Origin of the sequence: Pseudobacteriovorax antillogorgiicola (assembly GCF_900177345.1) — a bacterium.
In the GTDB taxonomy this organism is placed as follows: domain Bacteria; phylum Bdellovibrionota_B; class Oligoflexia; order Oligoflexales; family Oligoflexaceae; genus Pseudobacteriovorax; species Pseudobacteriovorax antillogorgiicola.
On the sequence record NZ_FWZT01000005.1, the window covers coordinates 57,672 to 115,342 of the forward strand.

At 46.7% G+C, this 57,671-nt stretch carries 55 protein-coding genes and 1 tRNA gene (2 of these 56 cut by a window edge); 29 read left to right on the forward strand and 27 right to left on the reverse strand.

What is annotated here, in order from left to right; genetic code table 11:
- The 4 genes from B9N89_RS08045 to B9N89_RS08060 all read left to right on the forward strand — a co-directional run.
- Window positions 1-253: the final stretch of a hypothetical protein gene (locus B9N89_RS08045; RefSeq protein ID WP_132317575.1), read on the forward strand. The gene continues 776 nt to the left of window position 1, outside the view; the window shows 253 of its 1,029 coding nt (coding positions 777-1,029); its start codon lies beyond the left edge, outside the window; it ends in the stop codon at window positions 251-253.
- A 166-nt stretch (window positions 254-419) separates the two neighbouring features.
- Window positions 420-1,106: an ABC transporter ATP-binding protein gene (locus B9N89_RS08050; protein WP_132317573.1), complete on the forward strand. Its 687-nt coding sequence runs from the start codon at window positions 420-422 to the stop codon at window positions 1,104-1,106.
- Window positions 1,103-2,353: an ABC transporter permease gene (locus tag B9N89_RS08055; protein ID WP_132317571.1), complete on the forward strand. Its 1,251-nt coding sequence runs from the start codon at window positions 1,103-1,105 to the stop codon at window positions 2,351-2,353. The genes B9N89_RS08050 and B9N89_RS08055 overlap by 4 nt, the downstream gene beginning before the upstream one ends.
- A gap of 10 nt (window positions 2,354-2,363) precedes the next feature.
- Window positions 2,364-2,957: a DUF3299 domain-containing protein gene (locus B9N89_RS08060; RefSeq protein ID WP_132317569.1), complete on the forward strand. Its 594-nt coding sequence runs from the start codon at window positions 2,364-2,366 to the stop codon at window positions 2,955-2,957.
- 6 nt (window positions 2,958-2,963) lie between these two features.
- Here B9N89_RS08060 and B9N89_RS08065 read toward each other — a convergent pair whose 3' ends face one another.
- Window positions 2,964-5,192, reverse strand: a complete 2,229-nt coding sequence (locus tag B9N89_RS08065) for a hypothetical protein (RefSeq protein WP_132317567.1) — start codon at window positions 5,190-5,192, stop codon at window positions 2,964-2,966.
- 265 nt (window positions 5,193-5,457) lie between these two features.
- Between B9N89_RS08065 and B9N89_RS08070 the strand changes: the two genes are divergently transcribed.
- From B9N89_RS08070 to B9N89_RS08095, 6 genes are all read left to right on the forward strand, one after another.
- The gene (locus B9N89_RS08070; RefSeq protein ID WP_132317565.1) at window positions 5,458-6,243 is read left to right on the forward strand and encodes a tRNA threonylcarbamoyladenosine dehydratase; all 786 of its coding nucleotides are present in this window, start codon (window positions 5,458-5,460) and stop codon (window positions 6,241-6,243) included.
- 7 nt (window positions 6,244-6,250) lie between these two features.
- Window positions 6,251-7,012 carry a TatD family hydrolase gene (locus B9N89_RS08075; protein WP_132317563.1) on the forward strand — a complete coding sequence of 254 codons (762 nt, stop codon included), beginning with the start codon at window positions 6,251-6,253 and terminating at the stop codon, window positions 7,010-7,012.
- 26 nt (window positions 7,013-7,038) lie between these two features.
- Window positions 7,039-7,581, forward strand: a complete 543-nt coding sequence (locus B9N89_RS08080) for a hypothetical protein (protein ID WP_132317561.1) — start codon at window positions 7,039-7,041, stop codon at window positions 7,579-7,581.
- Between the two features lie 48 nt (window positions 7,582-7,629).
- Window positions 7,630-8,577, forward strand: coding sequence for an SUMF1/EgtB/PvdO family nonheme iron enzyme (locus B9N89_RS08085; RefSeq protein WP_132317559.1), 948 nt, complete (start codon window positions 7,630-7,632; stop codon window positions 8,575-8,577).
- An 88-nt stretch (window positions 8,578-8,665) separates the two neighbouring features.
- Window positions 8,666-9,493, forward strand: a complete 828-nt coding sequence (locus B9N89_RS08090; protein WP_132317557.1) for a TIGR02147 family protein — start codon at window positions 8,666-8,668, stop codon at window positions 9,491-9,493.
- A gap of 69 nt (window positions 9,494-9,562) precedes the next feature.
- The gene (locus tag B9N89_RS08095) at window positions 9,563-11,056 is read left to right on the forward strand and encodes a hypothetical protein (protein WP_132317555.1); all 1,494 of its coding nucleotides are present in this window, start codon (window positions 9,563-9,565) and stop codon (window positions 11,054-11,056) included.
- A gap of 51 nt (window positions 11,057-11,107) precedes the next feature.
- On the opposite strand, the gene B9N89_RS08100 is transcribed toward B9N89_RS08095, so the two are convergent.
- Entirely contained in the window at window positions 11,108-11,812 is a 705-nt protein-coding gene (locus tag B9N89_RS08100; RefSeq protein WP_132317553.1) for a head GIN domain-containing protein, read from the reverse strand.
- Window positions 11,813-11,910: 98 nt separating this feature from the next.
- Complete coding sequence (locus tag B9N89_RS31690; RefSeq protein WP_200820682.1) at window positions 11,911-13,692, reverse strand: alpha/beta hydrolase; 1,782 nt, start codon at window positions 13,690-13,692, stop codon at window positions 11,911-11,913.
- A 285-nt stretch (window positions 13,693-13,977) separates the two neighbouring features.
- On the opposite strand from B9N89_RS31690, the gene B9N89_RS08110 reads away from it, so the two are divergent.
- Window positions 13,978-15,699, forward strand: coding sequence for a collagen-like domain-containing protein (locus B9N89_RS08110; RefSeq protein ID WP_132317551.1), 1,722 nt, complete (start codon window positions 13,978-13,980; stop codon window positions 15,697-15,699).
- A gap of 309 nt (window positions 15,700-16,008) precedes the next feature.
- Entirely contained in the window at window positions 16,009-16,935 is a 927-nt protein-coding gene (locus B9N89_RS08115) for a hypothetical protein (protein WP_132317549.1), read from the forward strand.
- Between the two features lie 42 nt (window positions 16,936-16,977).
- Here B9N89_RS08115 and B9N89_RS08120 read toward each other — a convergent pair whose 3' ends face one another.
- The 3 genes from B9N89_RS08120 to B9N89_RS08130 form a co-directional block, all read right to left on the reverse strand.
- On the reverse strand, window positions 16,978-17,985 hold the full coding sequence (locus B9N89_RS08120) for a leucine-rich repeat domain-containing protein (protein WP_132317547.1): 1,008 nt from the start codon (window positions 17,983-17,985) through the stop codon (window positions 16,978-16,980).
- Window positions 17,986-18,397: 412 nt separating this feature from the next.
- A complete protein-coding gene (locus B9N89_RS08125) occupies window positions 18,398-18,943 on the reverse strand; it encodes a hypothetical protein (protein WP_132317545.1) in 546 nt (181 codons plus the stop codon).
- Between the two features lie 54 nt (window positions 18,944-18,997).
- Complete coding sequence (locus B9N89_RS08130) at window positions 18,998-19,879, reverse strand: DMT family transporter (RefSeq protein ID WP_132317543.1); 882 nt, start codon at window positions 19,877-19,879, stop codon at window positions 18,998-19,000.
- 411 nt (window positions 19,880-20,290) lie between these two features.
- Between B9N89_RS08130 and B9N89_RS08135 the strand changes: the two genes are divergently transcribed.
- The gene (locus tag B9N89_RS08135; RefSeq protein WP_200820683.1) at window positions 20,291-20,680 is read left to right on the forward strand and encodes a DUF1499 domain-containing protein; all 390 of its coding nucleotides are present in this window, start codon (window positions 20,291-20,293) and stop codon (window positions 20,678-20,680) included.
- Here B9N89_RS08135 and B9N89_RS08140 read toward each other — a convergent pair.
- Window positions 20,669-21,028 carry a response regulator gene (locus tag B9N89_RS08140; RefSeq protein WP_159455234.1) on the reverse strand — a complete coding sequence of 120 codons (360 nt, stop codon included), beginning with the start codon at window positions 21,026-21,028 and terminating at the stop codon, window positions 20,669-20,671. The two genes, B9N89_RS08135 and B9N89_RS08140, sit on opposite strands and share 12 nt — an antisense overlap.
- A 211-nt stretch (window positions 21,029-21,239) precedes the next feature.
- Window positions 21,240-22,352, reverse strand: a complete 1,113-nt coding sequence (locus B9N89_RS08145) for a S1/P1 nuclease (RefSeq protein WP_159455235.1) — start codon at window positions 22,350-22,352, stop codon at window positions 21,240-21,242.
- Window positions 22,353-22,654: 302 nt separating this feature from the next.
- On the opposite strand from B9N89_RS08145, the gene B9N89_RS08150 reads away from it, so the two are divergent.
- The 3 genes from B9N89_RS08150 (at window position 22,655) to B9N89_RS08160 (ending at window position 25,895) form a co-directional block, all read left to right on the forward strand.
- On the forward strand, window positions 22,655-24,013 hold the full coding sequence (locus tag B9N89_RS08150) for an alkaline phosphatase PhoX (protein ID WP_132317537.1): 1,359 nt from the start codon (window positions 22,655-22,657) through the stop codon (window positions 24,011-24,013).
- 157 nt (window positions 24,014-24,170) lie between these two features.
- The gene (locus B9N89_RS08155; protein WP_132317535.1) at window positions 24,171-25,025 is read left to right on the forward strand and encodes a trypsin-like peptidase domain-containing protein; all 855 of its coding nucleotides are present in this window, start codon (window positions 24,171-24,173) and stop codon (window positions 25,023-25,025) included.
- Between the two features lie 126 nt (window positions 25,026-25,151).
- Window positions 25,152-25,895, forward strand: coding sequence for a helix-turn-helix domain-containing protein (locus B9N89_RS08160; protein ID WP_132317533.1), 744 nt, complete (start codon window positions 25,152-25,154; stop codon window positions 25,893-25,895).
- A gap of 45 nt (window positions 25,896-25,940) precedes the next feature.
- Here B9N89_RS08160 and B9N89_RS08165 read toward each other — a convergent pair whose 3' ends face one another.
- Both B9N89_RS08165 and pckA read right to left on the reverse strand, forming a co-directional pair.
- Complete coding sequence (locus B9N89_RS08165) at window positions 25,941-26,798, reverse strand: c-type cytochrome (protein ID WP_132317531.1); 858 nt, start codon at window positions 26,796-26,798, stop codon at window positions 25,941-25,943.
- A 122-nt stretch (window positions 26,799-26,920) separates the two neighbouring features.
- Window positions 26,921-28,489: a phosphoenolpyruvate carboxykinase (ATP) gene (gene pckA, locus B9N89_RS08170; protein WP_132317529.1), complete on the reverse strand. Its 1,569-nt coding sequence runs from the start codon at window positions 28,487-28,489 to the stop codon at window positions 26,921-26,923.
- A 263-nt stretch (window positions 28,490-28,752) separates the two neighbouring features.
- On the opposite strand from pckA, the gene B9N89_RS08175 reads away from it, so the two are divergent.
- Window positions 28,753-29,925, forward strand: a complete 1,173-nt coding sequence (locus B9N89_RS08175; protein WP_234996079.1) for a hypothetical protein — start codon at window positions 28,753-28,755, stop codon at window positions 29,923-29,925.
- 36 nt (window positions 29,926-29,961) lie between these two features.
- On the opposite strand, the gene B9N89_RS08180 is transcribed toward B9N89_RS08175, so the two are convergent.
- Window positions 29,962-30,318 (reverse strand): response regulator, encoded by a 357-nt coding sequence (locus tag B9N89_RS08180; protein ID WP_132317525.1) that lies wholly within the window; start codon window positions 30,316-30,318, stop codon window positions 29,962-29,964.
- 717 nt (window positions 30,319-31,035) lie between these two features.
- Between B9N89_RS08180 and B9N89_RS08185 the strand changes: the two genes are divergently transcribed.
- From B9N89_RS08185 to B9N89_RS08195, 3 genes are all read left to right on the forward strand, one after another.
- Window positions 31,036-32,010: a hypothetical protein gene (locus B9N89_RS08185; protein ID WP_132317523.1), complete on the forward strand. Its 975-nt coding sequence runs from the start codon at window positions 31,036-31,038 to the stop codon at window positions 32,008-32,010.
- 337 nt (window positions 32,011-32,347) lie between these two features.
- Entirely contained in the window at window positions 32,348-34,063 is a 1,716-nt protein-coding gene (locus B9N89_RS08190; protein WP_132317521.1) for a DUF1592 domain-containing protein, read from the forward strand.
- Window positions 34,064-34,080: 17 nt separating this feature from the next.
- Window positions 34,081-35,328: a DUF1552 domain-containing protein gene (locus B9N89_RS08195; protein WP_132317519.1), complete on the forward strand. Its 1,248-nt coding sequence runs from the start codon at window positions 34,081-34,083 to the stop codon at window positions 35,326-35,328.
- 36 nt (window positions 35,329-35,364) lie between these two features.
- Here B9N89_RS08195 and B9N89_RS08200 read toward each other — a convergent pair whose 3' ends face one another.
- Entirely contained in the window at window positions 35,365-36,678 is a 1,314-nt protein-coding gene (locus tag B9N89_RS08200; protein ID WP_132317517.1) for an adenylate/guanylate cyclase domain-containing protein, read from the reverse strand.
- A 392-nt stretch (window positions 36,679-37,070) separates the two neighbouring features.
- Between B9N89_RS08200 and B9N89_RS08205 the strand changes: the two genes are divergently transcribed.
- The 5 genes from B9N89_RS08205 to B9N89_RS08225 all read left to right on the forward strand — a co-directional run bounded on the left by B9N89_RS08205 (window position 37,071) and on the right by B9N89_RS08225 (window position 42,154).
- Window positions 37,071-38,180: a helix-turn-helix domain-containing protein gene (locus B9N89_RS08205; RefSeq protein WP_132317515.1), complete on the forward strand. Its 1,110-nt coding sequence runs from the start codon at window positions 37,071-37,073 to the stop codon at window positions 38,178-38,180.
- Complete coding sequence (locus B9N89_RS08210) at window positions 38,158-38,547, forward strand: response regulator (protein ID WP_132317513.1); 390 nt, start codon at window positions 38,158-38,160, stop codon at window positions 38,545-38,547. Before B9N89_RS08205 ends, B9N89_RS08210 begins: the two co-directional genes overlap by 23 nt.
- Window positions 38,548-38,709: 162 nt before the next feature.
- Window positions 38,710-39,753: a CNNM domain-containing protein gene (locus B9N89_RS08215; protein WP_132317511.1), complete on the forward strand. Its 1,044-nt coding sequence runs from the start codon at window positions 38,710-38,712 to the stop codon at window positions 39,751-39,753.
- A gap of 281 nt (window positions 39,754-40,034) precedes the next feature.
- Window positions 40,035-40,808, forward strand: a complete 774-nt coding sequence (locus B9N89_RS08220; protein WP_132317509.1) for a hypothetical protein — start codon at window positions 40,035-40,037, stop codon at window positions 40,806-40,808.
- Between the two features lie 434 nt (window positions 40,809-41,242).
- On the forward strand, window positions 41,243-42,154 hold the full coding sequence (locus tag B9N89_RS08225; protein WP_159455236.1) for a fasciclin domain-containing protein: 912 nt from the start codon (window positions 41,243-41,245) through the stop codon (window positions 42,152-42,154).
- A 49-nt stretch (window positions 42,155-42,203) separates the two neighbouring features.
- Here B9N89_RS08225 and B9N89_RS08230 read toward each other — a convergent pair whose 3' ends face one another.
- Window positions 42,204-42,566, reverse strand: a complete 363-nt coding sequence (locus tag B9N89_RS08230) for a hypothetical protein (RefSeq protein ID WP_132317505.1) — start codon at window positions 42,564-42,566, stop codon at window positions 42,204-42,206.
- 303 nt (window positions 42,567-42,869) lie between these two features.
- Here B9N89_RS08230 and B9N89_RS08235 point away from each other — a divergent pair, with 303 nt between their 5' ends.
- The gene (locus tag B9N89_RS08235; protein ID WP_132317503.1) at window positions 42,870-43,652 is read left to right on the forward strand and encodes a hypothetical protein; all 783 of its coding nucleotides are present in this window, start codon (window positions 42,870-42,872) and stop codon (window positions 43,650-43,652) included.
- Between the two features lie 19 nt (window positions 43,653-43,671).
- Here the strand turns inward: B9N89_RS08235 and B9N89_RS08240 are convergent.
- Window positions 43,672-43,747 (reverse strand) — tRNA-Cys (locus B9N89_RS08240).
- Window positions 43,748-43,997: 250 nt separating this feature from the next.
- On the opposite strand from B9N89_RS08240, the gene B9N89_RS08245 reads away from it, so the two are divergent.
- Window positions 43,998-44,378 (forward strand): response regulator, encoded by a 381-nt coding sequence (locus B9N89_RS08245; RefSeq protein ID WP_132317501.1) that lies wholly within the window; start codon window positions 43,998-44,000, stop codon window positions 44,376-44,378.
- 39 nt (window positions 44,379-44,417) lie between these two features.
- On the opposite strand, the gene hflC is transcribed toward B9N89_RS08245, so the two are convergent.
- Together hflC and hflK are read right to left on the reverse strand one after the other, a co-directional pair.
- On the reverse strand, window positions 44,418-45,356 hold the full coding sequence (gene hflC / locus B9N89_RS08250; RefSeq protein WP_132317499.1) for a protease modulator HflC: 939 nt from the start codon (window positions 45,354-45,356) through the stop codon (window positions 44,418-44,420).
- A gap of 9 nt (window positions 45,357-45,365) precedes the next feature.
- The gene (gene hflK / locus B9N89_RS08255) at window positions 45,366-46,385 is read right to left on the reverse strand and encodes an FtsH protease activity modulator HflK (protein WP_132317497.1); all 1,020 of its coding nucleotides are present in this window, start codon (window positions 46,383-46,385) and stop codon (window positions 45,366-45,368) included.
- 185 nt (window positions 46,386-46,570) lie between these two features.
- Here hflK and B9N89_RS08260 point away from each other — a divergent pair, with 185 nt between their 5' ends.
- Both B9N89_RS08260 and B9N89_RS08265 read left to right on the forward strand, forming a co-directional pair.
- On the forward strand, window positions 46,571-47,389 hold the full coding sequence (locus B9N89_RS08260) for an NYN domain-containing protein (protein WP_132317495.1): 819 nt from the start codon (window positions 46,571-46,573) through the stop codon (window positions 47,387-47,389).
- Window positions 47,390-47,523: 134 nt separating this feature from the next.
- On the forward strand, window positions 47,524-48,189 hold the full coding sequence (locus tag B9N89_RS08265) for a hypothetical protein (RefSeq protein WP_132317493.1): 666 nt from the start codon (window positions 47,524-47,526) through the stop codon (window positions 48,187-48,189).
- A 37-nt stretch (window positions 48,190-48,226) separates the two neighbouring features.
- On the opposite strand, the gene nqrM is transcribed toward B9N89_RS08265, so the two are convergent.
- The 11 genes from nqrM to B9N89_RS08320 form a co-directional block, all read right to left on the reverse strand.
- A complete protein-coding gene (gene nqrM / locus B9N89_RS08270) occupies window positions 48,227-48,418 on the reverse strand; it encodes a (Na+)-NQR maturation NqrM (RefSeq protein WP_132317491.1) in 192 nt (63 codons plus the stop codon).
- Between the two features lie 10 nt (window positions 48,419-48,428).
- Complete coding sequence (locus B9N89_RS08275) at window positions 48,429-49,448, reverse strand: FAD:protein FMN transferase (protein WP_132317489.1); 1,020 nt, start codon at window positions 49,446-49,448, stop codon at window positions 48,429-48,431.
- A 52-nt stretch (window positions 49,449-49,500) separates the two neighbouring features.
- Entirely contained in the window at window positions 49,501-50,727 is a 1,227-nt protein-coding gene (gene nqrF, locus B9N89_RS08280; RefSeq protein WP_132317487.1) for an NADH:ubiquinone reductase (Na(+)-transporting) subunit F, read from the reverse strand.
- Between the two features lie 19 nt (window positions 50,728-50,746).
- A complete protein-coding gene (gene nqrE, locus B9N89_RS08285) occupies window positions 50,747-51,364 on the reverse strand; it encodes an NADH:ubiquinone reductase (Na(+)-transporting) subunit E (RefSeq protein WP_132317485.1) in 618 nt (205 codons plus the stop codon).
- A gap of 1 nt (window position 51,365) precedes the next feature.
- A complete protein-coding gene (locus tag B9N89_RS08290; RefSeq protein ID WP_132317483.1) occupies window positions 51,366-51,992 on the reverse strand; it encodes an NADH:ubiquinone reductase (Na(+)-transporting) subunit D in 627 nt (208 codons plus the stop codon).
- Window positions 51,985-52,773 carry a Na(+)-translocating NADH-quinone reductase subunit C gene (locus B9N89_RS08295; RefSeq protein WP_132317481.1) on the reverse strand — a complete coding sequence of 263 codons (789 nt, stop codon included), beginning with the start codon at window positions 52,771-52,773 and terminating at the stop codon, window positions 51,985-51,987. Before B9N89_RS08295 ends, B9N89_RS08290 begins: the two co-directional genes overlap by 8 nt.
- Window positions 52,770-53,990 (reverse strand): NADH:ubiquinone reductase (Na(+)-transporting) subunit B, encoded by a 1,221-nt coding sequence (locus B9N89_RS08300; RefSeq protein ID WP_132317479.1) that lies wholly within the window; start codon window positions 53,988-53,990, stop codon window positions 52,770-52,772. Before B9N89_RS08300 ends, B9N89_RS08295 begins: the two co-directional genes overlap by 4 nt.
- The gene (locus B9N89_RS08305; protein WP_132317477.1) at window positions 53,990-55,333 is read right to left on the reverse strand and encodes a Na(+)-translocating NADH-quinone reductase subunit A; all 1,344 of its coding nucleotides are present in this window, start codon (window positions 55,331-55,333) and stop codon (window positions 53,990-53,992) included. Before B9N89_RS08305 ends, B9N89_RS08300 begins: the two co-directional genes overlap by 1 nt.
- A 299-nt stretch (window positions 55,334-55,632) precedes the next feature.
- Window positions 55,633-56,607 (reverse strand): protein-methionine-sulfoxide reductase catalytic subunit MsrP, encoded by a 975-nt coding sequence (gene msrP / locus B9N89_RS08310; protein WP_132317475.1) that lies wholly within the window; start codon window positions 56,605-56,607, stop codon window positions 55,633-55,635.
- A gap of 91 nt (window positions 56,608-56,698) precedes the next feature.
- Window positions 56,699-57,496 carry an alpha/beta fold hydrolase gene (locus B9N89_RS08315; protein ID WP_132317473.1) on the reverse strand — a complete coding sequence of 266 codons (798 nt, stop codon included), beginning with the start codon at window positions 57,494-57,496 and terminating at the stop codon, window positions 56,699-56,701.
- Window positions 57,493-57,671, reverse strand: partial view of a dihydrofolate reductase gene (locus B9N89_RS08320; RefSeq protein ID WP_132317471.1) — the 3' portion only. 316 nt of this gene lie beyond the right edge of the window; only the last 179 of its 495 coding nucleotides appear in the window; its start codon lies beyond the right edge, outside the window — the gene reads right to left on this strand; its stop codon occupies window positions 57,493-57,495. The genes B9N89_RS08315 and B9N89_RS08320 overlap by 4 nt, the downstream gene beginning before the upstream one ends.

Genomic DNA, 57,671 nt, shown 5'->3' on the forward strand with positions numbered 1-57,671 from the left:
GTTTGCCATCGGCAACAAATGGGAGATCTCATTTTTTAATATTGGCATCGATTGGGTAGGCCTGATGGCGCCACTATCTAAGATTCGACTGCCCAATGGTGGCAATAACCTAGATGAATCACCCCAGGAAGGTCTACAGGCCATTGTCGAAGCCAACAACTTTCAAAGCAATTCGGACTTTGATTTGTCTGAACTGGATAAGGAGCCAGAGGCTACCTTTACCAGCAAAATCTACATAGGTTTTTCATTTTAATTGACGTCTCTTTCTTGCCAGGGGCAGCCAACAGGACGGAGCCACTGTCGAGGGATACGTCATGCCTCTTGAGCCACATCATAGTGGCTGATGAAATTCAATAGTCGCTGCAAATTCACCAAAAAACGTATAGTATACCCGCAAGATTCACTTGAGGAAGAGACTAATGGATTCCGTTATTGCTATTAAAGACCTAGAGTTTTCCTACACAGCAGCTGCCGACCCCATACTGAGAATTGCTGCGTTTCAGGTGAAGCATCAAGAACACGTTTTCCTCCATGGCCCCAGCGGCAGTGGTAAAACCACCCTGCTCGGCTTAATCACAGGAATACTCACTAGCCGGCGGGGACAGCTCGCAGTTTTAGGGACTCAGCTTTCAGATTTATCCCTTAGGCAGAGGGATAAGTTTAGAGGTAGTCACCTGGGCTATATTTTTCAAATGTTTAACTTGATTCCCTATCTGAATGTTGAAGAAAACATACTTCTTCCGCTCAAAATGAATCGCTCAAAGCGAGAGGCCTGCCCAGAGCCTGAGCGAGAACTATCTGAGTTACTAAGTGAGCTAAGGATCGAAGCCTTGCGAAAGCAGCCGGTGCATAGCTTAAGCATCGGCCAACAACAGCGTGTGGCAGCTGCTCGCAGCCTGATGGGCCAACCAAAGCTTATCGTTGCCGACGAACCGACCTCGGCCCTTGACTACGATAGTCGAGAAGCTTTTTTACAATTACTTTTCCGCTCCGCAGATCGACATAACTCGACCATTCTCTTTGTTAGCCACGATCATAGCCTCGCTTCGCTATTTCCGAGACACGTAGCATTAAAAGACATCAATTCTGCGGGAGGTTCCCAGTGATACTCCATATTGTAGTGAAGTCTTTACTCAATCGTAAATTCACGGCCATGCTCACCATTCTATCGATCGCCCTCAGCGTCTCACTCTTACTTTCAGTGGAACGGATCCGCATGGGTGCGCGGGAAGGCTTTACCAACACCATCACCAATACCGACTTAATTGTCGGCGCTAAGGGCAGCCCTATTAATCTACTGCTCTATACGATCTTCCACCTTGGTACCCCTATGGAAAACATCCCGTGGGAAGCCTATCAAGAGATAGCTAATCGTAAAGATATCGATTGGACAATCCCTATCTCATTGGGGGACTCCCATGAAAGCTTCAGAGTCGTTGGTACTAACGAGGATATGTATCGCTATTATCAATACGGCAACCGGCAGAAGCTTGCCTTTGCCAGTGGTAAGGCCCCATCGGGTACCTACGAAGCAGCTATTGGCTGGGATGTTGCCAGATCTCTTGGCTATAATGTGGGATCTAAATTGACTCTTAGCCACGGTGCAGCAGGTAATATTTCCTTTCAGAATCACAATGACTCCCCCTTTACCCTAGCTGGAATATTAGAACAGACCGGAACACCTATCGATCGTTCAGTGTTTGTGAGTTTGGCAGGTATCGAAGCAATCCATGAAGGCTGGGAAGATGGTGCTCCACCCATGGGTGACGTGGTGAAGCGTGAGGCTAGCGAACTAGTGCCAAAAGAGATTACTGCCTTCCTATTGCGCACCAAGTCTCGCATCGGCACCCTTCACCTTCAGCGTTGGGTCAATGAGTATGAGTCAGCTCCCTTAATGGCAATCATTCCGGGTATCACCCTAACCGAACTCTGGCAAGGACTCAGTTATGTTGAAAAATCTCTATCCATCATCAGTGTCCTCGTCGTCGTTATCGGTTTACTAGGAATGCTGATTGCGATTTACAATACCCTTAATGAACGCCGGCGCGAGATCGCTATCCTAAGATCACTGGGAGCCTCACCCGTCACAGTATTTAGCGCACTAATGTTAGAGTCGATGATCCTTTCTGTGCTGGGCATCGTTTCGGCTGTAGTTCTGACTCACAGCACCTTGCTTCTGAGTCAAGAGTGGTTGCTCCGAGAATTCTCTGTTAATCTAGACTTGCCGATACTCACTTCGCTAGAGCTTTGGTACCTCCTTGCCGTGATCGGCTTATCCGCGTTCCTGGGCTTTTTACCAGCAGCCCGCGCCTATCGACAAACACTTGCTGACGGCCTAACTATAAAACTATAAGGATGTGATTATGAAACTTGTTATCGCTGCAGTCCTGACCTTTGTCGCTGTGCTTTTGAGCCTTAACTTTTTGCCTCGCAATGAAGCCCCCCATCAGGAGGTTGCCAACAAAGTAGAACTTTTGCGCCAGAGCACTTCAGAGGCTGGTCCAGCCACACAGATAGCTGGCCGTTCAGACTCCTCCCCCGTGCCTCCTCCCCCCCCAACAAAAAAGGCCGACAATAAGGAGGCCGACAAATCAGGCCTTCGCTGGGAGACTCTTAGGGGCTTAGACTATAAAACAGGAAAGGCTGACAAAACGGTTAAAAAGTTTCTGAAAACAACGGTTCGCATTCCTGGCTTCGTAGTCCCCCTAGATCTTTATGCAAAAGAGGCCAAGGAATTCTTACTCGTTCCCACATACGGAGCCTGCATTCACACACCTCCTCCCCCTGCCAATCAAATGATTCTGGTGAAGATGAAGCAAGGCCTCGCACCGCGACGTGAGGCAGGGCCAGTATGGGTTACAGGTCAGCTTGAACTTTTTAAAACCGAGACACAATGGGGAAAAGCTGGCTATCGCATCCGAGCAGATATGACTGAACCATATAAAGGCGGCTATTAAGTGGTTTTAGAGCCACTCAACAGGAGTGCGCGCCTTCCTAGACTTACTGACATTAATAGTCGAGAATTCAGGCTTTGTCGTATCGATCTCGACACGCAAAGCCTTCAAACCCTTCACACCTTTAACATCCTCAAGCTCAAACTCTTCGATCTCACCTTTGAGATAGCCTTGTTCAATCAGATGTAAGATATAATCTAAGTACTCTACTCGTTCAGACTCTTGGGAGTAGACTATCGAAAGGTGGGAAGCCTTGGTTAAACGCTCATCAGTTCCTTTGATAAGGGCCTTTTCAACTCTCTTCTTAAGAATTTTATAGCGGACGCTTTCAGTATTCAAAAATACGAACTGCTTCTCATCATAATCAAAGCGAATCGTCATTGGTGAGTCTTGTACGAGTATGAGATGGGTCGTCGCCAGCGGGTAGAGCAAGCTTTCCGATAGTTTAGCTACTCGACGTGCACAGCCGCACATCACGAGCATCTGCCAAATTCGCAAGTTTAGGAGGTGGGCACGGTGAAAGCCATGCTCCTCTCTTAACAAACTCTGACCAATATAGATCGTATGATCCACACCGTCGGTGGCATGCTTCTCGAAATAATGGGGAATGATATTCTGAGCACCAGCCTGCTCTTGATGCAGATATAAGCTGATCGCCTCATTGATCATCGCAACACTTCGATCAAACTGAGACCTCTGCTCCACCACGATCTGTGAGTCTTTGTTTACATGCTCAAGGTAGTGCTGAACCTCTCTATCCAGAGACAAAGACATCCCTTCAAACACATCAAGTGCCGGATGAATCCTATCTCTGATAAAGTTTAAAATCCCAATTTCATCGGCTGAGCTTAAACTCGTTTCAATCTGAGCCAAGCGGTGATTGATATCTCCGAGCATCTGCTCAAGGTAGGGCATCCGATGAATGGCTAGGGCATGCTTAAAGATAGCTTGCAATTCACTAAGTTGCTGATAAAAATCCATCTGGATAGCTTTGTTACGATGAACCGAGGAGTCTTGGATATCCGTGACCCCAAAAAGGGGATAAACATCCTTGAAGATGATGGGAGGCATCCTCATGCCCTTGCTAGGCGAATTGTTGTAGATCTTCGCAACCTCATGGAGCTTCCACTCATAGACAGGGTGAATCGCCGTGCACTGCTTACGGATGATCGATTCGATTTCATTCTCTTCTTGGGTTTTTTGGAAAGAGATAATAAGCCTAAGAGCTGCGTGAACCTCTCTGAGATGACTCATCAATGGCACGCTTAGCCGAAACTCTTCCTGATAGCAGAGAAACATAAAAGCCATAAGATCATCGTCTTGATACCACATAGGAAGCAGAGAGATCATATCTTTCTTGCCCTTATTGAGGGTATCTAGCCATGCATAGGTTCCTACTAATTCCAGGTGGTTGAGTGTGGTACAGCCATCTTTTTGAAATAAAGACTCAGTATTCTCATTGAATACATCTTCCGTTTGCAGACGTCCCTTCTTCGAGGCTCCATGAGATCGTTTCCAAAAATAATGCACCCTTTCGTTATGGATCACTCCAATACCCATGTCAAAAGCCTTTAGCCTGGGGTCTTGGCTGAGCCATGATAAAACAATATCCATCACCTTAGCCTCCCCTTTGGCCACCTGACGAGCGAGCATAGGGTTAAAGCGAAAAAGATCGAAGGGCTCTCTAGTCCAGATCGAAAAGCCCTTGAATTTAAAATGATCAAGGGGAAGATGCTCCTGGATCATATCCAGTCGGGGGGTGCGTTTCAGTTCAGTGAGGAGTGCTTGATCAAGTACCCGGAGTGAAGGCTCCAAAAGCTCAACCGACAGAAATTCTGGAAAGCAAAGATAGCGGTACAGCCAATAAGAATCCCCTTCCTTAACTAGTATCCCTGGAAAGCTTCCCTGCGAGGAATAGCGAGTTTCAGCCTTATAAATGGATTCAAAGATCTGATTATAAATAGCCATCTGCTGGCTTTTATCCGCAACTATCTCTTGCTGCCGGCTTTCTAGTTCAGATAAAAATGCGTCGGATAGGGATCCACGGGTTTGTTTGATCTCGTGGGCTTGAAATGGATTTGTGATGGCAACAACAGTTGCTCCGGCATGAAGCGATAGCTCGTCCCAAAGTGCAACAGGGTCTAGGAGACCTTTTGGATAGTAAACTTCAAGAGCAAGTTCACTCCAAATTTCGTCGGTCTTAGACCTCGAAAGTTTACTTGGCGAAGTTGTTGACATACCACTACCTTATTGGCCGATTTCAATTTTGGTATCGAACAAAAACGCTAGAATCTTGAGATAAAATAGTGAGGCACCTCCGCTCGCAGCAGAGCAGATGAGACCACTAGCAAAAGCGGTCACTTGGAGCAAGCAAGGGCCTCAAGCAATCAAGTATAACATGCTAAATTTATTCGTTTTTACAATCTATCCAAAGATTTTTTGACATATTATTAAATTTCAGTATGATCGTAGCCCACACGAGGATCAACGACCGAGGGCCGCCATGAGCGAGAATTCACATTATTCGGACCGTTTTTCGGGAATTTCCCGACTTTATGGGCAGAGCCAAGCCAAGGGTCTGCAAGAAGCTCACGTTGCGGTTATCGGCATCGGCGGTGTCGGCTCGTGGTCGGCTGAAGCTATCGCACGATCTGGAGTTGGCAAGATCACCTTGATCGATCTTGATGATATTTGTATTACCAACAGCAACCGGCAGATCCACACTCTTCATAGCACCATTGGTCAGCAAAAAGTTGATGCGATGGCCACCAGAATTCAAGGGATCAACCCTGAGTGTAACGTGAGAGTCATTCATGACTTCTTTACAGCCAGCACGGCTGAAGAAATTCTTAGCCTAAATTTCGACTTCGTGATCGATGCCATTGATAGCTTGAACAGCAAGGTGTCCTTGCTAAGTCTTTGCCATCAAAAAAAGATTCCCGTGGTCACCGTCGGCGGTGCCGGTGGCCGCCGCAACCCGTCTGCGATCAAGCAAGACGATTTGAGTGAAAGCTTTAATGATGGCCTGCTTCGTCGCGTTCGCAAGAAATTGCGCGCGGAGCACGGCTTCCCTGATACCGGGTCGTTCGGAATTCCATCCGTATTTAGCATCGAGAGGCTTTGGTTACCGACACCAGAGGGTGAAGTTTGCTTGGTTCCTAAGAAGCAAAAACTATCTTACAATCTGGATTGTAACTCGGGATTTGGCACGGCTAGCTTTGTAACCGGAACTTTCGGCTTCACAGCCGCCGCTATTGCTATGGCCCACTTAACTGGAACTACATTATAGGCGAGCCATGTTCGCTGATAGCCTTTGTCACTTAACCGCACCGGAGATTGATCAGCCAAGTGTGATCGTTGATCAAAGCCTGAAAAGACAAATCACAATGATCAACCTTTCAGGAACTCACCCCGAAGACTGGCAGGCACAACGTCGGCTGGCCCAAGCCTCACCCCAAATGAGGTTCAATCTTAATTTTGGAATTCACCCTTGGTGGGTGTCCGATGACAAAGCACTCATGAACAACTACATCGATAGGCTGGAGCAAGAGATTCATCTGTGTCATGGGATTGGCGAAATAGGCCTCGATTACGCCAGGGTTAAGACTGAATCTGAGCGAACCCTCCAGCAGGAACTCTTCGCCAAACAACTCGCCATTGCCTGCACTGCAAGCAAGCCAGTGATCATCCACTGTGTAAGAGCTCATCACCATAGCCCTCAGATCCTTCGCAACCACAGTAAATGGGGACTCAGGGGGGCGATTCATGGTTTTAATGGCAATCACAAGATCCTTGATGAATATTTGGACTTAGATCTTTATATCTCTCTTGGCCCACACTCCATCAAATCATTTAGCAAAGGCTGGCTTCCCCACATTCCGGCGAATCGCTTACTTATCGAATCTGACGCCCCCCAACCAAGGCCTGAAGGCCTTTCGACGCCTGATGGAATTTTTGAAATCGCAGAAAAAATGACTCGCTATCGCCAAGAAACTGCTGATCAGTTGCTGACACTTAGCAGGAAAAATTTGTATGATGTCTATAATTTATCAGAATAATCCGAGTTTCCATCGCAGAGGCCAGATTGAATTTCCAAATCGGTTTCATCTTATCTTGCTGCTGGTGCTTAAACGCCTTCAGCCACCCATACCACAACGATCCAGTGCCCCCTTGGGTGCTGATGTCGTCGGTGACATGGACCCCGAAAACACAGATCGCTCACTACAGCTTCACATTGCTACACAATGACTTTATTCGGAGCACAGGTCGAACCTACGAGCAGTACTCAATTTATGATCAGCAGTACATCAGCGAAAATCGTTCTAAGATTTTGCAACACATTAGGCAATCGGTCTCATTACAAAGCTCAGATCATAAGTGTCAACTAAGGCATCAGGGAGTCATAGCCATGGCTCAGGTCCCCATCGATCATCAACTCCGCGCCCCTGCCCATCGAATTCAAATGAAGTTTAGCTGTCCAAAGGCTCCTACTCAGATCAAGAATCGGCTGATACCGAAGGTCTTGCTATCGTCATTGCGTATTATAAGGCTCAGTTGCAAGCAAGAACTACTGGTCTTAGATCAGATAGGGCAGGGCACTCTAGAGCCCCATTGTTTTGATTCGTGATATAATCCACATAGATAACTCGCACGGGAAACAATTGTAGGGGGAGCTGTGAAAACGACTCTCATCATTGGGCTTGGACTCTATTGTTTCTGGCCTCTAGTGGCTGCTAGCAAGACTTGGCAAGAAACAGTGCGATCCACTGGTGCATCCCGTTACGTGGGGCAAGGAAACCCTGACGTCACGAAACATCCCGTGTCTAAGGAACAATGCCTTACCGAACTAGGCGAGAAAAAAATCAAGTACGAGAACGCCGAATTTGAAGCAATCTGCGGCGCCAAGTACATGGCTCCCATTTACAATCCAGCTACAGAATCAGCCAAAGATGCCAAGGCTTGTATCGATCAATTTGAATACCCCAATATCCCATGCGAATACCCAGTGGTCTGGGTAAGAGCCAGCGAAGCAGCTGCCATATGTGAGGCAGAAGGCAAAAGGATCTGTGACGCTCATGAGTGGGAAGGTGCTTGTGCTGGTGCACTCTTGCCTCCAGACTACGACTTCAAGCTGAAAGGGGATTCTGCCAATGCTACCGTTAAGCTAAGACGCAAGGCCCATAACAAATCGAGCCCTCGCAACTGGGCTTATGGACCACAGCGGCAGAAAGGTATTTGTGGTGGCAGCAGTTTCAAACATGAAAAGTGTAACGGTGGCAACTGGAAGGAGTGTGGCTCGAACACCTATCCTGCTGGATACTTTCCCTCTTGTAAGAGCGCTCTTGAAGTGTACGATCAGCATGGTAACGCCGCCGAGCATATGAATCTACCACTGACTGAATCTGAGATGGCTAGCCGAGGAAGCACAACGCTTGGCCACACAGAGATGAAAGGCAGCTGGTTTATCTTCGACAAGTACTACGCCCACCAAGACTGGTGTCGGTGGCGAGCGCCTTACTGGCATGGGACCAAGGTCAAGCACCCCAAAAGCCACCACAATTATCATCTTGGTTTCCGCTGCTGCAAGACAGTCAGCCCTGAGACAAAGCCGGCTAGCAAGTAAGCCTATCTACCATAGATATTAATTATAATTAACCACGCAATATTACCCATCTAGCGCGATCCTAATCTCTACAATGATGGAGGATTAGATGGACCCCTACAGCTATCAATGCTATCGACAATATTTTTCTGATTATATCCAAAAACTTAAGGCACAGCGCTCAAGCCAGTCATTGAGGAGAATTGCTCAGCGATTTGGTATCTCCCCCTCTCGTTTGTCTGAAGTTGTGAATGGTCAAGGGCATCTGAGTATCGCCAGCTTCAGCAAGGCCGTGGAAAGCCTAGACCTTGCTTCAGATGACAAGATGTATCTCTCTGCACTTCATAAAGAAGCAACCACAAAGTCACCCCTCGATCGCCGCAAGGCATCCGATCTCCTTGCTGAGTTACGCTATCATAAATTATTTGAGAGAGTGAATCTTGATGAGCTAGACATAGACTGGCATCACTTCACAATCATGTTTGTTCTTTCAGTGAACCCTTATATCTCCCTAGATCAGATGAGCGAAGCCCTCAACCTTTCGGTTGAGGTGGTTGAAAATGCCTTGCTCAAGCTCCAGCGGATCTCATTTATCAGTCTAGAAGAAGGTCGCTACACTCTTCTCCAACGCCATATTCGAATTCCAGATGCCCATCACTCCCCGGGAATTCGAAACTTTCATCGGGCCATGCTCAGTCGCGCTATTACAGCTTTAAACCAAGTGCCAAGCAATCAGCGATTCTATCAATCTAATATCTTCACCCTGAACAAAGATCGCTATGGTGCTTTGACAAAGAAAATCACTAATTTCCTGAGTGAAGAAAGCCAAAAAGACAAAGGGCAAGATTCGCAGGATGTCTACTGCATCTCGTGCCAACTGTTCCCACTCACCAAGACAAGCATCTCTCTAGATCAAAATACTGCTCTAGAGACCTAAGCCGATTGCTTGAAAAAGAATCTCATAGGTTTCACACTAGTGGATATGTTTGTGGAACCGGAGAAGACTATGAAGGCGATTCGGCTTGGGCTGCTGATACTAGTAGCACTCTTGGAAGGATCTTTTTCGAGCTATGGCAAGCCTTGTAATGCCCCGCCGATTGTTGTCGAAAGCGCGAAGAAAGCGAGTTACGAGGGACTTTGGATTCGTTGGACCGACCACGCTTGCCAACCCCGTGCTGCATTCCTCGTTCACAACGATCGCAAAGATCCCCGAGGTTTGTTTGGTGGCTACCTTCGCGAGTATCAATATGAATTTCAGGGTAAAACGAGGGTATTGAACACAACCCACTACCACTACCCAGGCTTTGGTATGACGATCAACCACTACCAAAACCCTGATGGAACCGGTGGTAGCTCAGCCTCCTCATCACTCTATTTTCGAGGGCAATGGCAGAAATATCTACAAGGGCCTCACCACTATATCCACCAATTCAAGTGGTTGATTAGAATCGGTCGGGTCATGGTACCAACTACCGTCCATTGGTTGTTTCGAACAGGTGTTTCTCACCCCATTTACTCAATATCCTACGATATGCGGCAAATTAAGGACGGCGACCTTATTGCTGACACCAGGAGCCCCTACGGCAATATCAATTGGGATGGAGACGGCAAGAGTATTGTGGATGGAGTCGAGTGGGGCGATCGGTATCGATTTAAAACAACGTCAACCCCCCTGACAATGGCGAGCAGCTGGGATTACACCGAAAAAAACAAAGTACCCTTTGTGCGAGTCTACTCTAGACAGTCCAACGCAATGCAAGCTTCAATTCAAACTCAATTTTGGAGCGAACAGGATGCTGGAGGCTATTGGTTTGGTCGCAACTGGGGTCGTACCTCAAAAAATCGAGAATGCGAGGTTCTCCATAAAATTAGGCGCACCTGCCGCAAAGATGCTGACCCTCATACTATGCCCGAAGTCTGGAACTGGGCCTACCAAACCATCAACTATCAATTTCAAACCGACCCTCACTCGAAACGATTTGCCTGGGGCTCAAACTATGGAGCTTTGGGTCTAAGCAAGTACACAGACATGGGTGGGGGAGAACGGTCGGGTTGGCCAGAACAAAGTTATGCGGTCTTCGTTGTTTTCAGCTCCTTCAGCTCCGGGGGTTTCGAGAGTCTTAAATCCTTCATAGAAAGCAAAGATCAGGTCGAAATCAAGGTTGCCGGGGCAGAGCTCGTAGAGGAAGGTTTTGATGGTGTGGGTCGAGCCACTCGGGTCAGCTATCGTCCCGCTGGCTACGATCATCGTTATGGATCATGGCGGTTGAAAGCAAAGTCCGAGGCTATGAAACTAGACGTCTCAGGGCTCACGACAGATCGCGGCATCACTTTAGTCATCGAAGATTGGCCCACGGCCGACTATCAACTTAAACTGTCTCCGGAAACCCCGGCCTATAGTAGCTACCAACATCAAAGCAAAGAGCTGTGGATTACGGTCCCAGCTGGAAGAGGCAAAAGAAGCATTGAACTTTATCCTTCGAGCAAGCGCATGCCTTAAAAAAACAGTCCACACTCCATCCTTTGAGGGGTGGGATTGCGGCTCAATTTTCTAAAAACTTTTTAGGCTACCTGTGCCATATTTTGCATATTCAATCTGAGGCTTCCCGCGGTAACGGACGTCCCCAACTCCGTAAACATCGACCTTTAAAGTTTTTTCAGCCTGCACATTGACGTCTCCCGTACCTTTGATAGAAACACGGACATTCTGTGCAGCCATCTTTTCTGAAGAAACGTCACCGCTCCCCCAAATATCGATATGCAAGCTTTCTGTTTGCCCCTTTAGCTTCGCCTCACCTGAGCCTTTGATCATGACTTTCATAAATGTGGTTCTAAAAGAACCGAGAACATCGCCAGCTCCGGAAATGTCGATGACAGCTTCCTTTCCAGAAAACTCATCCAGGATATCGACATCTGAACTGCCAAGAATCTCAAGCCGGCTCAGGTCACTCATGTATGCGACAATCTCCACGGACTGGTCGTTCCGGGAGCACTTTTCCTGGTCGATCTCTATTTGGCCGTTGGCAACACTGAAATTCAGGTTCTGTACAAGGTCCTTTGGTCCTTTGATTTCTAGTCGCGGTCGGCTGCTTTTTCTAACCAAGACATCGTGAGGAACCTTGATCACTATTTGGTGGACTGCCTTCAACGATTCTACTCGCGATACTGAGCCTTCCACACCAGGGACACAGTCGAAGATTGCCCAGGCTGAACTTGCCTGCAGGGCAACATATGCCAAAATTAACCAGTTTTTCATCTCCACTCCTTCCAGTTTGATGGTCGAACTTAGCGTAGTTTACCCTGGAGGATCAAGGCTTGGATTGAAAATTTGCTGAGCCATACTAATCATGGAGTTTAGGGTTTTGTCCTATGATGCTTGATGAACTTCACAAGCTTTGGAAACACATCGCGATCAGCAGCACGGCCCATAAAGATATCTTGATGGCCATAGCCGCGAAACTCTTCGTACTCCACCTCACACTTATGGTTAAGTTGACGTAGTTCATCGTGAGTCTTTAAGTTAGAGCTAGGGAAGATCTTGTTATCTCTACCAGACACAAGAAGCGTCGGCGGCAGGTTCACTGAAGCTGCTGCATCCAGATAATTCCGAGGCAGGGCACGATGGGTGATGTAAGGTACCGCAGAACCTTCTACCACCATCTTTCGAATGTGACGAAAGTAATGCATAGAAGTGCCTCCGAAAAGATCTGCCAAGCGGCTATGAGTCACAGGGCTTAGATTGCGATGTTGATAAGCTGCCGGATTCCCCCACCCCCACATGAAGCTAATCATATGGCATGCAGCAGCATCACACTCAGGATGGGTCAAGGATACCAAGCGACTCAACCATCGCCCTGGAGTATAGGGTGGGTAATTGGGAAAGTCAGGGGAAATGTAGGTATACCGCAGGATGTATTCCATCACACCAGGGGCAAACAAGAGCTTGGCCTTGGCCATGGGGTGAACCGATGGTGACAGGGACACGCTATTCGATACAACACTTGCCAATCCCGCTGTGCGCCCACAGGCTAACGAGCACATAAGGGCAATTGAACCAACACAGTGAGCCACGGCATGAATCGCAACATCTGGCCCCACCATGTGGCGAATAGAATTGACTGCTGCAGGAATATCGTAAAGCGCTACATGATCGATGCTATAGCGATGAACTTGCAAATTATAGGGGAAACGCCGACTACCACGCCAATCGAGAGACCAAACATCCTCGAAGCCGTTGTCGAGCAGGTACTGCACAAAGTTATAATGCTCAGGCATCATAAACATATCGGTCGAGGTGGTTAAGCCATGGATCAACAAAACAATATTCTTGCTTTTTTTCCGTTGAAATCGGGTCAAAGTCAATCCCAAGCCATCCTTGGTATTGAATGGATGGATCGAGATATCCACGTCCTGGACCCCTTCCACCGTATTGGTAGGGATGATGTGCTTCTCCCACATCTCTGGCTCTGACTCCCAGAGCTTATCGCGATAGGGGTCCCAGTAGCGACGATACATCATTTCATTGAAGCGGCACACAGCATTGGATCGCAGCCACCGGCTGGGCCCAGAACTCCTATAGGTGGTCATCTGCTTGGCGAAGGCATCCTCATCGGTATCCATGGTGCCGCGAAACTTGGCGTTGTCAATATTGGGATCACCTTCAATCGAGCCTTCATAGATATCAAAATATAGGGTCGATATATCACTCCAGCTGACATTCTCAGGGCCACGAAAAAACTTTTTATAGCCGATCATCGTATATTTACGATCATCTGTTGTTTCAAACTGCGCACGATATTCTAAGATGCTTTGCCCTGCCAAGACGCGGTCGTGATAGTTGCTGGTCTTCAACACTATCTCACCGCTGGTCACCATCATCCGCCCACCTAGTTTGGGACTGTCCACAGAACCAGAGATTTTCGCCTGCCCTTCCGGCTTGCGGATAAAATCATCGACATCGCTAATATTGATTCGAAACATGACTTTAATTTTATTCTTAAGCGACTGGCCTTGGTCCGCAGCATCCATATAACTTTGCGGCTGATCGATCGGCCCACGGGAGAAGCTTTCCATATTTGCATAAAACCCTCGGATTTCTTCACTGTATTCGAGGGATATCTTCTGACCTGCTTCCATGAAACCTCCCCACTTAGCCTTTTAAGACTCATATGTAATATTATCAAGGGCGACGCAGCATAAATCAAACTTCCATATAAGTTCAAAAATACTTAGAATACCCCTAATTTCACCCAAGCAAATCGAATTTTGAATTCTTTCCTTAAAAAGTAAGCATCCAATCACAATAGTATATCCATCGATTTTCACTAAAATTTAAATTTTATTTTAAACAAATAAAAAATCCCACCGATCACCCATTCCGAGGTCGAAAGACCAATTTTGTTTTAGAGGGAGACCAAGAATATGAGACTGTTTGCCTGGTGGCGAATCATGCCGCCATTGGTCGCATTTTGTCCTTTTTTAGGCAGTTGCGACTCCACCCAACAAGTAGCAACCAATAAACGATCCGTTGTAGCTATCGAAGGCGATGTCCTCGAAGGCGACACCAATCAGGTTGCAGACAACACCAATGGCTTCACCAAAAGCTTTAAGGAGGGCTTTTATGTTCTGATGCAACAGAACTGTGGGGACTGCCATAACACCACAGAACCGACCTTTACTCATGCAAATAGCGATATCGCTCTCGATGTCACACGGAAGTGGATATCGCAAGCACCAGGATTCGAAGGTCAACCTTTGGTAAATTTTTCGGAGGTTCAGAAAAGTCGATTGGTAAGTATTTTGGCTAAGGATGCTCACTATTGCTGGAGTTCTGATTGTGGTAGCGACGCCAAGGCCATGGAAACGGCGATCAAAGTTTGGGACTTTCAAGCATCCACTGTGGAAACAGCAACATCTCCAAACGTAATCAATGATGATGTTGTCGATGACGATGTTCCCGATGATACTCCACCCAATAACGATGATACTCCACCTAATAACGATGATACACCCCAAAACCCTGATCCAGGTAACGGCGGGGGCTACGACGATGATGGCAGTTGGGATGGGGGACACGTGGATAATCCTTACGAAGACCCCTATTACGACTATGATGGGACCGGCTATGTACACATCGAAACGAATTGCGCCTGTAAGAATAAACATCAAATTTGCCACACCAAAGCGGATCTCGATATCTATATTCTCGATAAAGAAACGGGGCAAGCTCTCTGGGGTTGTGAGACTCACCGAGTGGTGATGGACAATATGTGTTCATTTACAGTCGTTCTTGGCAAAGACAAAAAGATACCTCTCGATGTTATCAAACGCCCGGCCAATTCTATGAAGTTCATGCTCACTGATGGTCGCGGCAAGCAGTATGTTCCCTTTCATGCTCCCTTCCATCACGGTCGCGTTGGCCCAAGAGGTTCCGAAGGCCCGAGAGGACCAAAGGGGGAAACTGGGTCTCAGGGACCTCGTGGTTATAAAGGCGACAAGGGGGATAAAGGCGACCGCGGTGAACGAGGCTACAAAGGAGACAAAGGAGATAAAGGGGATAAGGGCGATCGCGGCTACTCTTGTACCGTACGCGGTACTACTCTTTACTGCGAAGACGGGACCATGGCAAACGTCAAGGGACCAAAGGGGGAAACTGGCCCAAAAGGCGACAAAGGCGACAAAGGCGATAAGGGTGAAAAGGGCGATAAGGGTATAAAGGGCGATAAAGGCTACTCTTGTACGATCCAAGGTTACACTGTGATGTGCGAAGACGGAACGTCAGCCGTTGTCCTAGGACCCAAAGGGGACAAAGGTGATATGGGCCCTCGTGGTTATCAAGGAACCAAAGGGGACAAAGGCGACAAAGGTGACAAGGGCGACAAGGGCGATAAGGGTGATATCGGACCTCAAGGACCTATGGGCCCTCAAGGAGAGAAGGGCGAAAAAGGCGACAAGGGTGATAAGGGAGATAAAGGTGATATTGGACCACAAGGACCCATGGGCCCTCAGGGAGAGAAGGGCGAAAAAGGCGACCAGGGAGAACCTGGGCCTCGTGGGCCTCGTGGTGAAACTGGACCTCCTGGACCAGAAGGACCGCAGGGACCTCCTGGACCTCCTGGTGGCTCGGGCGACGATGACATCTAAGAAGATGTATCGTCGTAAACACAGGCTTTAGGCAGGCAAACAGTCGAAGGCTCATTTGAGCCTTGGCTCCAGCTGAAAGTCACAGGAAGGGGGAAAAGGGCCCCCCTTCCTCTTTCAAAAAGATAGCAACTTTCAATACTTAGCTAATTGTTTCAAAAACACCAGCATCTACCTTAAAGCAAGCCTCCAAAGGCTTTAGAGATTCCTACATCAGTTCAGTAAGTTAATTCATACAATAAAGTCACAAATGAATTACTCCGTACCGATTTATAGATTTCAACACGACTCAGATTAGATGAGGTTCTATCGATGAATTTAAGATTCGCGCTCGTATCATTCAGTGCACCAATACTCTTGCTTGCCAGTTGTGGAGGAAAAAACGGCAAAAAAGTTGAATACAAGCGCGATATATCTGGAGTCAGCGCTTACTTCTCTGACGATTTCGTTGATGTCAACGTCAACTCCAATAACCGTGATACCCCTCCTGGATTGCGTCTTGCAAGCCCTGACGCTTTTAAATATACAGTTACCGGCTGTATCTCAGGATATGAAATTCTTACGGGTGATCAGGATGATACCAACTTCCAAGTTCAAAGTGGTGACGTAAACTGTGTCTTCAGGCTTACAGAGCTTACTGTCAACAGTACCGTATATGATCTTTCAGGAGTATCTACATGGAGTGGCGGTTCGGTGTTCACCGTCACAAACGGTGCCAACGAACTTCATGTAGTGGTCGCAAAGCAGCTACCGAACACCATTAGCGGGGACTCCAACGTTACTATTTCCTATGGAAGTCTCGGCCAAGGCACCGATGGTTCCATTACTGCTAACCAAGGCACGAACCTTAGTATCTCCGGTGATAGCATCGACCTGGACCTAAGCAGCTCTTCGGCAACAGTCGATGGAGCCACAGGCAATGGTATTTTCACTTTCGACCTCGACTGTGATACAACTATCAGTTTAGGAACATGCAATAGTATTGACCTTGCTGGTCTGGTTGTAAGTCTGGACAACAATTCAGGGGGCAATGACCTCGACCTAGCAACATGCCAAGCCCTTGCCCAGACAGGCGGCACAAGCTTGCATGTCGGAGCTGATGGGACAACCACGAGTTCCACGCAACAATTTACCGGGCCGGGTGTTATGTTTGATACTGACTACCAGAGCCTAGTTCTCACCATATACGATGATACCAGCAAGAGCTGTAAGTATTTCAAAATCCAAATTCAGCCCTAGGTTCGAGCATGTACCTCATGGAAGACATCCGATTCGAGCATCTTAGTCACACTTCTCAGCCAACACCTTCGATTGGTCTTCGCTCGGACAGGCGATAACTTCGTTGCCATCTAAGACAAGCCTAAAATTCACACTATCCAAACTGCTAAGGGAAAGTAAAGGCGTAATATCCTCGATTAAATTACCGCTTAGATCGAGCTTAACAACTTGCGGAATGTTATCCACAAAACTCAGGTCGACGACCTCATTTGAGGACAAATCAAGTTCATCTAGCTTTTTAAGTTGAGGAAAACCTGAGAGGTCCGAAAGTTTATTGTTGGCTAGGGAAAGATAAGTTAACTGCGCAAGGCTTGCCTCAGACAAGAAGTCCGCATTTTCAAGATTGGCTCCAGCCACCTTGAGCCGGTATAAAGAAGTAATACCTTTCACAGAAGATAAATTTTGAGCCCCATCCCCTGTGATATAAAGAGCCTCCAAGTCAAGTGCTGCAACAGCAGCCACATCAAGATTGCTTCCATCAACTTCTAACCACTTGAGTGCTTCTAGACTCAAAACCGGCGTGAAATCCGCCACGGCATTGCCTGCTAGTTTTAAGGTGGATAGGCTGTCTGCCATGGCCACTATCGGGTTTATATCCATCACTCTGTTGTTCGAAACATCCAGAAGCTCAAGATCTAGGTCGCGAACAAATGAAATATCTTCGATCTCGTTGCCTTGAGCATAAAGCGATATCAGATTGGGCAGGCCTGAAACCGAACTCAGATCTGTAAGGCCCCTTTCGTCAAGCCATATTACCGTAGCTTCACCAGCTTTTTCAGCCATGCCTTCACAGCTGTCGGCATTTAAGTGCTCCATCAAAGCATCGATCGTCTTTGCTACTTGTTCACTGGGAGCCTTTTCACAATCTTTATACACCGTCAGATCTTTCGCGTTGAAAACGACACTTTCTGGAGCGTTGAGGTTGAGATCCTCGTCGCCCTTGTTTCCGTCATCATTTGATTTACCGCACGATATCATTAGACCGAGCAAAAAAAGAGTTGTGATTCTCAAGACCTACCTCATCTTAAAGTGAGTACTTTTAACTAAAACATCGGGACATTATCAAAAATGGTTTGAAACGTACAGACATAATAAAAGCCAGTTTTCGAAGTGATTTTCAGACAAGAGGGTATCAATTTTTTGCTCTTATCGAGTGTCGTTTCTTAGATACATTAGTTTCGTTTTTGTAGGATAGTATTCTATTCAAGTATTTGCTTTTCTAAGTCAAGAAGTGATGAAAACCTTTCCGTTCCCCTGAAGCTTAGAGCAATCCATGGAGATCGTCAGCTGACACCTATCCTTAACGCACGACTCATGCTTGGCAAGGCAGGCATATTCGCAGCGTTCACTGGCTTTAGACTCCACCGCGGCTATGAAAAATGCTGGCGTTTGCTGTGCTTACGACCCGATGTTGGACTCGAACCTATGCAGAACCCTTCGATTGCTCCTCACGCTCAGCCACTCCGAATGGCTGACTTTTTTTAAGATCTTCAAATCGGGCATAGTGATAGTTGAGTTTTTGAGACAGGCTTGAGGAAAGCGGGCGCCACACCCAAAGCTCTTCTAAGCTTTGAATATCAAATTTTTCTTTGATAAAGTCCCGATCGTTGTTCGCTAGGTTCTGATTGATCTGATCGTCTTTTATGGGAACGATCACTTGCTCGCCATAACGAAACACAAACGAATGCGGTCGATACTGCCAGCAACCTTGGGAGTCTTTTTCTAAAGCACAGGTTTGTTCGATTTCTTGAAGGGTTTGTCCGTAAAAACTCTCATGGATAAAGATCTCTCCTGTCAGGAGATTCGCAAAGACGGCTTGGCGATCATCCAATGGGAGTCTTGAGAACTTATCGATTTTACGGTCCAGTTCACTGGTTTTTGCAGATTTGGGAGTCGATCGCTTTTTGAAGGCAATCACCGCACCAAGGACCAGACCACTAAAGGCTATCAGAATGACAAACCACTCCATAGAGTCTCCTGAATAAAAATCTACGGGCTACTTATCAATTCGGAATATCTAGCCTCAAACCTTAGTGGTATTTCGCAGTTCCAAGCGCAAGAGGGCGAAACTTGCCAAGACGAAAAGAAAGCATAGGCCATGATACCAGGAGATATTTTCTTGCCACATAAAGTAGGCGCCGATGACCGCGAAAACGGGCTCTGATAGGGTCGCTGCTGAAACCCAGGAGGCTGGTACATAATTTAACGCATAGTTGAAGGAGGTATGGCCTAAAATTGTTGGAAAACAGGCCAGAAGCACAAAGCAAAGCCAGTTAGAGCTTGAGTATTCGATTAGCGGCAAGCCAACGATAGCCAGGATCAAAAAGCTCAGCAAGGCGGCAGTTCCATAACATACACTAGTGTATTCCCAGGTATTAAATGAGCTACGAGCTACTTTGCCGAGGATAAAATAGATGGCAAACATCAGTGTCGATGTCAATCCACTCATGAGCCCCACCAGGTCGTGGGAGCCAATCGCAAAGGAAGACACCTCCCCTTTAAGGATCGCCAGCAAACCGAGCAGCGAGGCCCCCACTGCAAAGAAAAAATATCGGCCCATGACGCGCTTGAAAACAATAAGCTCTAATAAGGCTACAAATATTGGATTAAGACCAAACAGCAAAGTCGCATTAGCAACGGTTGTTTTCTGAACCGCATAGATCCAGGTAAAAAAATGCAGAGCCAGGGCGATGCCAGCACCAATACCCCATGCAAGAGACGACCGTTGTGAAAAAATCTTTCTTAGGGAAACCCTGCCAAAAACCCCAAGGACAATGGTAGCCAGGGTTAAACGCCAAGCTGTCATAGCCATAGGACTAGCATCACCGATTCTTATAATATTCGCTGATTGACTTGCGGTGAGAACGCCTAAGCCTAAAATCAGATACACCTTAACTGAATTCATCGAGTCTCCTGTTGAGAAACCGCTACTTTAGGAGGGTTCCTTCCTGCAAGCAATCCGTCATCCTCACCTACCTAGTCCGAGGAGCATGGCTCCCGTGAACGGATCAATAGCTATCGCGGTGCCGTTGAATCCAAAATAAACAAGTAGTTACAATACAACATACCAAAATCGCAGGGGGCTCAAGCCTCTCCTTATAAATACATTGAGGTACGATTCACAAGTCTCGATGAGCTTGGGTGACGGCGGAACAGGAACGTAGGTAAACATATGACCAAGTCCTTGTTAGAGAAGCTAGCCATTCCCCTCCAACTAGCTAAATTCGTGGGGAGCCTGTATGATTTCTGGGTTGAAGTCGTTGTTAAGCCGGATGAAGACGACGTCCATTAATCACCGAAGGAGCTGCTCTCTACCATGAATCGCATGACACCCGATCAAGCCAAGCAGTGGACTGGTCTGAAAGAAGGCAAACTCAATCGCTGCCCAGACATGAAAAACTGTGTCTGCTCACAGCATCAAGATAAGTTCTATATAGAGCCATTTAAAGTTGCAGGGGACAACCCTCTCTACAAAGTGCGTCAGCTAGTAGCCTCAAGCGATGGCTATAAGATTGAAGCTGACTCAGGCAACTATCTCCATGTTACCTACACCAGCGGCTTGATGAAGTTTGTGGACGATGTGGAGTTTCTAGCTGAGCCGGATAAAGGCTTGATTCACGTTCGCTCAGCCTCACGGCTTGGCTACTGGGATCTTGGCGCTAACCGCAAACGTGTCGAAGATCTCCGCAAGAAGTTAGAGAGCTGATTTGTCAGCCTCGTGACTAAGAAGCCCATCGAGATCCTCATGATCGAATAACTTGACCTTATCGACGATGGGCACTCCCTTGGGCAAGTTCTTGCGAATCTTTCTTGGGTCGTGCCCAGTCATCACTACAACTGGAATGCCAAGGCTGATACATGAGTTAACCACGGATCGCCCATCACCCAAGCGCATATCGTAGTCTGTCAAGACCAGATCAAAATTTTCAGAATGGAGTAGGTAGGTAGCTTCGGTGCCACTGTCCATCAAGGTCAATCGATGATTGTCCCCAAAGCAGTTTTCAATCGCTTCGCGAATGGCAAACTCGTCATCAACCACCAAGACATGCTTCATAGCCGCATCCACCCTTCCAGTTATGTCGCACTGTAAGATATACCCTGAGTGTAACAAACCAAAGTATACCCAATGATATTCAGGAGTCCAAAAAAACATTTGGGGCACTAGGCTTGGCAAGCTTGCAGATAACACCTCAAACCATGAATTTCAGACACCGGATATATGAGACCGGCTTCAGATTACCACCAATAATGTGAATAAGACAAGTTTAGCGTCGGCTGATCACATCACGGTGATAGTAGTCAACCTCAATAAACTCGGGGCTTGTAGGAAAGTCGTAGCTGTGCAAACCCGATAATCCAGGCTTTCCTGATCGCAACCAAGTTTGAATCCACAGCTCTTTCAAGGTGTCGGCTGCAAGGGCTAACTGCTCCACTGCAAATTGGTGATAAGCTTTGGCGACAGACTCAGGTGACTTGCGCTTAGTTTTTTGCATCGGCTTATATTCTTCTAGGAGCGAGTGCTTGCGATCCAGCTGCAGCAAGTCTTCGACCCGGACATGAGACGTCAGTGCTAGACCATAGGCCATTTCCAGATAGTTTTCTGGTTTGTGAGCACCGAGAACTTGCCGCTTAAATGGCTCTCTATCTTTGGCGTAATTAAAGACTTCGGCCTTAAGACTCAAGTCAAACGCATCGACAACCCGGGACTCAAAAAAGCTGTGCAACCCATTTTGCTTGCTTAGCTGGCCGTCATAGTTTGACGAGGTATGCAAAGGATTACCAAGGTCACCGACGAAGTGAGAAAGCAAACCCATTTCCAAAAGTGCTTTGTTCAAACGCTCGACTTGCTCACTCCTTTTAAAAGACTTGCTCTTCGGATTCTGCATCGCCATCTCCCTAAGATAGGCTTCTATGCGCGTTGCAAGTTGATTGACCCGAAATGTTACATGACCAGCGCGACGAAGCTTTTCCTTCATATTGTCACCAGCCGGACAAACATCTTGGTGTTCGGCGCAGTTCTTTTTAATATTTGCTTCAAGTGCTGCTATGGTCATGGGAACCACAGCCATGGACGGCTTCTTGCCTTTGGGATAAACGAACTCTAAATCGATGAAGTGGGTCGGTGCATTCTCTTGCACCACAAAATTATTACCCCCGCGCCACACGGTATCAGGTGTATTGGCGAGATGGGCTAGCATATGCTCTTTGGAAACCATCAGCTTCGCGAAGTCTTCAGAAACTCTCGGGTCCTCTGCTAGCAATCTTGCCGCTACAATGGTGATCACCTCGTGACCCCGTTGGCCCCACGCAAACAGCGGGCTATGAATACTTGCAAAGCCTAATACAAAGACAAGCAGACTCACGAAAAATCGATTCAAGACGAACTCCTTGATGCTAAACCCAAACGATACGGCAGCCCATACATTGCATATTTTTGTCCAAAAGTCTCTGGAAACCAAAATTTCGCTATAAGTCTTGAATTTTTTGGGATAAAAATTCTCCCAGACTTTACGAGATCTTTTTCAAATTTACACCTGGCGAGATCTATAAACCTCCCATTCGAAAATTTGAGTTCGCTAGTAAGCAACTGAAATCACCTATTTTTAGAAGCTTCTGGGACGCCCTAGGTGATTTGAACCATGGACTTATCGCAATGGTAACCCAAAGAAAGGAGATCGTGATGTCGATTTCAAGACGAACACTTTTTGCCACAGGTGCCGCAACCGTAGGCACAATGAGCGGCTTAGGCTCGATGGTCGCTGCTGCCGCTCCTAAGAAAGGCAAAGCAGGAAAAGCCTGTCGACCCATCCGAGGCTACGGCAGGCTTTTAAAGGACCCCATGGGACTGCTCGATTTGCCCAAAGGTTTTCAGTATCGCATTCTTTCTAAAGAAAAAGACGCTCTCACAGAGGGGGCTATCGTTCCCTCCAGTCATGATGGAATGGCAGCATTTTCCGCAGGTCCTGGCAAAACATATTTGGTGAGAAACCACGAGCTAGAGCCTGAAGATATTGTGGAAGAAAGTCTCACCCCTGTCGAGCACATTGCTGGAACAGTTTACGATCCAGAGGCCAAGGCTGGTGGTACAACAACCTTGCTGGTGGATCAAGACCGTCGGCTTATCAAAGACTTTATCAGCCTATCAGGTACGTTAAACAACTGCGCAGGTGGTAAAACACCTTGGTATACTTGGCTAAGCTGCGAAGAAGATTCCAGCACTCTAGGAAAACCTCACGGCTACGTGTTCGAAGTTGATCCAAGAGGCATAGGAAACCCTGAACCCATCATCGCCATGGGTCGTTTCGATCACGAAGCAGTGTGTTTCGATCGTGATGGACTCGCCTACCTTACCGAGGATGCAGACTCCCCATTCGGGTGCTTCTATCGCTTCACTCCAACGGAACTCTTTGGTGGTATCGGGAGTCTTCATAAAGGTGGAAGTCTAGCGGCGATGGCCGTGGCTGGGCTGGGAAAAACCGACTTGTCCATCATCCAAACCCAGGGAATCTGCTTACCAGTCACATGGATTCCTGTTCCCAATGTGAATCCCACTGATAAAGAAATTCCAGTCAGAGAGCAGATGTTCGGCCTAGGAGCGACTCCGATTCCCAAGGCAGAGGGAACGTGGCTTGGAAATGATGGCAATATTTGGTTCGTTTCCAGCCGCGGAGATGGCCCCGAAGCCGAAGACGCTGAAGACATCAGCGCCGCCCTGCATAGTGGTCAAATATGGAAGTACAACCCATATCAACAGACCATCGAACTTATTGCGCTGATTCCTAAAGGTTCACCATATGACGAGCCAGACAATATCACAGCTGGTCCCCATGGATTTGCAGTTGCGTGTACCGATGGCGACGATGATCAATGGTTAATCGGCGTTACTGATGAAGGTAAAGTTTTTCCATTTGGCTTTAATGCCCTCAATGATGAGGAATTTGCTGGTGCAACCTTTGCACCGGATGGTCAAACTCTATTCGTTAATCTTCAAGGACCTCCTGGCATCACATTTGCGATCTGGGGGCCCTGGCAACGCTAAAAATACAGCTTTTCCTGACATAAGAGCAAGTCACCAGACTTGCCCACCTTCCTATCGGTAGTCTCAATTTCTTGAGCATTTCTGTATTGTTTCCATTTTCAAGTACCCCCATTCTAATAGCCGTTCAGAAACTATAATTTTAATTCAGGGATTGTTTATGAAGTCACTTTTCTTGTGGATCAGTGGTGCCGTGCTCGCCTATTCATCACCAAGCTTAGCCTTTCCAGAATGGGGTAAAGACTTAACAAGTCTAGAGGCGAGCCTTGGTCAACAGCTTACCGATCCGTATAACTATGAGGGCATCGTCGCACTATCAAACTGCTCCGGCTCTTTGGTGCGATTCGATGATAGCCTCGATACCGACCCAGCGTTGGTGCTAACCAATGGCCACTGCGTTGGTAGAATTCCCCCAGGGACGGCATTGTATCAACGCAGCTCACGGAAATCATTTACGATCCTAAGTCCCTCAGGATCGCGACTAGGGTCGGTGCTAGCTAGCAAACTGATATATGGAACGATGACAGACACCGATATGGCGATCTATGAATTGCGTGACAGTTACTCCACCATACGGCAGCGATTTGACACTGAAGCACTCACCATAGCAAGGGATTATGTGGAGCTAGGTTCTACCATTGAAGTAATTTCTGGTTATTGGCGCCGGGGTTACACTTGTGAGGCAGAGTCAATTGTCTTTAGTTTGCAAGAAGGTGATTGGTTTTTTAAGGATTCGATTCGCTATAGCCGCCCAGGTTGTGAGGTGATCGGTGGTACCTCAGGTTCACCCATTGTTTTAGCTGCTAGCCGCATTGTTGTAGGCGTGAACAATACGATCAATGAAAGCGGTCGCCGCTGCCAGATCAATAACCCTTGCGAGATTGATAAAACTGGCAAGGTTACCTACGAACGAGGTATTGGTTACGGTCAGCAAATTTCTTGGCTTTATACATGTAGAGATGAATCCGGCACTATTGACTTAAAAGTCGAAGGCTGTGTTTTACCGCAACCTTAGTGTCAGATTCCTTTGATGGATACCCTTCTGTTGTGAACTCATGCCGGAATTGTGCTTCTGGCATGAGAGTCTTATAACCCGCCTAGTCTGTCGTGATGTTTTTTCTGGGAAAGTTATAGAATATTCTTGAGTGCTTCTGTTGTGGGTGCTTACAAGAAACTTCTAATTTTCTATATGGTGGATACTATGGAACGAGCAATCTCTAATCGCGAAAGTTTAACCAAGGCTGATGATCGCTATCTCCCCGCTCATCTCGCCACGAAAATCACGTTTCTTAGAAAACTTTTGCGCATGTCACAAGCTAAACTAGCATCCCAGGCTGGTGTTTCTCTCCGCTCGATTCAACGAATGGAAAGCCAGGAAACCGACCCATTGCTGAGTCATATGATGCAGGTTGCCAAAGCTTTATCTGTAACTCTATCGGACTTATTTGCTCCTACTGATCAAAGACTTCGGCAGGTCTCTATCCAATGCTCTCCTGAAGAGTATGATACGATGATTCACACCATCCGCACCTCTGACCCTGATCCCAACAACATTCAAGAGCAGTGTCGTCGCCTCATCGCGCAAGTGGATCACATTCCGACCCAATCGCTGAATCCACAAAATGCCTTTATTCTTTCTCTGAAAGGCTACTCAAAGATCACAAGCAAGGTGATCGAACCGGTCGATTCGCGCTTTTTGCACGTTATCGCAAATATTTTCGAGAAGGTTGTTCACAGTCAGGATCGAGCCTATATCTTTGATGGACCCTTATTCCCTCATCAAGGCTTAGGTGTGCAAAACCTTATCTCGGTTTTAAGCCGACGCCGGGAGCAGTCTCGCCTGCTTGTGATAGCAACCCATGGCTCTGAGTCTCCACTCAACTAGCTAATCAATCACGCAAGCCTTAAGGGCGAGTCCGCCCTACCACACCTACTGATAAGCTTGTTGTGCCTTAAGAGCAGAGTTTTTAAGCCATTGCCATAGAGCCTTGGATTCATGAGGACTAAAGTCAAACTGTGGAGGCATTAAAAGGCCCCGGGGCACAGCATCCATCTTTTGAAACTTTACATGGAGCAGAAGATTTTCGGGGCTTCGCTTCTGATAAATAGCCAGAGGCTCGACAAAATCCCAGCCGAATGTGGCTCCTACGGACCGAACGCCGTGACAATATTGGCAACGACTGGCAAAGATCTTCAAGCCAATGTCCGTTTCCGGACTACTGTTAACACTAAACTGCTTTAGCCAAGACTTGTAATTAATCATTTCGATAGCCTCAAGACTTGTTGTAAAGCGAAATGGATTCAAGCCGGCGCGGTGATCTTTAAGTGGAACACGATCGTGAGATATCACCAATTTATTAGTCGTAAAAACTAGAGGGCGAGGATCATTAAATCGCGAGTCCTTGCGCATCAGTTTAGGAAACGGCTGAGGATTGCCCTTTGGACCGATCATTTTTACGGCAATAAAGGGATCAAAACTATGATCTTGGATTAGAGCCATTGGGATAGGAACTCTCATACCATTGCTGATATGAAGCAGGGCTGTATCTTTATTGCTGTCATAACTTTTTAGCAGGTGAGAGAGATAGTAACCCTGATAATCTGATTTCTTTTGATACTGGACATCGAATAGGTTTTTACTTATCAAATTCGGAATATCGATGGATTTCTGATTAACTGGCTTAACGAACTTTTGAAAGTGGTTGCCCTGCCCTCTCTCCCAAACTTTTATCGGTTGAGCGGCTAGGGACTCAGCAAAGGCAAGTAGCAACAATACGATGGGGAACATAAATAACCTCCAGTTAACTCTGGTAGGTATGGAGCAAGCTCTGTTCCACAATGGCTTACAATATATTTTCGCTAACTTAGACGTGCCTTGCGGTATATCCCGCAAGGCATCTGTTGGAAGTGCTACTTCATCCCATCAATCACAGCCTGAGGAACTTGGTCCTCGTACTGCTTGAAATTTTCTTGGAACTTTTTCTTAAGTAGTTCTGCTTTTCTTCGATACTCGTCTTGATCTTGCCAGGCATTGATTGGACGAAGTTTCTCTGTAGCAAAACCATCCAGAACAGTCGGTATTTTTAAGCCAAAGAAGCCATCATCTTCAAAGCTGCCATCTGCTAGCTCACCATTCTGAATGCCATGAATGATACGCCGGGTTTCAGCAATGCCATAACGCTTACCAACCCCAAATGCGCCTCCAAACCAGCCGGTATTCACCAACCACACCCGTGCATCCTGTTGTTTGACTTTGGCTTCAAGAAGCTCAGCGTACTTCATAGGGTGCCACATCATAAAGGCACCACCAAAGCAAGGGCTAAAGGTTGCTTTCGGCTCAACAACACCCATTTCTGTTCCGGGTATTTTAGATGTGTAGCCGCTGATAAAGTGGTAAATGGCCTGCTCTGGAGTCAGCAAACTCACCGGAGGTAGAACCCCAAAGGCATCCGCAGTAAGGAAGATCACATCCTTTGGATGCTGGCCCACACATGGATGCTGCACGTTTTTAATAAATTCTATAGGATAAGAAACCCTGGTATTAGGGGTAATGCTTTCATCGGTATAGTCGACCTGCCGTGTATGATCGTCCAAGACAACATTTTCGAGGAGTGCACCATAGCGAATCGCATGGTAGATATCGGGTTCAGATTCTTCTTTGAGATCGATACACTTCGCGTAGCAACCGCCTTCGATATTAAAGACTCCATCATCCGTCCAGCAGATTTCATCGTCGCCGATGAGTAGTCGCTCTTCATCTGTACTCAAAGTTGTTTTTCCAGTTCCAGACAAACCGAAGAAAAGGCTTACATCGCCATCCTTGCTAGCATTGGCACTGCAGTGCATAGACAAGACTTCGTTCTTCGGCATCAGATAGTTCATGATGGTGAAGACACCTTTTTTCATCTCACCCGCATATTGAGTTCCAAGAATCACCATTTCCCGTTTCTCTAGGTGAAGATCAACGCTGGTCTTGCTTGTCATATAAGAAGTATGACGGTTTGCGGGGAAAGACCCTGCATTATATATCACATAATCTGGTTCGCCAAAGGCATCTAGCTCTTCTTGAGAAGGGCGAATCAGCATGTTTTTCATAAAGAGTGCATGATAAGGACGGCTACATATGATTCGCACTTTCACCCGATACTTGGGGTCCCAACCAGCAAACCCGTCGACAACATAGAGCCGCTCACAGGTGTTCAGGTAGTCCAGAGCACGTTCCTTATTGACTTCGAAGGTCTCGTCATCGATCTTCATGTTAACGTCACCCCACCATACATTATCACGACTTTCGGGATGATCGACGATTCTTTTATCTTTTGGAGATCGGCCTGTCTTTTCTCCTGAATAGGCAACCAATGCGCCCTTATCAGTTAGCTTAGAAGACTGATCGAAACGAATCGCATGTTCGTAGAGAACGGCAGTTTCGGTATTGCGGAAAACATTTTTACAATCGATTTGGTATTGGTTTAGTTCCATGTCTCACTCCTTGGTACAAACGTGTCCGTTGCAATTTCTAATTTGCAATGGTCGTGCCTAAAACAATCTCACCAAGGTGTTACATTTTTCCTTTCTTCATGCAGGTTGTAGGAATATTACAAACAGGAACCAATCGACACATCTACACTTGAAGTGATTTAACTCTGAATCGATGATTTGATCCACTGTCAGAGCAACGCAGAGTAGGTAGAGTTTACCCAGGGGCATATCCCCACGAAACCAGCTAGCCTGATATGATAGGGGTGAGTGAACGTCACCTTGAGCAGGTTATGTGGACTGAAAAGCTGGTTGAACAATTTAAAGAAGACATTAAGGCAGAACTCGACCATGTTGAAAATCAGGAAGGTCAGGAAGGTCGTGATCGTGTCATCCAAGCGAGGATTGCACAGCTAGAGCAAGGAACTGATAGCGAAAGCCTACTCCAACTGTATATATACCTAGTATCGTCTCTCGTATTACACGTTCGAACCAAGAATCTTACCCCTCAGCGAGTGAAGAAGACAATCACCCTCGCCAACTCGATTCTTCTAGCCCAGGGAATTAAGGAGAATACCTCACGGCTGTCGTTTCTCCATGGTGAGCTGCACTCGATATGGAGCCAGATTGAGTGGCAAGGCGGCCATCATTGGCAGGCTGCATGGCATCAGTTTCTAGGTTATCAGGTCACCCGAGGTGCGAATCATCGAGAACAAGGCTTTCAGCAGCTCACTATGGCGAACCGAGCCCTGCGGCTTGGTCATGTAGATTCAGCTTTGGAAGGTTACTACAAAGCTCAGGACTTACTTTCCGGAGATTGGCTTGATAAATGCCAAGTTAACATTATTCGATCTTTGCGTCTCGCAGATCGAAGAGACGAATCGCGATCGATTATTGAGTCTACATTGGCGAAGACCGAGATAAGCCCATCTTTGCATTCTGAAATTATCTGGGAGAAGTTAGTACACGATTTGCTCGATAATGGGGATCTCAACCCAATGCTCAAGTCGGTAAAGAAGAAGCAACCCCACCATTCCACCAGTCACATCATTGAAGTCTGTCTTTGGGCTATGATCCACCCGTCGAAGAACTGGCTTCAGAGAATTCCCAGCTTAGAGAACTTAAAGCGAAAACCAGACTTAAAGCCCGCCCGCGGTGATATATTCTACGAGGCCGCAAAAACCATTTTTGAGTGCTATGACTCCGATATCCCACTCAATCGCAGACTGACGTCTCTAGGTGAAAAGCTCGCTCTCCAAAATACCCAACTCAATGTTGATAAAGAGCTGCTGGTCTGGGCCGCCTCCACTCGCTGGCTGATCCGATCTCGAAATCAGATCCTTACAAAGATCACTTTGAAAGAGTATCAGAGCCTTTGTCAGAAGCTTTCGTCTGGCAAATCGATCGACCTACTAGGTTTGGGTAACCTAGACTCCTGAAGTGAGCAACAAGGCTGGGTCCGCGGAATGAATGTCTTAGCTCGCCAAGCGATCTACAATAGCCTCAGCGATCATTTTCATAGAGCTTGGCTTATGAAAGACACGATCTGCTCCAATCCCAATCAGCTCTGAATCATTGATTGTGCCCTCACCCGTAAGCACAAAAATAGGAATAGCATAGCCGATATTTTCCCGTAGAACTTGAATTAGTTTCCGACCACCCCCGCGCGGCATATTGAGGTCAGTCAAAACTAAGTCTGGCATCTGGATCTTAGCTTGTTCAAGTGCATCATCGGTGTCTTTTGCATAGGTAAAATCTATATCTTTGCCATCAAGGAATGTTTGGATCACCTTGCAGATTTCGATGTTATCATCAACGACTAACACATTCATCTGGCTTCCCCTTATCTAAACTTTCTAAAAAAATTGACATATTCTAAAGGGCATTTAGTACTTGCGTTGCTGTCACCAGCTAGCAAGTCACCTGTCAATATTGTAGCATTGAAACTTGCTCAAGAAGAATCAAGTGAGTGATATTCTACAATCTAATTCCCTTTAGTATTCAGTAAAGATTCGCTTCAAAGAATTACCAAAATTATAGAAAAAAAGGGGGATATTGAATCTGTAGAAGAGTCTCCTGGGAAGGCGGTTTGGTGATAATCGAGACAGAGTTTTTTTTTGCCTTTCCAGGAGCACTGAGTTGGGAGTGGTAGCTACTGGCGCAAGGGGTCCAGCTCTACCGGCGCAATGAGGAGCGCGAGAGTACAATACAACACTTGGAAGTGAGGTTTACGTTTCCAGTGAGACGGCACCATAGATCAGCAAACCCAGGCCTTATTTTGCAAGCACTATGACAATTGCTACCAAACCTAAGCGCACGAAATATCTCAATTGGCAAAAATTTTTTTTGACAAGAAATCGCTCGCGGTTTTCTCGAATCTGCCGATACGTAAAATCGAGGTGCAATCTTAGAGGTTTGCTCTATCAAAACTGAAAAAAACGTGATTTTCTTCACATTACATTCGACAAGAACGTGCTAAATCACGAAGACAACAGTTTTAATCGGACAACCCTCTAAACCACTTTGGGGACCAATGGAGGAAACAAGCGATGAAGCTTTTAGCGATTCTATTCTGCCTAGCGAATCTTCTAGGCTGCCAGGACCAAACACTCAAAGGATCAGCCAACAATACTGAATCTGTTCAAAGTAAAGAAAGCCGACCACAGGAAACTGGGGAAGGCTTACCTGGTTATCTCCACTGTCAATCGACCGAAGGTGATTCTGAAACTAGCCTTGATTGTCGTTTGCAAGAAGGTGACGTTAAAGTAGACCTTAGTGGTAAAGACGTTTCATGGACTTTAGAAACACCAGTTGATGTTCAATTAGATACTAGGATCTTAGCTAGCGAAGAACCGTGGCATGTTAATTTTCTTCTCCAGGGACCAATTGAAAGTCGACGCAGCGTGATCTCCCAAGGCGCTGTTCAAATCACTATAGATCAAGAGTCCTTTGACTACTCGATTCCTGAAAGCCTGAATTCAACTAACAGTCCTTCGGGAGGTGTCTTTCAACTCCTGTTTGGTCCCAGTTCTTCAGGGCGCAGCTCATCATGGATGGGCCTAAATATGGATAGCGCAACCACCACACCTGTAACCACCAATATGGGCAGCGCCATCGGCAACGTTCAGCTTGAGTTGATACCACTCGATGGTGCATCTCTCACCCCTGAAGGACCTTTAGCTAACAGTGGTGCAAGCCCCTGGAGTGAGTTAGGAATTTCAGCAGTAAGTATTGAAGGTTCGCTAGAAATCCGCGGCCAACTCCCTGCTGGTCAGTATCGCATCAGTGTGATTGTTGGGAATGCTTTTTTAACATCTCCTGCCACTATAGAACTCAGCAGTGCTGCCGCAGCTTCTGTCCCCGAAACAACGACCCTGAATGCCCATGACGGGAGTAGTCTCGGGGAGACCAATTTCAGCCGTTACGAAAGCAACGAAGAGGGTACATTCACTTTCACGATAAGCACAAATCCCATCGCAAAAATTGGGCTCCATGGCTTGATCATCGAGCCTCTAACTCCCTAGCCTCTATCACACTCAGCCCCAACAGTTGGGGCTCGGTGTTTGCCAAATCTATAACCTACCTTGATGAAATTACATACCTTTATAGAACCTTCTCAAGCGAGGGTGTGTTTGATTGGATCATAAATCCTGTTTAAATCATAAGCTCCTATAACAATTGTTTTTTCTCGCTAGGGGAGGCTACCAATGTCGGCCTCCTTACAAATTCTGTCAGTTAATTTCAATGGCATAGCCTGATATCTAATCGGAATGATTAGGAAATCTTTCTAGCGAAAGTTTTTAGCATAAGGCACGAGCATTGCTTCACTAAAAGAGGATTTGGCAAACCACGGAGCAAAGCATGTTGGAAACATCGAGTCATCTCACACTACGACTAGCCATCACCTTGTTTAGTCTGACCATCATCTTAGGGGGCTGCTCGAAGAAGCCAGCTTCAATTCAGGATGGAAAAAGCAACGGCGGGGAGTTGAAACAGCCTCAGGTCGCTGCCTTTGACCCCGAACTCCAAAACGACATTTTTATGAGTATTTTAAACGAAAGCACAGGTGGAAACTGCAAAGGTCCTGAAGCAGCGAAGCCTGAAGCTCGGCTATTAACAGCCCAAGAATATATTCAAGATGTTCAAAGTGCGTTCGGCATCAGCCTTGGCAGCGATGAGTTGCAAGCCTTACTTCCAGTGGAAACCACAGTACTGGGCTACAATCACCTTCGTCAATTCAATATCCTTTCTCCTGAGAAACTAGAATCATACATGAATGCGAATCGCCGTGTTGCTGCTGCGGTTGCTGAACAGGCTGGGACGATCCTGAATTGTGGTCAAGACTCCCAAGAATGCGTCGGGCGATGGCTGGCCGAAAAGCTACCTCAGCTTTGGCGCCGCTCAATTAGTGATGACATTGTACAGCAAGAAGTTAGTACTTTTGCGACTTACGGCTCCAACGAAGAGGCCTTTGAACAATTGGTGCAGCGTCTCTTATTATCACCCTATTTTATTTTTCGCAGGCAATTAGGCCTTCAAGGCAGCCTAGACAGCTGGGAGGTGGCAAGTCTCCTTGCAGACTCCCTGTGGGCTGCTCCAGTATCGGAGGACCTGAAGCAGAAAGCTGAACAAGGTTCTCTTATTTCCAAAGAACAGGTCCGCAGCCAAGCACTAACTATGATCAACGATCCTAAATTCTACCAGGGAGTTAAACGTTTTGCCCAGTCATGGCTTACCACCAAGGTTATCGACGCCAAAGACTTCGCGAGTACTAACCAGAATCAAATCGATGATAATATCAAGCAACAGCTTCAGGAAGAGTCAGCCAATTTCCTTTACCAGTTAGTGCAGTCGGAGCAAGATCAGTTTGCTAACATATTTGAAGCTAACTATACAGTAGGCTCTCAACAACTCGCTCAAGTCTACGGCTTTACCGCAGACGGTCAAGATATTCAAGGCCTACCCGATGGTGTTCAGAAGCTGGCTTACCCCGAAGGTCGTTTGGGAATCATTAGTCAGCCAAGTGTGGCCATCAGTGCAAGTAATCTAGAGAAAACCAATCCTGCTCTACGGGGTAAGCATATTCTTGAGAAGTTTCTTTGTCACAATCTAGAAACCCCAGAGAACATTGCCGACGTCGTCGCGAATACCCAATTCGATCAAAATGTGAGTGTCGTCGAAGCCTTCGACAAAGCTACGAACTTTGGTTCTTGTGGTGAATGCCACCGGTTTGTCAACGGTGTGGGTTTCGGTATGGAGAACATCAGCCCAGCTGGCTTTTTTCAAGATATTGACAACCATCAAAAGCCTGTTGTGGCCGATGGAGAGCTGGTCTCGCTCACTGGTACGACGACTCCCTTTAATGGTATTTCGGGCCTCAGCCAGGCTTTGGCGAGCAGTAAGGATGTTGAAGTTTGTCTCGCCGTGCAAGCCTTCCGCATGGTTTATGGCCGCTTAGAAGAAAAGCGAGATGTTTGTACCATCGTCGATGCGTACCAAAAGGCATCTCAAGAAGAACTCAAATTCCACGAACTTTTTGTGGAACTATTGATCCAGCGATCCTCTGGCAATCCATAAACAACGGGAGCAAGGATATGAATGCAAAACGAATAACAAGACGAACTCTGTTAAAATATGCAAGCCACACCATGATTCTGGGCGCCCTGGGGCGCACCTTTCAAGAAACCCAAGCGTTCGGTGCTGAAGGCAAGCTCAAGCTTTTAATCTGTACGACACCCAATGGTCATTTCAGTTCGGCTGCGACGCAGGCAGCCCTTTCATCAGCCCTTTCGCCGGCTATTTTATCAGCTGACGCCCTGTTTATTGAAGGCCTGAACAATGCCACAACCGTCAATGAAGGTGGCCAGGGAGTTGGAGATTGGCACGGCGGAGAGTCCGCTCTCTTGAGCTTTAATACTGGTAAAAGCGCTGGTGCATCATTCTTCAGTTCGATTCCAGGCTTAAGTAAGGCCAACCTAGGTATTGGTGTGGGGGACCGTGGCTATGCCCGCGATTCATCTGGAGGGCAGGTGCAAATCATTGAAAACCCGCAGACAGCTATGGCTACCGCGTTTGGTCAATCACTCCGTAAAGTGAACTCATACGACTTAGCCCTGATCCAGTCTGGGCAAAAGCACCTCTTAGATCCATGTATGGAAGATATTAAAACCCTTCGCAAGCAGCTTGGTGCCGATGGCGCAATGTTCGACGATTATCTTTACGCACTTCAGGAAAGCTATCGCAAGATCGCATCGGCAAACCAAGGGAGCGGTGGTGGATCAGGAGATCCAGGCAGCCGCTTCGAAGCCCCTGGCTGTAATAAGAACGCCAATATCGTCGCAGGAAACGAAGTTGCTGATCAGCACCAAGCCATGCTTGATGTCGCCTACCAAATTATGGCTTGTGACATCTCTCAGGTGACAGTTCTATCGTTTCTAAATAACAATAGCGACCCACAACATAATTTCATTCACTCCGAGGGCTCAAATGATGGTGGTATGAGATTCAAACAGTTCTGTGACGAGGCCCAGACTAGAATCAGTGGGCTGGTCAACAAGCTTGGCGACGGCTCTTACAACATTCTAGATCGTTCAGCAGTCGTTTATATGAGTGAAGGTGGGGAGCACCTGCTTGGTGGCAGCTTTAGTAGTGGTCATCCACAGCTGAACATTCCATGTGCGATCTTTGGTAAGCTCGGTGGCGCTATCACCCAGAAGGGTACTATGAACGCTGGGGGTAGTACCAATCGGAATCTTTGGCGCGCCCTTGCTGATGTGATGGCTGGGGGAAATGCTGATCTTTCAGACATAGGTGGCGATGGTGTTACACCGCTGAGTTTGTAGACGATTCAACTCTTTCGAGTACTGAGGCGTCGAAGGCTAGGCACTCGCCAGTTCTTCACCGCCACGGCGCTCACATAGATAGTACATGTGATAAAGGCCTTTGCCCTTCAAAGGCAAAAGACCACGACTTTCCGTCAGGAAGTTCTCATGAATAGCTGCTCTGGTGCTACCAGATATATTAATCTGGTTTGGCTCGCAAACCTGTTCCAGGCGACAGGCGGTATTCACTGCATCACCCCAGATATCATAAGCAAATTTATCAAGACCCACGATTCCGGCCATCACCATTCCGGTATTGATACCAACTCTGATTTGAATCGGAAACTTCTCTGAATGCCGAGCTTTTACATACTCAAGAATCTCTTGGGCTGCTAAACAGCAGTCAAGAGCATGAGTTTCAGATTTACGGGGAACGCCTCCAGCACATAAGTAGCCATCACCCACTGTTTTAAGTTTTTCTAGGTTGTACTTGCGAATGATCCGATCGATCGCGCTAAAAAACTCATGGAGTCCGCCCACGAGCACATCCGCGGGAACCTGTGTCGTTAGCTTGGTAAAGCCAACAATATCGATAAACATCACAGTAACATGGTCGAACTTTTGAGCTTCGACCCGACCTGTATTTTTTAATTCGAAGGCGATTTTTTTGGGCAAGATATTCTCAAGCAGCTTCTCGCTCTTAACCTTCTCTCGATTCACCTGGTCAATAAAGCTTTCCCGCTCCAAACGGTAAAGAAACTCCATCCGACTGAAGCGTTCGAGAACATAGTGGCTAATGACACCCAGGGCATAAACGGAGATCATAAAGAAGTGATTGGTTACAACATCCTCAACCTTATTCTGCGATAGCCCAAATTCGATCCATTCATAGGAACCAACAATCACAAGACCTATCAATAAAGAGTAGCGAAAGCGAATGCCGCTTAGGAGAAAGTTGTAAAGAAGCATAAGCCCCAAAGCAAAACTAAAGAAACCAGAGGCATAGAAGCTTCCATTAAGAAGTGCCATGGGAACGTGGCCTAGGGTACCAACGAATAGTGGAAAGGCAATCAATCGCTCCCCAAACTTAGGGTAGTGAGAACTCCAAGTCGTGCCCAATACGAACAGTAAGGAAGCAGGGACAATCACAAGCCGTATCAAGGCCTGTGCTTCCATATAGTCCACAGCCAGGAGGACGTCGACGATGAAGAAACTTGCGTACATCACCACAGCGAGCACAATTGCGACTCGATTCAAAAAGATTCTCTTGTTCGCTAGGTAGAGCGAATAGTCATCTTCCATTTCAGCCGATTCGAATGCCAACGTCGCTGGATGCATGGCTCCAATTTTTCTAAGCGCCTGATCTTTCAAGGCAATCTCCTTACTTTGCAATACTATCGGCCTTTGATTTCTGATAATTTAATAAGATTTTGAAAATCAGGGGATCGAGGGAATATTGTAAGTCAAACGATTGCTTTACACTGACGAGGGGAATGATCCGGCACGTGACGCCATCAGCCATAACTTAGCTCAGGCAATCGTTTAAAGCGTGTAGCGCTCCCCAGCGAACCCCTTAATATTACTTAAGGCCTTGTATTCACTATATTATTACTGTATGGTACGGGACAGAAAATACTTCGCCATGGAGTCATATAAATGTCCCCATTTTATCGGTATTTAGAGGTTTTCCCATGCGAGTCATTAAGAAATAAGTCAATCAACCGATCACACAAACGTGATTGAAACTAAATGATGTGTTGCTTATGAAGAACCGTGTTAAACTCAACGTTCCGAATTTGAAAGATGCGCTTCAAGAAAGTGGAATCAAAAAGCAAGATGTAGCAGCAAAGATAGGAGTTAGTCGCGAAACATTCAGTCGCTGGCTATCGGGTCGAGTTGAATACATCGAAGAAAAAAATGCCCGGAAGCTTGGTGTCATCCTCAATTGCGCACCGTCGCACCTCTCTCCTGAAATTCCTGTCGAAAAGTATCAGAGTTTAGGCGGCCTCGATCCGCAGCAAGTTATTTCAGCAGATACCTTCGTAAAAATAGGTTTGTTTAGCGATCAGTGGCAAGCCGTCTTAAATCTGTTCTATTGTGTGAAGCATCCGAAAATAGTCAAGGACCATCAGGTCACAGTTGAGATTTTCAAAGGCCTCAAAGCCTTGCTCCAACTATCTCCTGACGAAGCACCTATCGTTGAGGAAAATGATGACCCGAGCACCTATGAGTTGTTTGATATCATAGCTCGCAAGGTATTCCTCAATGGGGTGCAAAGTCTTCTTCATGGCAACTGGGAAGAGGCAGATCAATGCTTCCGCCGGGTCCTCATCCAAGGCCAGTCGGAGTGGATCGTCGCCCTATCTTATCTCGGGGCATCGATGAGCAATTGGCTTAATCAACAGCCCGAAAAGGCTAAAGATCTATGTGATCGCGGCTTGGCTGTTTTCTCCGAAAGTTTTGATGATCTATCGGTTTTTGCGTCTGCAAACCTCCATTTGATGCAGATTATTCTGAATCCAAGTGATGAAGATCACGTTCGAACCCAAATTGCTGACGCCCGAAAAGACTTCTCAAAGATCGGCTATCTTCATGGTGAGGTACGATTGAGATTTTATCAGATGCTGCTCGACGGTGTCAGGATAGAAGAAGATGATATTCTAGATGGGAAAGATATTACGATTAATCTGAGAAGGCTCCCTCCTCTCTATCGTTTTGAGGCATTGTATATCTATTCAATTGCCGCCAAAATGAGGGCCGACGGCGAGGATTCGGATTCCCTTCTCACATTAGCACATGATTTATTGCCAAAACCCCTAAGAGACCATTTTACGAGTGTGGGCCAGAGTTATGAAAAAAGTTCTTGTAGTTGAAGACTCCGAATCGTTCCGCAAGGAAACCATCGCGACGTTGGAAACTGAAAATAAATTTGAAATCACTGAAGCCAAAGATGGATCCGAAGGCTTCGATTTTCTGATGAACCAGTCTTATGACTTAGTCATATTGGACTACCATCTTCCCCAGATGACCGGCGTTGAAATCCTCCGCAAGCTGAAAGATAACGGCCGAAGCACTAACTGCCCAGTCATCATGCTAACTTCGGAGTATGAAGAGCGGGGCTCGGAAATCAAGCAGCTCAATGTCGTGTCTTGGGTCATCAAACCCATCAACCAAAAGCGCTTTAAGGACCTAGTGGATCAAGTCCTTGATTATTATGCCAGCCGAAAGCTAGGGAGCTAATAGCTCCTTAATCCACTTGCCCGATACTTTGCCCAAAAAAACTCGTCGCAACATTCATTTTTAAGTCCAGCTCTAGACGAGAGCTATACTTTTGCTCTAAGATCCGGTTTCTATGGCAACTGCCAGATATCTCTACACCTAGAAGGATTTGAATCGCAACCTATGATACTTTTAATCAGTTATGTCACCCTCGCTTTGGGCTGTTCGTTTCTTTGCTCCATCGCCGAAGCGGTGATTTTGAGTGTCACCCCCTCTTACATTAGCCTCCAGGAGCAGGAGGGTCGTAAGAAGTCAGCACGCCTCCTCAAAAAACTCAAGGATGATATGAATAGCTCGTTGGCGGCTATTTTGACATTAAACACCATTGCCCACACCGTCGGTGCTGCAGGCGCTGGTGCCGAAGCAGCAGCTATTTTTGGCGATAAGTACGTTGGTATCATCTCGGGGGTTCTCACCTTCCTGATCCTTGTTTTTTCTGAAATCATTCCAAAGACAATTGGGGCTCACTATTGGCGCGGCTTGGCTCCTAGCATCGCTGTTTTTTTAAAGTACCTAATCATTTTCTTCTACCCGTTCGTAAGACTGTCGGCAATGCTAACCAGACACCTTGCCCACGGACCAAGCCTAAAAGGCTTCAATCGTGACGAATTCGAAGCAATGGCCCAACTCAGCTTTGCCGAGGGTCAGATTGCTCACCAAGAGCAGAACATCATGAAAAACTTGCTTCAATTCCACAAGAACCGCGTCAGCCAAGTTTTGACCCCTCGCACAGTGGTGTTCTCGGTCTGCTCCGATATGAGCATTGGCGAGTTTTTCGATAAACATGGCAATGAAAGCTTCTCTCGAATCCCCATCTACAACACCGACCGAGAGCATATAATCGGCTTTGTTCTGCGCACCGATTTGCTTCTTGCGCAAGCGCGAGACGAAGACGACAAACCTCTTAAGAAATTCAAGCGAGAGATTCATGCTATCCCTGAAACCTTGAGTCTCTCTTCAACCTTCGAGCTCTTTATTTCGCGGCGTGATCAGATCATGTTGGTAATCGATGAACATGGTGGCTTTGAGGGTATCATCACCCTGGAGGACGTGATCGAATTTCTCATCGGTCATGAGATTGTCGACGAAGGAGACAAAGCCCCCAACATGAGGCGATTGGCGCGTCGACTCTGGGCAAGCCGCCAAAGGCAGATTCCTAAGGGATAACTCAACTCATAAAAATAACGCCAGCATCGAGCTGGCATTATATGAAGACTTTTAACAAATAGTTCGCAAATAATAAGACCATATTATCTTTTATAAGATCAATGTCTAGTAGATAATAGGTTAATAAAACTTTTTAAACTACTATGGCATACATGCAGTATTAGAGCTGGCTTTAAAGCAGCACGGCTTTACCCAGACTAAATGCTGCACGGAAAAATGTGAGGCTAATGCTAAACTAAAGGCGACTTGAAGTCTGTCGCTAAATTTCCTTAGGAGCCTCTATGAGTACCGTGTTAAAGATGTTACCTCCTACCCTTCGCCAACTGCTTGAATACGTGAGTCCCGCGACTCTCAAGATCATCTCCATTCGCGAGATCCTAGCTCTTTCAAAGTCGCTGATTCAAAATAGCCGAGACAAGTCTCTGGCCCAAGAAATATTCGCTGAACTTCAGACAATTGTAAACAACTCCGTAATTTCTCAACAAGATGAGTCAAACCAAGGTGAGCTAAAAGAGCTTCCTGACGATCGGAAGGAAGCTGCTGGAGAAGCTATTCTGGAGCTCTACTTTCAGCAGTTTCTCAATACCAAGGGGTTCTTTATCGACCTCCGCCCCAAAAAAATTGGAACTACAGCCTCTGCACCCTTTATTCAATGGCACGTGTCATTACCGTTTGTTCTTGATGAGGAGTTTAGACAGTCGATTGTTCAGCTCTATCAATCGTTCTATGGACAACAGGACGATGAGTTTGAAGACGCCCTGCTCAATCTGAATTTAATCGAAAAAAATTGGCAGCAAGAGCGCAAGGATCAACTCAAAGGATTACTCATTGATCACTTTGGCTCAAGCCTGGAAGGCAAGGTTACATTCACCATGGATATGTTTTATACCTCGTCTCACAATCTTTTCTCCTTCCTGAAAGATAATGGTGTCGAAGTCGACCGTAATTTCCTGGTCTTTGGCATCTACCTTGTTTGTCTCTATCTCGCTCTCGATGAACTTCAAGTCGGGATCGACGTTCAAAAAGTTGTCGCCAATACGCTACTCGACAAATAGTTTAGGCTGAAAATTAGAGATACAATCCCGAGGTAGAGCAATCCTCCAACTATCACCAAGTTTCACATAAGAATTTGCAAGGCAACGATTGATGGCAATGGACTAGCTTTACACCCTTATCAATTTATGGATAATTTTATTGTGCCTTCGCTTATTAATATACTGATGGTTAAAGGCACAAACCCTCCTTCCGATTTTAAAGCCTAAACGTCCTTACCTTCGTAAATCTACCCTGATAAAAGATCTCTCAAAGCGAGGGATCTTTCTTATTTGGATTAAGAAATCTATGACGAAGATTGAACAAGCTTGAAGCCAACGGTTCCGAGAGAGCTTGCCCCTTATTGTTGCTCTATTCTGCAAAACGGGGATTGAAAAAATCTATGAGCTTGTGAAATAACCTAGTCATCATCACATTTAAATTTGGAGAAATGATTATGTTTTTACAGTCAGTAAAGAACGCAGTTATTGGTGGATCGCTCGCAGCTGGTCTATTTCTGAGTGCTGGACAGGCCTTTGCGGGTAAAGGATCGTTTAAGATTGGCGACATTTTAGAACGAACCGGAAAGTTCCAAACCTTGACAACAGCTTTACAACTCACTGGTCTCGATCAAGCAATCGCTGGAGATGATGCACTTACAGTACTAGCTCCTACTGATAAGGCTTTCGAAAAGCTTGGCTCAGAAACTCTGGAAGGACTGATCAACAATCCCGAAAAACTTTCTGAAATACTGCTCTACCATGTAATTCCTGGAGAGGTTGGATTGTTTGAAGCCCTACAAGCACAAGAAGCTGCAACGCTTAACTCAGCCTCGGTCAGTTTTTCAATGGAAGGTTTTGGCTTTTTTGTCAACGATGCAAGAATCGTATTCCCAAATATTCGAGCTAGTAACGGAGTGATCCATGCCATCGACTCTGTGCTGCTGCCTCCTGCACCCCCATCTATTGCCGATATTGCTGCTGGGAATGAGCAGTTTTCAACTCTGGTTGCAGCTCTTCAAGCTACAGGCTTGGATCAAGTGCTAGCTGGTGAAGGAACTTTCACGGTTTTTGCACCAACGAATGAAGCATTTGCAAAACTTGGTGAAGAAACAATCAACGCCCTTCTAAAAGACCCTGAAACACTTTCAAATATTCTTTTGTACCACGTTGTCCCAGAAGCTGCTGTAGAAGCCGCAACTGCAGTGACCCTAAAAAGCGCGACTATGGCTAACGGCAAGGAAACCAAGCTCATGTTTGATGGTAAGGATCTGTTTATCAATGATTCTAAAGTTATCGCTACAGACATCATGGCAAGCAATGGTGTGATCCATGTAATCGACACGGTTCTGGTACCAAGCGCGAAGTGATTCGCCGGTGCGCTCCCTATAGCGGGGAGCGCTTTTCTAATATAAGTGATTAGGTCCCCGTTGCGGCTTTGATGCTCTTTAACTCGAAGCGATCTCGGGACATGATGCTTTGAATGGCCTTGGTAAAGAGCTTTTCATCTTTGGTTTCAAGCCCGATGAGATAGCCACTAGTCTCAAGCTCTTTAACCCACTTTACCAAACCTTGATACTTTTCTGATCGTTGACCAGTTATCAATTCAAGATTTACCTCGCGACCTTCCTTTGGGCTTTCGAGACTCCAAAGACAAGCGCCACGCTCTGAAAAGTTGATCACATCGCAGGGTGTTCCTGGTCCACTGTGATCCTTGATGATACCTAGTAGCTGGCTGTCTTCGGCGTCGATGCGCTCGTAGATCCTTTGATTTGCACCCATATACATCTCTCATAAATATTAACGATCCCCAACTTCCTTTCGGTACTGTTTGGAGCAATCCTAAAAGAGATTGATACACTCATGATTTCATGTATCTTTCTAGCCGTAATTTTTTAGCGAATTCTGACACAAATCAGCAAAACGAATCACTCATTTTATGGGTGTCCAAGCATTCTTGCCAAAACATCGAAGACCTGTATGTAATTACCAGTAATTATTAGATAATTCTCTATTTCCAAAGTTCTCGCGACCAGGCTACATTAGGGAGCAACAGGAATCGGGGATGAATAAGAAAGGTGAACCATGACACAAGGGAAGAAAGCGATTCAACGCCTCAGTCGCCAGCCACTTAATCAACTGAGTGGAGACAGCTGGGCGTCTATAGAACCTCGCCTGAACGAAATCTATCAGGAAAGCTTTATCCAAGGCTCCTCTAATCGCAGTATCAAAACCGTATTGAATAGGGGACCAGACACGCAATTAATGCTCGTCTACGGGCCTCAGGGCGAGATCGCAGGATTTGGATCCTATTGCATGTCACGATACCAAGTCCGCGGAAAAACCCATTTAGTCTATGATGCAGGTTCCTACGTGAGCAACGCCTACGCTGGTTCTCAGGCTTACTTTATGAAGGAACTATTTCAACAAGCCTTTCGCGTTCGGATCACCTACCCCAGGGCACAAATCCATGTGGTCATGTCGTGTGCAACACCCGCTGCCTATCGTTTCTTTACCCAAGGAGTCCAGAAGCTCTACCCTCATCGCAGCTTTGAGCAACCACAATGGTCCAAGGACATGATGATCGAAGTCCTTGCTGGGCGAGACAAAACGATTGTTTGCCAAGATCCTGTGATCGTGAAGAGCAACTTCAACCCCCAACTTAAAGACCCAGATCGGATCGTTGGCTCTAAAGCCCTAGCTCAAGATCCCGATGCCAGCTTCTTCTTAGAACTGAATCCTAAGTTCACATCGGGTCACATGCTCGGTGTCCACATACCTCTGACACTGGCGAACATCCTTGGAACGGGATCTAAGATACTCAAGAAAACTCTAAAACCACGACGAAATCTTACAAAAGCGGGATAAAAAAATAGAAGGGGGAAGATGGAGGCGCGGATCGGATTCGAACCGACATGAAACGGATTTGCAATCCGCTCTCTAACCATTCGAGACACCGCGCCTTAATGGAAACACTCACTGAAGCGAGTGAAAGTAGTTATACGGGTCTGCTTGGGGAAGATCAAGCTTTTTCTAATAGAAAATTCAATGGTCCAGCCAATTTGCAGAGACCCTTGGAAAGCAGTACCAGCACTTTTGACTCGCTACATAAATTCGGAAAGGTTTTCGATAAAGATTCCAAATTGGTGCTTTGCTCCAATCAATTCTGAAGGTGAATCCGCCGAAGCTATCTTTATGGTCTAGGAGGAGTGTATGACGCATCATGTATTAATTGTTGAGGATGAATCTGACTTAGTAGATATTATCGAGGCCGAGCTTGAACTCGACTTCCCGAGCATAAAACTTACGACGGCAGCCACCGTGGATGATTTGCAAAGCGTCTTGGAAAGGAAGTCATTTCAGCTAATTATAGCTGATCTCACCGTCCCAGGCTCACAGATCACCCCCGTTTTAGATCTCATTCGAGAGGTCTCTTCGGAAACTCCGATCATGGTTTTCTCTGGCAAGGTCGAGGAAATGGCAGATTTAGACCACCCTCAGGTTATCGACTTCATTCCGAAACCTTTCCAACCTGAAAAGCTTCTCGGAAGCCTGAAAAAGTTTTTCGACTCAGACCAGCTAAAACTGGCCTAAGCCCACTTTTTTTCCCCATCGAAGGAAGACACTTAGCTGTCAGTTACGATCAAGTAGCTTCAGAAACTCTGAGTCAGTGCCAATGACAAGGTTACTCTTAGGGAGTGTTTTCTTATAGGCGTCCATGGTTCTCATGAACTCATAAAATTCTGCATTGCCTCGCAGTGACTCCGCATAGATAGCAATCGCTTCAGCATCCGCCTTACCCATGATTTCCTGAGATTGGCGATAAGCATCCGATTCAATTTCTTTAAGGTCAAGATTCATTTGCCCCAGGATCTTGGCCTCTTCACCTTTACCAACAGAGCGTGTTTTCTCTGCAATTCGATTCCTTTCAGAGATCATACGATCGAACACTTTGTCCTCGACTTCCTGAACATAGGCAATGCGAGTAATCAAAACGTCAACCAGCTCGATCCCTAGTGAATCTAATTCTATTTGCGCCTGGGCCGTGATCTGTTGCGATAGCTTTTCCCGACCAGCCGTGACTGGCTCAATCTCTCCTGTAACTTTTTCGTCTGTGGTTTCATCATTTTGCTTCACCTTTTCAATAATATCGTTAGTGTTGCGTACTGCCTCTACCAGGTTGTAGTTGGAAATTACGTTTTTAGTTTTACCATCCAAAATACCCGTAATCCGTTGCAAGGCTAAACGTATATTCTTAACTGCCTTAAAAAACGTCTCGGGATCTTTAATCCGCCAGCGAGCGGTGGTGTCCACAAGAATAAACTTTTTATCCTTTGTTGGTACCTGGGCTGGATCTCCATCCCAATGCAAGATACGCTTGTCGAAGTAACTGACATTTTGAATGAACGGCGCTTTAAAATGAATTCCCGCATCGGTCACGGGCTTTCCCATAATCTGACCAAACTGAGTGATGATAGCTTGTTGTGCTTCGTTAACAATATAAACTGAAGAGTTGATCAGAGCTACCACAGCAACGATTGCAGCAGCTATGAATCCCACTTTTCCTGACATGTAACGCTCCTATTTAGCTGATTGATTCGCAACTGGTAATTGTCCATAAATAGGCATCAAGCCCTTCACCCCTTCATCGACGACCGTAACATTACTAGCATTGCTTAAGACTTCTTCCATGGTTTCAATATAAAGTCGCTTGCGGGTCACTAGAGGAGCTTTTTTATATTCAGTTAGCTGTGCTTTGAAGCGATTAGCGTCTCCACGAGCTTTGTTTACAGCTTCCTTTGCATAGGCCTGGGCTTCTGCTATTTGCTGCTCTGCCTTACCACGAGCTTCTGGAATGATGCTATTATACTTTCGTTCTGCTCGGTTGATCGCCTGCTCCTGCTCCTGCTTGGCCGCATTCACATCATTAAACGCAGCTTTTACACGATCTGGAGGAGTCACCGACTGCAGCTCTACCGTTGTCAGGCGAATCCCTAGATCGTATTGATCCAGAGTTTCCTGCATCAAATCTTTGACATGTGTTGCGATTTCCATTCGACCTGTAGTTAAGACTTCACCCACCAAACGATCGCCCACCACTCGCCTCATCACCGACATGGACACATCGCGGATGGCCTTCCGCACATCCGCAGCGCGGAACAAAAATCGCCATGGATCACTGATCTCGTATTGAACCATCCACTCCACATCAGCGAGATTCAAGTCACCAGTTAGCATTAAGCTTTCGCTGTTCACCTGTTCTCTAGTTCGGGCCCGGTAGCCAAAAACTTCTTCCTGTCGCCTTTTTGATTTAACTTTATAGACTTGGTCTACCCAAGGAACCTTGAAGTGCAAACCAGGCTGGCTCGTGTGAATGTACTTACCGAAGCGGGTGACCACTCCTTCCTCGTCAGCCTCAACCGTATAAAAGGCCTTCAAACCACTCAAAACCGCAATAAAAATCAGTATACCTAGTAAGATTTTCTTAGGATCTGCACCCGCACCTCCACCGCCAGATCGGCCATTACCTTTCTTTTTCGCGCTGAAGATATCTCTCACTTTTTCCGCATACTGGTCAAAGTCACCGTTACCTTGTCCCATGACAATGTGCCCTTATTAAATTTCATTATATTCCCTTAACGCCGCCTTATTATGGACTGTTTTGGTAGTTAAAACTAGGTCTCTCGGGATTGCAGATGAGTTTTTTTACCATCCACTTGACGTATCGTTGGCAATTCGAATCAATCGGGTTATAAGAAGGGCTTAATGATAACAGGAGGGCTTTCTTGCGCGCTGCAATTTTTATCGACGGCGGATATATACAATCCCAGTTTAAACATAATCACATCGATCCGGACTGGGAAGAAATCAGTGATTTCTTACTCGAACCTCTACGCCAACAAGTTCCTTTGGACCTTTTGCGCTGCTATTACTATTACTGTGCTCCTTGGATGTCCCAAGAACCCACTGAGTCAGAGCTCAAGCGCATGGAAAATCATAAAGAGTTTGTCAGCGACATAGAAAATTTGGATCGCTGGGCCATGAGGCTTGGCAAGTTAGAGAAGCGCTGGGACGGAAAAAAAGAATATTTTGAGCAAAAGCGCGTGGACGTTTTACTTTCGGTTGATCTAGTTCGTCACGCTGCCGCTGGACATATTCAGCATGCCGTACTTGTGGCTGGGGACAGCGACTTTGTTCCTGCCGTTGAGGCTGCGAAGGAGCACGGCGTTACAGTATCTCTGTGGTGCGGAAACTTTCGCACCGTTCACAAAGATCTTATCGCCCTGGCAGATGAGGTTCACACCTTCCGCTGGGATGAGTTTCCTAGGTTTGTCTACGTCGACCCCAAGCCAGCAAAGCCCAAAGGCGGCAATAGCTCTAATAACAAGGGTGCTACAACGAGTAAAGGCCCGAAGAAAGACGACCAGGGACCCAAAAAGGGCACTCAGCAGAACCGAAGTCGAAACAATAATCGCAATTCAAATCAGCAAGGTCGAGGACGACCACGCCGCCATGAAAAGAAGGATGCGAAAAAAGAGCTTCAGTCTGCTGGAGACAAAAGTTCTTGGACGGAACGCATTCGCAAATGGTGGGAAGAAGACTAGCCAACTACACGGAGCCAGCTCATATTCGGAATACTCGACTCCTCTCAGGCGCAGACAAGTAGTCCCAGGGCTGATAGAATGGGGCTTGTGGCAATTTCCTGAAACACAAGCTCAGCCATTCTGTTGGAGTTTAAATGAAGAAAACTGTTCTAGCTGTTACCACCTTCTTCAGCATCACAGCCTACAGCCAAGACAAGAGTCAAAATACCATATGGCCAGACGGAGTGAATGCCGCTGCCTATACTGATATCAGTGTTGATCGAGGAACTGTACTAGATCGAGAATTATCCAGCCTGAGGCTATTGGCAGGATTTCAGTTAGTCCGTCTATGGGAAGCTGCATCGATCAGCGTCGGCTTTGGCAAGGTAGGATTCTATGATGCCGTCCATGATTGGGACGATGGCGATGAAAAGTTCCAGTTCAACTACCAAGGCCCGACTTTAGGAGTCGAATTGTTCCCAAACTTTCCGATCAACGCAGAAATTGTTCACTTCATCAATCCAAGGGGCAAAGGAGTCGAAAAGATCTCCTCGGAGCTAACGAGCGGGCTCGAAGAGCAAGGCGATTACCGAATGCGCTATAACTTTAAGATCCAAGACACGACCCTCTATATGGGCGTCAGGCTCTGGGATCAGCTCCGGCTGATGGTGGGGCTAGGGAATCGCAGCATCGACTGGACTTATAAGGTCACTCGCCATGACGAGGATGCAACAGTAAGCGGGATCGAACGCCCCACATCAGGAAGCGAGACGTCTCAGTATATACTTGTAGGAATACGAGGCACCCAACTCATGAACTAGTTGCATCGGATTTTTTAGAAGCAGCGCTGCGATGCCCTCAAGCTCGCTTCAGCTTCTTGGCACAGCGCTCTTTGGCTTCGACACCACAGATTTCACACTTATCCATGTCACCATTGAGATTATTTAATCCGCCACAGCTGCCTGTGATTGGTTTTTTCATAACAATCACACCGATTGCCATCCCAACTATCACCAGTGGAAAAACGATCATAGCGATCAAGATTTCCATAAATTATCTCCTAATTAAGTAAATATGGCTCAAAACCTGGGGAAACCATTGTTTTGAAACCATTTCCGTCCCGTACAATCATCAAAGCACCAACTTGATCGCGCTTTGCAATGCGCATCGCTTCATCTGGGCCCAGCACCATAAAAGCCGTCGCCAGGCTATCCGCCTCGGCACAACTATCGGCTAAGACAGACACGGAAGCAAGTTTGTGGGTGATCGGCTTACCAGATCGTGGATCGATCAGGTGAGAGAATCGCTGACCATTCGTTTCAAAATAATTTCGATAATCTCCCGAAGTGGCCAAAGACTTGTTTTCTAATTTAACCACTTTCAGCAGCTGCCGGTTCCCAGAACTTGGCATTTCAATACCGATTTTCCATGGATGCCCAGGGCTCTTCATTCCTTTAGTCCGAACTTCTCCACCGATCTCCACCATGTAATGGCCGATACCCTGTTTTTCCAGATACTCAGCGAGTAGATCGACACCATAGCCCTTAGCAATTGCCGAAAGGTCCAAGTACACCTGATCGCTCGTCTTGCTCAAACCCTGTTCAGAAAGTACGATTTTATCGAGACCAATTTGCGATCGAATTCGCTCCAAGTCCACGTCACTTGGCACTTTCTCTGGCTGTCCCTCTGGACCAAACCCCCAAAGGTTAACAAGCCGACCTACGGTGGGGTCAAAAGCCCCCTCGGTGCGACGAAAAATCTCCTGGGAAAGAGCCACAACGTAAGCAAACTCTTTGGCAATAGGATAAACCCGCTCCAATTCACCCTGATTGAAAGCGCTAATTTCAGAGCTGGTGATATAGGTCGACATCTGCCGATTGACTTCTTTAAGAAGCTCATCGATTTTCACCTGAAAGTCTATGGGGCGATACTCAGTAAACTTAACGTTATAGGTCGTGCCCATGGTACGACCTTGGTAATGCAACACAGTTTCCGCAAAACTTAGTGACGCACTTAAGCCTATCACCAAACACAGGATTAATCGTGCCAATCTAGCCTCCGAAACGGGAAAAGGGTGCATGTAGCACCCTTATCAAATCATCTGTTGTGACGTATATCCTTGTCTTACGGATTTATCCACCAAAATCATCGAGTAGGATGTTTTCATCCTCAACCCCAAGGCTATGAAGCATATCGATCACAGCCTTGTTCATCATCGGGGGTCCACAAAGATAGTACTCAATATCCTCTGGAGCATCATGATTCTTCAGATAATTATCGTAAAGTACCTGATGGATGAAGCCTGTATAGCCCGTCCAGTTATCCTCAGGAAGCGGCTCTGAAAGTGCGCAGTGCCACTTGAAGTTCTCATTCTCTGCCTGGAGTCCGTCGAAATCTTCAACGTAGAACATCTCACGCTTACTACGGGCACCATACCAGAAAGTCATTTTTCGATCGGAGCCAAGTCGCTTGAGCTGGTCGAAAATATGAGAGCGCATTGGCGCCATACCAGCACCACCACCGACAAAGACCATCTCATTCTTGGTTTCCTTGGCGAAAAACTCTCCGTAAGGACCAGAAATCGTTACCTTGTCTCCAGCCTTGAGGTTGAAGATATAGGATGACATACGACCTGGAGGTGCATCAGGGGCGTTACGTGGCGGTGTTGCAATCCGCACGTTCAGCATGATGATGCCTTTTTCTTCAGGGTAGTTTGCCATGGAGTATGCGCGAATGGTTTCGTCCTTCGTCACTGACTTGTACTGGAAAACGTTGAATTTTTCCCAGTCATCTCGATACTCTTCTTGAATGTCGAAGTTCTTAAAGTCAGCCGTGTAAGCTGGAGCTTCGATCTGAATGTATCCACCAGCTCGGAAGTTCACGTGCTCACCCGGAGGAAGCTCTAGAACGAGCTCCTTAATGAAGGTAGCCACGTTGTCATTCGATCGAACGGTACACTCCCACTTCTTCGTATCCAATGCTTCTTCAGGAACTTCGATCTTCATGTCGGATTTGCAAGTAACCTGGCAGGATAAGCGTTCCCCTTCTCGCGCATCTTTCTTCGAGATATGAGAAAGCTCGGTAGAAAGAATCTCACCACCACCCTCAAAGACCTTCACCTTACATTGCGCACAAGTTCCACCGCCACCACAAGCAGAGCCTACGAATATTTTTTGGTCGGCAAGTACGTTCAATAGTTTGCCACCTGCAGGCACCGTAATAGCCTTGTCAGGATCGTCGTTAATTTCAATTGTGATATCGCCAGAGGCGACCAATTTTGACTTTGCGAAAAGGATGACGGCAACGAGACACAACACGATTGCTGTGAACATGCCTACACCCAATATAATCTCTTGCATGCTGAATTACCTTCCTTCCTTAAAGTTGGATTCCTGAGAATGCCATGAAACCCAATGACATGAGTCCTACGGTGATGAAGGTGATGCCAAGCCCCTTCAGCCCATCTGGTACATCGGAGTACTTTAGCTTTTCTCTAATACCGGCAAGTGCCGCAATTGCAAGCGCCCAGCCAGCCCCAGATCCTAAGCCGTAAACTACTGACTCAGAAAAAGTATAATCCCTCTCTACCATAAATAGAGAGCCACCAAGGATGGCACAGTTCACTGTAATCAAAGGCAGAAAGATACCAAGGGCATTGTAGAGTGCTGGCACGAAGCGATCTAAGGTCATCTCTAGTATCTGAACCATCGCCGCGATCACACCGATGTAGGAGATTAGACCAAGAAAGCTCAGATCGGCTTGAGCTAATGCAGGAACACCTGTCCACGCCAACGCTCCCTCTTTAAGGAAGTAGTTGTAAAGCAAATTATTTGCCGGAATGGTAATCACTTGTACAACAATTACTGCAATGCCGAGGCCTACTGATGTATCGACCTTTTTGGAAACTGCCAGAAAAGTACACATTCCGAGGAAGAATGCGAGAGCCATATTTTCGATAAAGACGGCTTTAACAAAGATGCTAAGAAAATGTTCCATATTAGTTCTCCTTTTCCACCTGGTCTGTTTTCCAAATTCTCAGAATCCAAATAAAGATTCCAATGAGGAAGAACGAACTAGGTGCCAAAACCATCATTCCGTTGGTCTGGTACCAGCCACCTTCAGTAACCGGAGTCATGATGTTGACGCCGAAAATCGTGCCCTTACCGAACAACTCTCTAAAAAAGCCTACGAAAATAAGAACGATAGAGTAGCCAAGGCCGTTTCCAATACCATCCAGAAAGCTCTTTCCTGGCGCATTCTTCATGGCGAACGCCTCAGCACGTCCCATCACAATACAGTTGGTGATAATCAAGCCAACAAATACCGAAAGCTGCTTACTGATATCGTAGAAGAACGCCTTTAAGAACTGATCAACTAGGATCACAAGCGAAGCAATGACTGCCATCTGAACAATGATCCGGATGCTGTTCGGAATCACGTTTCGAATCAAGCTCACAAACAAGTTAGAGAACGAGAGAACAATGATAACCGCGAGGGACATTGTTAGAGTTGTGTCCAAGCTCGTTGTAACCGCTAACGCTGAACAGATTCCAAGAATCTGAAGAGCAATAGGGTTATTAACAAAAATCGGACTTAAAATTATATCTTTTGCCTTTTCAGCCATTGAGATTCCCCTTTTCTCTTACTTTTATGAGGTAATCTTGAAATCCATCCGGCCCTAGCCAGAATCGAACCATCGCGTGGACACCATTTGCCGTAAGAGTCGCACCTGAAAGGCCATCGACTTGGTGAATCGCATTTGGATTTGATTCTTGAACCTGACCTTTAAGCACAGAAAAGACTAGGTTCCAGTTGTCATCATATAGCTTCTTTCCAACCCAGCTGGCTTTCCACTTAGGGTTGTCAATCTCCCCACCGAGTCCAGGAGTTTCTGCATGCTCGTAGAAGCCTAGGCCCACAACAGTTGTTGTATCGGATGCGATCGCTAAAAACCCATACATGGTAGACCAAAGCCCTTTGCCGTGAACAGGAAGAATTACTTGCTTGAGTTCGTTGCCTTCCATCACTTCGTACACAGATGCTACCTTAGCCGTCCGCTTGATTCGGGCAATATCCCGATCGTTTGGAATCTTCTCGGATCTTTTAGGGTCTGAAGCCGCCTTGCGCTGCTCATACTTAGCAGCATCAATATCTTCGGCATACTCGCCAGAGTCCAAGTTCACCGCTCTAACACGAATCTTCTCAGCAAAGACTTTCTCTACATCCACACCTTCTTCAAGTAAGCCTGCAGCAGCAAGGATATTCTTCTTCTTATCTAAAGCTTTGTTTGCTTCCTGGGTAGGCCGCAATAGAACCGCAGCCATTGACACTAGTATGGAGCAAACCACACAAAGAACACCAGCGACCAAAAAGGTCTTGCCAACTGTTTCTCGTTTTCCACTCATGATGCCACTCCTGTTCGAACTTGTCTGCGTTTGATGTTTGCCTTGACGACGTAGTAGTCGATTAGCGGCGCAAATAGGTTACCAAACAGGATGGCCAGCATAACACCTTCAGGGAACGCAGGGTTCAAGGAGCGAACCAAAATCGCCATAACACCAATCAAAGCACCGTAAACCCACATGCCTTTTTTAGTCATTGCTGATGAAACTGGGTCCGTCGCCATGAAGACCAAGCCAAAGGCAAAGCTTCCAATCACCAGGTGCCAAGCTGGGGACACTGAGAACATAGGGTTGGTGTCACTACCGATGCTGTAAAGCAAACTAGAGAGGAACAATCCGCCAAATAGCATACCGACCATCACACGCCAGGAACCAATTCCTGAGGCAATCAAGACAACTGCTCCAAACAAGCATGCTAGAGCCGAGGTTTCTCCCATTGAACCAGGAACAAATCCAAGGAATGAGTCGATCCAGGTGTAGCCGTTCTGAACGATGCCTTCTGCACCGCCGATAGCTGCAGCACCAAGAGCAGTTGCACCAGTGAAACCATCGACCGCAGTCCAAACCGCGTCACCAGAAATTTGGGCTGGATAGGCGAAGAACAAGAACGCGCGAGCGGTTAACGCTGGATTCAGGAAGTTTTTGCCTGTTCCACCGAAGACTTCTTTACCAAGCACAACCCCGAAGGAAATCCCGACAGCAACCTGCCAAAGCGGGATTGTTGGCGGTAGAGTTAGTGGGAAAAGCATACCTGTCACAAGAAAGCCTTCATTAACCTCGTGCTTTCTGACAATTGCGAAGAGGACTTCCCAAAAACCACCAGCGATCTGAGTCACGAGGAATATTGGAATAAAATATAAGGCACCATGGACAAAGTTAGCCAAGATGCTAGCAGAGTTGTAACCGACGCCGAGCGCTCCAATCACATCAGCACGCCAACCAGTAGTTTCCGCGAGCCCCATATTTGCCAATGCAATATTAGCTTGAAGCCCAGTGTTGTATAGTGCCATGAGGATACAAGGGAACAGTGCTACCGCAACCGAAATCATGATTCGCTTCAGATCGATCCCATCACGAACATGAGATGCTCCCTTTGTAACTTCACCAGGAGTATATAAGAATGTATCCGCAGCTTCATATAGGGGATACAATTTTTCAAACTTCGCACCTTTTTCAAAATAAGGGTGCAAATTGTCTAATGCAGCGCGTAGTGGTTTCATTAGCCATCCCTTTCAATTAACGTCAGGCAATTCCTGAGATGCGGCCCATACTCTAGCTTTGTTGGACAGGCGAACGTGAGAAGCCCCAGGTCCTCTTCATCCAACTCTAGAGCGCCAAGTTGCTGAGCTCCATCGGTATCTGCTGTGAGCAGGGCCCGTAAGAGATAGGTAGGCTCGACATCTAAAGGCATCACGCGCTCGTAACTTCCAATGGGCACCATGGCTCGCACGCTACCACCTGTGGAAGTCGTAAAGTCAAATTTTTTCTTCGGTGTGAGCCACCAAGAAAGAAACGTTCTTTTAACGGAGAATTTATCAAATCCGGGCCCATGCCAGCCAAGAAGTTCGCGATCACGACCTTCGGCGATCACTGATACCTGTTGGTGGAAACGACCAAGAAAAGCGTAAGGACCAACTGCGTTGCGGCCAGCGAATACGGAACCAGAAATGGTTCGAACCTCTCCCTGCTTAACCTTTCCTTTTGTAAACTCGGCAAGATCCGCCCCCAAAGGAAGACGATAAAGCTTAGGATCACGAACCATAGGGCCAGCAAGTGAAGTCACTCGTTCTAGAGAAAGCTTGCCGCTCGTGAACAATTTACCAATGGCGATAACATCTTGGTAATTAACACTCCACACGACCTTCTCACTACCAACGGGATCTAGGTAGTGAATGTGGGTTCCTGCAAGCCCAGCGGGGTGAGGCCCAGCAAAAGTTTCAAAGTGAAGCTGATCAAGATCAGGTGCTGAAATCTGAGTTTCAGGCCCCTTGCAGACGTAAACTTTGCCATCGGTCAGACGAGTAAGGACTTTTAGTCCGCTGTTGAAACTCGCTTCCTGTCCTTTTAGAACGACTTTAGGATCGGCAGCTAGTGGGTTGGTGTCCATGGCCGTCACGAAAATACTGTGCGGCTTGCTACCCAAAGCAGGAGCCTTGCTGAATGGTCGGGTTTTAAATGCAACCCAAAGCCCTGCCTGATTGAGGTTATCCTCGACCTCGTCACGACTCAATGTTAAAAGTTGACCATCCTGATAGGACTTGAACGTTTCCGCATCGGTGCCATCGACAGATACGACGACCGATTGGAGAACACGCTTCTCACCGCGATTGATTGCGACAACTTGACCGCAAGCTGGCGACGTAAAGCGAACACCTGGATTTTTCTTATCCACAAACAACAATTGCCCAACTTTAACGCGATCACCAACTTTGACATGCATAGTGGGTTTCATGCCAACGTAGTCTTCGCCGACAATGGCGACTTGCTTCGTAGAGGCATTTTCGATCACTTGGTTAGGCTCACCCGTAATTGGCAGATTTAGACCTTTCTTAATCTTAATCATTTGTCGAGCCGGATCCTTTCAATTCGAAGGTAGTATTGACTCACAGTAGACTGAAGCAAAGAGACTCAGAGCTACTACTGAGAAGAGCGTGTACTATTATCACAAACGTCCAAATTATCAAGAAACCATTGAAAGATCACACTTTGACGGTGGAAAAGATAAATCAATGAATTCTCGGTATTTGCTTGCCATTGTACGCCTTCCTGACTTTGATGCAATAGTAAAACATTCCATTAAGTCATCACTGGCCTACAAAGCATTAGGCCTATTAAATGCTAATTGCAACGACACAAGGCAGTTTAATAAAGCTTAGTATTATCAAAAGCCTTATATAAATGATCCACCTGGTCGGCATAGCCATTAAACGGCAGCGTTTTCTGCCTCTTTGCAAACAGTCCGGAGCCAAGAACACGCTCCGTTTTTTGAGACCAGCGGGGGTGAGCTACGCGAGGATTCACATTGGAATAGAAAGGATACTCTTGGGGCGCCGAAATTTCCCAGCTAGTCTTAGGCTGTTTTTCTAAAAACTCTATGCTGACAATCGATTTAATACTTTTAAAGCCATACTTCCAAGGGACCACAAGACGTATCGGAGCCCCGTTTTGATTTGGCATCACCTTGCCATACATTCCTACCGCCAAGAATGATAGGTCATTCATGGCCTCATCGAGCCTTAAACCCTCTTGGTAGGGCCACTGTAAGACCCTGCTTTTCTGTCCTGGCATCTGCTTTGGATCAAATAATGTTTTGAAGCGGATATACTTCGCCTTACTTGTAGGCTTAGCCTTCGCAATCAAAGCCCGAAGGGGAAACCCTAGCCAGGGCACCACCATCGACCATGCCTCCACACACCGGAATCGATAGACCCGATCTTCAAGGCTCAATGGTTTGAGAAAGTCCTCTAGCAAGTAGTCTGCAGGCTTCTCAACATGCCCCGATACGCGCAGGGTCCAGGGTTTGATTTTAAGTTTTTGCGCATATTTTTTAGGATCGGACTTATCCGTCCCAAACTCGTAGAAATTATTGTAGCTACTCGCATACTTGAAGGGTGTGATAGATTTTTTTAGGGCTGGCTCTTGATACTTGGGGTTGGCTTTCGCTGCCAAGCCAAAAGCCTGATCCTCCCAAAGGGTTTGGAAAGCTAAAGGCCCCACGGCACTTAAAATCAGGCTATCACGGGCGGCCTTCAAAATTGTCCGCCGGCTCGCATAAACATCCTCTGGAGTGATCGCAGAAGATGGAACTTCAAGAGAGTCGCGGACTTTTATAAGCATAGATAAAAACCTGAATCTAAAGCCTAACCAATATGATTCAAGGCTAAGGGACTCGGACAAAAAGCGCAAAGAAAATTTTGGTGCACGCCCCTTAGGTGTACTTTCCCAGGGCCCGACTGACAATATCGATAAAGGCATGTTTCTGTTGGAGGTGCACGTTGTGGCTAGCGCCTGGTACGGCATATGTCTTCCAGCTGAGTGGAAGTTGAGACATGATTGCAGCGTATTTTTTGTCATCCACTCCAGAGATAAAACTTAATTGCTTGCCATCATCTGCAAAATGATCTGTGGCTACCATAGAACCCACACTCAAAAATTGTAGGGATCGCTGGATCTGCTCAGGAGACTGGCTAAGACGACGAGCCAGCATGGGTTCAAAACCATCGCAGGCTCCTAGCCCTCGAAACAGTGGGAGCCGATACCATGCCTCTAAAAAGTCCCGAAACGAGCGCCTGCCAGCAAGCACATCCTGAAGCAGGAACTGATCCTTCTGATATCGGCTTTCTCGTTCTCCAAGTGAACTGATTCCAAAAGAGGCTGACTCGATGAGCAGATGGTCGATATCCCCTGGGCATTGAGCTTTAAGCCGCAGGGCTAAGCGCCCTCCAAGTGAGTACCCGAGCACTATCAGTCGCCCCTGCTGCTCTGAACGGATGTCCTGCCAAAGGCTTCTCGTTATAGATTCGAAATCCGTCCACGGATTGGCTTCTTCAGACAGCAAGCTCTGTCCATGGCAGGGCAGATCATACAAGACATACTTGATCCCAGCCTGTGGCAAACCTTGAACGACAGGCAACCAATCACGATGATCACCCATAAAGCCGTGTAGCATCACTACGGTCAGGTGAACAGGTTTCGAGCCTACAACCACCCTTGAAAAAAGGGTCACTCGGATTTTCTCTTGTAGGTTAAGAAGGAAAACTTTTCGGGGTCAGTGTGGTACTCTTCGCTAACTAGCTCAAAGTCTTGCAAAGCCTCTAGAGGATAAGACACATCTCCATCGACCTCTTTATGAATCCGCGTCATAAAGATCTTCTGAACCAACTCCATGGACTGTCGATAGA

What these genes read in the sequence shown, in the direction of transcription:
- B9N89_RS08050 (WP_132317573.1), top strand. Translation starts at nt 420, where the DNA reads ATGGATTCCGTTATTGCTATTAAAGACCTAGAGTTTTCCTACACAGCA.
- B9N89_RS08060 (WP_132317569.1), top strand. Translation starts at nt 2,364, where the DNA reads ATGAAACTTGTTATCGCTGCAGTCCTGACCTTTGTCGCTGTGCTTTTG.
- B9N89_RS08065 (WP_132317567.1), bottom strand. Translation starts at nt 5,192, where the DNA reads ATGTCAACAACTTCGCCAAGTAAACTTTCGAGGTCTAAGACCGACGAA.
- B9N89_RS08070 (WP_132317565.1), top strand. Translation starts at nt 5,458, where the DNA reads ATGAGCGAGAATTCACATTATTCGGACCGTTTTTCGGGAATTTCCCGA.
- B9N89_RS08075 (WP_132317563.1), top strand. Translation starts at nt 6,251, where the DNA reads ATGTTCGCTGATAGCCTTTGTCACTTAACCGCACCGGAGATTGATCAG.
- B9N89_RS08090 (WP_132317557.1), top strand. Translation starts at nt 8,666, where the DNA reads ATGGACCCCTACAGCTATCAATGCTATCGACAATATTTTTCTGATTAT.
- B9N89_RS08095 (WP_132317555.1), top strand. Translation starts at nt 9,563, where the DNA reads ATGAAGGCGATTCGGCTTGGGCTGCTGATACTAGTAGCACTCTTGGAA.
- B9N89_RS08100 (WP_132317553.1), bottom strand. Translation starts at nt 11,812, where the DNA reads ATGAAAAACTGGTTAATTTTGGCATATGTTGCCCTGCAGGCAAGTTCA.
- B9N89_RS31690 (WP_200820682.1), bottom strand. Translation starts at nt 13,692, where the DNA reads ATGGAAGCAGGTCAGAAGATATCCCTCGAATACAGTGAAGAAATCCGA.
- B9N89_RS08110 (WP_132317551.1), top strand. Translation starts at nt 13,978, where the DNA reads ATGAGACTGTTTGCCTGGTGGCGAATCATGCCGCCATTGGTCGCATTT.
- B9N89_RS08115 (WP_132317549.1), top strand. Translation starts at nt 16,009, where the DNA reads ATGAATTTAAGATTCGCGCTCGTATCATTCAGTGCACCAATACTCTTG.
- B9N89_RS08125 (WP_132317545.1), bottom strand. Translation starts at nt 18,943, where the DNA reads ATGGAGTGGTTTGTCATTCTGATAGCCTTTAGTGGTCTGGTCCTTGGT.
- B9N89_RS08130 (WP_132317543.1), bottom strand. Translation starts at nt 19,879, where the DNA reads ATGAATTCAGTTAAGGTGTATCTGATTTTAGGCTTAGGCGTTCTCACC.
- B9N89_RS08135 (WP_200820683.1), top strand. Translation starts at nt 20,291, where the DNA reads ATGAATCGCATGACACCCGATCAAGCCAAGCAGTGGACTGGTCTGAAA.
- B9N89_RS08140 (WP_159455234.1), bottom strand. Translation starts at nt 21,028, where the DNA reads ATGAAGCATGTCTTGGTGGTTGATGACGAGTTTGCCATTCGCGAAGCG.
- B9N89_RS08150 (WP_132317537.1), top strand. Translation starts at nt 22,655, where the DNA reads ATGTCGATTTCAAGACGAACACTTTTTGCCACAGGTGCCGCAACCGTA.
- B9N89_RS08155 (WP_132317535.1), top strand. Translation starts at nt 24,171, where the DNA reads ATGAAGTCACTTTTCTTGTGGATCAGTGGTGCCGTGCTCGCCTATTCA.
- B9N89_RS08165 (WP_132317531.1), bottom strand. Translation starts at nt 26,798, where the DNA reads ATGTTCCCCATCGTATTGTTGCTACTTGCCTTTGCTGAGTCCCTAGCC.
- pckA (WP_132317529.1), bottom strand. Translation starts at nt 28,489, where the DNA reads ATGGAACTAAACCAATACCAAATCGATTGTAAAAATGTTTTCCGCAAT.
- B9N89_RS08180 (WP_132317525.1), bottom strand. Translation starts at nt 30,318, where the DNA reads ATGAATGTGTTAGTCGTTGATGATAACATCGAAATCTGCAAGGTGATC.
- B9N89_RS08185 (WP_132317523.1), top strand. Translation starts at nt 31,036, where the DNA reads ATGAAGCTTTTAGCGATTCTATTCTGCCTAGCGAATCTTCTAGGCTGC.
- B9N89_RS08190 (WP_132317521.1), top strand. Translation starts at nt 32,348, where the DNA reads ATGTTGGAAACATCGAGTCATCTCACACTACGACTAGCCATCACCTTG.
- B9N89_RS08195 (WP_132317519.1), top strand. Translation starts at nt 34,081, where the DNA reads ATGAATGCAAAACGAATAACAAGACGAACTCTGTTAAAATATGCAAGC.
- B9N89_RS08205 (WP_132317515.1), top strand. Translation starts at nt 37,071, where the DNA reads ATGAAGAACCGTGTTAAACTCAACGTTCCGAATTTGAAAGATGCGCTT.
- B9N89_RS08210 (WP_132317513.1), top strand. Translation starts at nt 38,158, where the DNA reads ATGAAAAAAGTTCTTGTAGTTGAAGACTCCGAATCGTTCCGCAAGGAA.
- B9N89_RS08215 (WP_132317511.1), top strand. Translation starts at nt 38,710, where the DNA reads ATGATACTTTTAATCAGTTATGTCACCCTCGCTTTGGGCTGTTCGTTT.
- B9N89_RS08220 (WP_132317509.1), top strand. Translation starts at nt 40,035, where the DNA reads ATGAGTACCGTGTTAAAGATGTTACCTCCTACCCTTCGCCAACTGCTT.
- B9N89_RS08225 (WP_159455236.1), top strand. Translation starts at nt 41,243, where the DNA reads ATGTTTTTACAGTCAGTAAAGAACGCAGTTATTGGTGGATCGCTCGCA.
- B9N89_RS08230 (WP_132317505.1), bottom strand. Translation starts at nt 42,566, where the DNA reads ATGGGTGCAAATCAAAGGATCTACGAGCGCATCGACGCCGAAGACAGC.
- B9N89_RS08235 (WP_132317503.1), top strand. Translation starts at nt 42,870, where the DNA reads ATGACACAAGGGAAGAAAGCGATTCAACGCCTCAGTCGCCAGCCACTT.
- B9N89_RS08245 (WP_132317501.1), top strand. Translation starts at nt 43,998, where the DNA reads ATGACGCATCATGTATTAATTGTTGAGGATGAATCTGACTTAGTAGAT.
- hflC (WP_132317499.1), bottom strand. Translation starts at nt 45,356, where the DNA reads ATGTCAGGAAAAGTGGGATTCATAGCTGCTGCAATCGTTGCTGTGGTA.
- hflK (WP_132317497.1), bottom strand. Translation starts at nt 46,385, where the DNA reads ATGGGACAAGGTAACGGTGACTTTGACCAGTATGCGGAAAAAGTGAGA.
- B9N89_RS08265 (WP_132317493.1), top strand. Translation starts at nt 47,524, where the DNA reads ATGAAGAAAACTGTTCTAGCTGTTACCACCTTCTTCAGCATCACAGCC.
- nqrM (WP_132317491.1), bottom strand. Translation starts at nt 48,418, where the DNA reads ATGGAAATCTTGATCGCTATGATCGTTTTTCCACTGGTGATAGTTGGG.
- B9N89_RS08275 (WP_132317489.1), bottom strand. Translation starts at nt 49,448, where the DNA reads ATGCACCCTTTTCCCGTTTCGGAGGCTAGATTGGCACGATTAATCCTG.
- nqrF (WP_132317487.1), bottom strand. Translation starts at nt 50,727, where the DNA reads ATGCAAGAGATTATATTGGGTGTAGGCATGTTCACAGCAATCGTGTTG.
- nqrE (WP_132317485.1), bottom strand. Translation starts at nt 51,364, where the DNA reads ATGGAACATTTTCTTAGCATCTTTGTTAAAGCCGTCTTTATCGAAAAT.
- B9N89_RS08290 (WP_132317483.1), bottom strand. Translation starts at nt 51,992, where the DNA reads ATGGCTGAAAAGGCAAAAGATATAATTTTAAGTCCGATTTTTGTTAAT.
- B9N89_RS08295 (WP_132317481.1), bottom strand. Translation starts at nt 52,773, where the DNA reads ATGAGTGGAAAACGAGAAACAGTTGGCAAGACCTTTTTGGTCGCTGGT.
- B9N89_RS08300 (WP_132317479.1), bottom strand. Translation starts at nt 53,990, where the DNA reads ATGAAACCACTACGCGCTGCATTAGACAATTTGCACCCTTATTTTGAA.
- B9N89_RS08305 (WP_132317477.1), bottom strand. Translation starts at nt 55,333, where the DNA reads ATGATTAAGATTAAGAAAGGTCTAAATCTGCCAATTACGGGTGAGCCT.
- msrP (WP_132317475.1), bottom strand. Translation starts at nt 56,607, where the DNA reads ATGCTTATAAAAGTCCGCGACTCTCTTGAAGTTCCATCTTCTGCGATC.